A 57,671-nucleotide genomic window follows, 5' to 3' on the forward strand; every position below is an offset into this window, starting at 1 on the left:
CGATTTCAATCTTAAAAGGGCGGCTCATGGCTATTTTAATTTATCGAGTTTCTTTTCTCCATTATATGCAGCTTCATATAAAATTGGTATAAGCTCTATTTAAATATCAATTTTTCATTCAAAATTAGGACGAATTGTCGTAAATGATTGAAAAAACATGGTTCAAATAGCTTTTTATATTTTTTGTATATATAAAGACTAAAATGTCAATCCCACCCCTTGACTCAGTGTAGTAATTTTGAACTTATTTCTGCTTTAGGTGAACCCTAAAACTACCGTTTAAAAAGTAAAAAGATAATCCCCCATAAATAAATTTAGGGGATTTAATAAGGACGTATTATTTCTCGCTGCACTCTCCGCTCGAAACAAATGTTTTTACTTCGTTCCATAAATAAATTTAGGGGCTTATGATTATTTTATTTTTCTTTATGAGTGCCTTTTTACTTTTTATTTTTGCCTTATTCGGTCAATAGGGTTTGAGATGCGCTTACCCTGGATAATATTCAAAACCTTGTTTCTCCGTGCTTGGTTCCAAACAAGGATTTTTTGGCTTTGCTAATAAAGCAAGGTTTTGAAAAAGATTCAAGGTCAGCAGCTTATTTTCCTCTCTTCAGAGATATAAAATAGCGGTAGGTGGGCGGGGAAGTTTATAACTGAGGTAGTGATACGGAAGCTGTTAAGCAGGGGCAAAGTAGTACACAGATATTATGAAAACTAGCCCATTACCCCGTCATGTTCGGGATGAAAAATAAGCAAACCATTAGTTTCTCCCTAGCTTGTGAAAACCTAATTGTGGCATTTTACGCCATTGCTTCCAAATCTATTCTCCAAGGCTTTCTTTGTGCAAATTTTCCTCACCCTGTTCCTGGTTTTGGTGTTAGTCCCCATTGTCGAAAACTATCTAGGTCAAGTTTTTCTGATGCAAACAACTTGGCTTTAACCAGCGATCAACCCTCTGGAGCTTACGTGTCTACGCAAGCTTGAATTACTAGTCAAAAATAGAATTCAAGAGTCAGAATTCAAGAGAACATGATGATGAATCCTTACGACCAATCAGACTAGATTCCTTCTAGATTCTGACTGCTGGATGCTGAATTCTTACAAAACTTTCTTTGGCAAATAAACCATCTGCAAGACTTTACGATTCTTCATCCGTAAAAATTCTGTGAGCCATAGCTTAGTTGACTACAATCTGGTAAGATTTCCAACAAGTAGAATAATTCCTTGCTCTCTTTTTCTTGAAGCTGCTAACTTCAGGTTTTTTTTGGAAAGGAAAATAAAAAAATGTCTCATTTATTGTGGAAAACTCTGGTACTAAGTCCAGTAGTTTTGGGAGTGACGGTGTTGGTTTCGGCTAGGGCTATGGCTGCTGAAGTAGCAAGCTCTACTGAAGATACAAAGGCAAAAACTGCTCAGACACAAGCACCAGAAGCTATTGGTGCTTCATTGTTAATTTTAACAGAACAACCAAAAATTAATCAGCAGTTGTTTGCTCAAGCAAAGACTGATAATAATAAGGTTTTAGAAGAGGTTAACCGCTACAGCAGCGAAGGCAAGAACCAGAATTCACTGTCTCAAGTCACATCAGTTTCTCAGTTTTCTGATGTACAGCCGACTGACTGGGCATTCCAAGCTTTGCAATCCCTGGTTGAACGCTACGGTTGTATTGCTGGATACCCAAATAGCACTTATCGTGGCAACCGGGCATTAACCCGTTATGAATTTGCCGCAGGTTTAAATGCTTGTTTAGATCGAGTTAATGAACTGATTGCAACAGCAACTGGTGACTTGGTGTCAAAACAGGATTTGGCGACCCTCCAGCGTTTGCAAGAGGAATTCTCGGCAGAACTAGCAACTCTGCGTGGTCGAGTAGATGCTGTAGAAGCACGGACTGCTGAACTGGAAGCTAATCAGTTTTCAACTACCACGAAATTGGTGGGTGAAGCTATTTTTGCCGTTAATGATATTTTTGGCGGTAATACTGGCGATGCTAACAATACTGTCTTCCAAGATAGGGTACGTTTAGACTTGCAAACCAGTTTCACTGGTAAAGATATTTTACACACCCGTCTTGCAGCCGGTAATGCACTAGCCTTTAATCAAGTCGATAATGCTGGTCTTCCTATTGATACTGCTGAAGGCACACAAACTTTTCAAATCGGCAGCACTGGTAATAATGGTGTGATTATAGACTGGCTAGCTTATTACGTACCCATAGGCCCAGTCCAAGCTTACTTTGCGGGTACCGGAGGTATTCATAGCGATTATGTTGCCACTAACAACCCTTACTTTGAGGACTATGATGGCGGTAATGGTGCTTTGTCTACCTTTGCTACTGAAAGTGCCATCTATCGCATTGGTGGTGGTGCCGGTGCAGCACTTACTTTACCCTTTGGTAGTGGTAGCGGTGGCAGTTTTTTCAAACCAAGTTCACTGACAATAGGCTACTTGGCGTCAAATGCTAATAATCCTGGACCAAATCTAGGTTTGTTGGAGGGGAACTATGCAGCTCTTGGACAGTTGAACTTTAGTGTTGGCGATCGCTTGGCTATAGCTGCTACCTACGTTCACGGTTATCATGGTGCAGGTGGTAATTTATTTGATCTAGGTGGTGGTTTGGCTAGCACTAGCCGCGTCGTAGGCACTAGTCAAGCTAACACTCTAAGTGCCGTAAACGCATCTTCCAGTAATTCCTATGGTCTGTCGGCAGCCTTCAGACCCAGCGACAAACTGTCAATTAGTGGTTTCATTTCTTACCACGATGTCACAGGCTTTGGTGCAAATGATGATTTTCAAGCTTGGAGCTACGGTCTTGGGGTAGCCTTGCCTGACTTCGGTAAAAAGGGTAATGTTTTAGGCATTTTTGCTGGTGCTGAACCCTATGCCTTTAACCGGCCAGGTTTTGCTGGTAATGATATACCTTATCACTTTGAAGGCTTTTACAAGTATCGCGTGTCAGATAATGTCTCAATCACCCCTGGTGTGATCTGGTTGACCTCTCCTGGTCAAAACAGCAATAACGATGATGCGTTTATCGGTACGCTGAGAACAACTTTCACCTTCTAAAGTGGCTTTCACCTTAGGGACTCCCAGTTAAAAAACATCCCATCTTCGGGGCGCAAGGCCTTGCGCCCCTAAACATGTACAAATAATTTTGGATAATTTATTTTTTGTCAGTCCCTTAAGATGACACCAATGCATAGATCCCACATTCCGCACCCTAAACTGTCACACAACGAATTTTGGACGTTTCGAGATTTGGGATTAGCGATCGCAATTGGACATTTCTTTGGTTTTGTATAAAAAGTAGCCCTCATGGTGGATAAAAACCCGAAAAAACCGATTGTGACAGTGGGGGGTGCGGGATGTCAGATAGATGTGTGTTCTAGTAGTTCATTGGGCTGCCGCTAATAAAGGAGGCGGCAGCCCCCATAGAGGGCATTCCCAGCCAGAGGCTCTTAACGAGGTGATTGACCTAACTTACTTTTAACCTTGACTCAGCGTACCTGCCATTTTTTGCAGTTTTCTGCCCACCTCTTCCATCGTGTAGAAAAACGTAAAAAACCGGAGTAGCTCATCTATTGGGTAATCTTGTTGTTTAATTTCTTCCAATCGATTTAATTGCTCTGTAGCCTTAGTAAGGGCAACTTCTATTCCTGACAAAGATAAACTAGGCTGGTGCGATTTGACTGCGGTTGCTAAGGTGAGCATTGCACTCTCAGTTTCCTGTGCCAGTTGGGTAATTTGAGGTGAAAAAATTTGCCAGAAAGTATCCTGCTGCCTAGCAAGTACGGTATGTTCCATTGTCAAGATGTGTTCCCAAATCCTGCGGATAAGAAATTCCCAAGCTTCATTCACGCGTTTTTCTGGCGGTTCGTTTGTCTGTCCCTGTCTGACTTCCTGCCATAGCGATCGCCCCTTGCTCAGTGAACTAATGATATTGGTTTTTAACTCATCCACACGGGGGCGATCGTAGTTTCCTGTAAAGGCAGAGTCCACAACCAACTCATAAAACTGCTTCAAATCAGTTAGCGTTTGTGACAAACAACGCCTCAGTTCTACCCCAGCTGAGGCAGGAAAAATAAAGTTGTTCACCAACAGTGCCACACCAATACCCAAGAGGGTTTCCAGAAATCTGCCCCAAGCGTACAGCCAAGGAGATTGGCTGTGACTCAAAATCACGATCGCTGACACATACCCCGCCAATTTTGCCGCCTCATTAAATTTCCAATAAGAAGCGAGAAAGATGGTTAAAAATACACTGATTCCCAATGACCAGAAATTAGTACCCAGTGCAACCGCAAAGATGGCTCCACCCATAGCACCAATCACAGTGCCAATTATTCGTTGAATTCCTAGTAACAAAGTGCTGCCATGAGTAGATGACATCACAATGATGGCAGCAATTGTTGCATAAAAAGGATATTCCCATCGCAAAGCCTGAGCAATTTCTAAAGAGATTGCTGATGCTATTGCCATTTTAAATGCCATCTTAGCTAGCAGAATTGTTGACATTCCATCGGGAGTAGCAGCCCAAGTTTGCAATGCTGTGATCATTCTCAGCTGAGGCGATCGCTGTGTGGGTGGAAGGCCATTGGAAGATTTTGCCATGCGTATTGAGGTTATTGGGCAATTCCTATTTAATTTGACAAGTCTCGATGCGAGAGAATAAAGCAACACATAATCGCCACCAAGAAGCCGTGGCGATCGCACTATGCCATTCCCAAACACCTAATAGCTTTAACCGCCAAACCTGCTCAAAAAAACCAAAGTATGGTAGCTGCCCATTGGGAGCATCTTCTTGCACAATTAAGTTACTATAATCAATCCAGGAATCTTTTAAACGCCATCCAGCGCGATTGCCAAAATCAATACAAGTTTGGCAAGCAGCAACATTACTACTGCCAATTATCAAAGCCAGCACAGGATCGCTGGCAGAAGTATCTCTAAAACTTTCCCAAATCCGCTTTTGGACGCTAAAACCAAAGCGTCCATGACTATATTTAACCCAGAGAGCATCGATAGTACATAAATCGGTGCAGGGAAAGTTTTCCAGACTTTCTAAATCAAGATAATGTTTTTCTTCTCTACCAGCTATCTTCAAGATGAGAGTTGTAGTTTCCTCATCCGCCTCTAACCATCTCCCAGCTTTTAGTAAATCTCGCATTCGAGTATAATCTACACCCACGGCTGAACTCAAATTATCTAAATCCTCAGCTTTTTGTTCAGAAGTATCGCTCGAAAACAAAGTTTTTCCTGGTAAGACTTCAATCACACCTTGAGAACCAAATAACCAGAAATATAATTCGATATCGGTGCGCGATAATTCTAGTTGTAATTGGGTAATCCAAGCTGCTGCGGTGAGTCCAAATGGTTGAATAGTAATATTGAGGGTATCTATTAAGCAACAAGCAAAGCGTTCACTCTCCGAAGGTGGCACAGCAGCAGCAATTAAACATTGTTCATCTAGTCCCAGTTGTAGTTCTTCCACCCAATCACGTAGAGATGCACATGTGTGTGTTCCCACAGGGCAATCCAGGATGATAATTTGTTGCGATCGACATCGGCGCAGCTGTTTTCTCAACCAGGAACGATTAAGTACAACATTATCAGAAAGTACTAATACTGCTTCTCCTTGTTCCGTTTCTTGAATCTGCCCTCGCAAGTATAAAAATACAGTTGTGGTTTCTTCTATAGAATTGGCGGTATTGGGTGACTCGGAAAAATATTCAAATAACAGACACTTTTGAATCGCTTTCCGAACATCTGAAGAAGGGGTTTTTTCGTTAATAGTCCAATAATTTACCTCAAAGCCACCAGATGCATTGAGTATTTTACTCAAAGCCAAAGCACTCTTGCTTTTAGGAAGTCCCTCAATAACTAATGCCTGTCGTGGATGTCGTGTGGAAACTATTTTGTCTGGTTTAAGTCCTAAAATCACTTCTCCAATTCCTTCTACAATCCGCTTCGGCGTTTGAGATGGATATTCTGGATGAATTTGGTTTTCGCCGCGAGCTTTTTTGAGCTGATTAATCACCCGTAGTTGCTGATTAGCTTTATCTATATATGCGAGAGTTTGGTGATAAACGTAACGATAAAGTCCATCTGCTTCGATAATACCTTGGGAATCAGCTGCTTCTCCCCGCAGTCCCCGGATTAAGTAATAAGTGAATACTCCATGTTTTAATTGCGGAAATTCCCAAGATTGTTGCCCTTGATCGCAAGATAGTAAGGCATAAAATCCTTTTCTCTTAGCCGCACGTTGTCGTAAAACTTCCACTAATTCTTGTGTGGGGTTGAGTTGCGGATCTATTGGTGTTTCTCCCCTAGCCCCCAATAACGTCATGCTACCGCTATGACAAGCATCTAGCCATACGAGTTGCTGCTGGGCAGCACAATTCTCTAATAATTGCAATAATTCTTGCAATTTCAGACCAGTTTCTATTAAGTTATCTTTTTGAGTATCTTTAAGACACAATATCACCTGCTGACTTGATGGCTCTAGCATCCCATGTCCAGAAAAATAAAATAGAACGGTGTCAATAGATTTAGTGGCAGCCGCTACTTGTTTGAGACTGGTACGGACATTATCCAATAGGGGCTGCTGGTGAGCAAAATCGTTGTGAATCTTCACATCCTTTTGCGGAAATCCCTGAGTTGCAGAGTTTAATACTTCCCCTAAACCTTGGCAATCTAGTGCTGAGTAACGCAAACAGGGTATTTGCTCATCCTGATACTGGTTGACTCCCACCAATATTAGCCAAAGCTTGGCCAAGCCGGTTTCTAAGGCGTGAGTTGAGTGACTAGTACGAACACCGACAGGACACATCTGTTAGGATTCCTTGGCAGGAAGAGTATGCAGTTTTTATCTAAATAGTATCTGATTGTACTGACGTGAAGAGACTGAAGTTGTTTCACAAAGACAAGCGATCGCAATGATCACATTACTGATAAAATATCGAAAATGCGAAAACTTTATCCAGCGATCGAGCCTTACTTAGAAGGTAGTTTACAGGTTTCTGACCTTCATACCATTCATTTTGAAGAGTCAGGAAACCCGCAAGGTCAACCCATCGTTTTGCTGCATGGGGGCCCTGGTGGTGGATGTCCAGCTTTTTATCGGCAATATTTCCACCCAGAAAAATGGCGGTTAGTGATGTTTGACCAGCGCGGTTGTGGTCAAAGTACACCCCATGCTGAATTACGAGAAAACACCACCTGGGATTTAGTCAGTGATATCGAAAAACTGCGCCAACATTTAGGTATAGAAAAGTGGGCGGTCTTTGGTGGTAGTTGGGGTAGCACTTTATCATTAGCCTACAGTCAAACCCATCCCTCTCGATGCGCGGGATTAATTCTCCGTGGTATTTTTATGCTGAGGCAAAAAGAGTTGCAATGGTTTTACCAAGAGGGGGCTAGCTATATTTTTCCTGATGCTTGGGAAGAATATCTTAAACCAATTCCCATAGATGAACGTGATGATCTGATCGCAGCATATTACAAGCAGTTGACTAATCCAGATTTAGAAATTCAATTAACAGCAGCGCGTGCTTGGTCAATTTGGGAAGCTAGTACCAGTAGACTTTTCTTAGACCCAGAACTCATGCAAAAGTTTGGCGAGAGTGAATTTGCTTCAGCTTTCGCGCGTATTGAATGTCATTACTTTATGAATAAGGGATTTCTTGAAACCGAAGATCAATTACTCGTAAATGTAGACCGCATTCGCCATATTCCGGCTGTAATTGTTCAGGGACGCTATGATGTAGTCTGCCCAATGATATCAGCTTGGGAATTACATCGCGCTTGGTCAGAAGCCGAATTTATAGTAGTTCCAGATGCAGGGCATTCGATGAGTGAACCAGGAATTTGCAGTGCTTTGATTGAAGCAACAGATAATATTTAATTCGGTTGAATACTTAGTACAGCATTTCATTAATTCGTAGCGAATTAATGAAAGGCAATCCCCTGCAATGCCAATGTGTCAGCTTACAATACCAATGCGTCGACTTACATTATGAATGCATCAACTGCATTGTGAATGCATCGGCCGCATTGTGAATGCGTCGGTTTACATTGTGAATGCATCAGCCGCATTGTGAATGCGCCAGCTGCATATTAATGCATTCCCCTGCATTAAAAACGATACGCTTTTATACAAAACTGTATTTAGCTTGGGGGATGGGGGAATTTGCCAAAGGAGCAGATGTAAGACTAAACCCACGACAAGAGAATCCCAATCTTTTGAGGGTCTTGCAAACAGTATCGCGACAATCGATATTGAATTGGTCTTTGATCCACGAGACTAAGTAAAATGAGGTTGGACTCAAAAGCTGATAAAACTAGCTTATGCAAGACTCTAAACAAGAAATAAATGCCAGAGCTTCTATAGATTTAGAACAGCGAAGGAATTGGTATTCTCCCGTTGCTGATATTTATTACAACGCCAGAGCAAAATATCCAAAGCAACTGATCGAGCGGTCCGTCGTTTTAGCCCAACTTGACTCAGATGCATCGATTCTTGAGGTCGGTTGTGGTCCAGGAAATGCGACAGTAGCTTTTGCTCAATTTGGTTTTTCAATGACGTGTATTGAGCCAAACCAGGATTTTTGTCGTTTGGCACAACGCAACTGTGCAACCTATCCAAATGTTGCAATCCACAACACCTCATTTGAGGAGTGGGAACTGGAAGCAAAACAGTTCAATGCCGTTTTATCTGCTAATGCCTTTCACTGGATACCGTCAGAGATTCGGTATGCCAAGGCGGCGACGGCATTACGTGACGAAGGGTTTCTCATCCTCCTATGGAATCTGAGAGCTGAACCGAAATACGAAGTTTACCAAGCGATAGAGGAAGTGTTTCAAGCCTATGCTCCCTCATTTGTTCGGTATGAAGGTGCCAAAACTCAAGCGGAAATTTTGAGAGGGTTTGAACAAGACATTCTAGACTCTGGTTATTTTAAGGAGTTGGTGACTGAGCAAATCGCGTGTGAGGTAACGTACAGCATCGATGACTACCTTAAGCTATTAAGTACCATGGGGAGACTGGAGCCAAAGGCGAAGGAGTTGCTATTTGCAGGATTGCGGGAAAAACTGAGGAACTTTGGAGACAGTGTACAACTCTCGTTTCTTTCTGCTGTTCACGTTGCCCAAAAAGATGGATAAGCTGTTGAATTTGTTACGTAATGACGCAGCAACGCTAACCCTTGTGAATTTGGAAACTTATACTAGATGTGAAGCATCAATGTAAGTAGTTCACTACAAAAAAAGAGCTATGCGAATTCTAATTATGGAAGGCAGTCTGTTATTACTCTTGACTATGGTTACAACTGGCTGTGTCGGTTCTTCCTCTGTTACAAAACAGCTGCAAGCCTTACCAGCAATCACTGAGCAGCCGACGAAAGCAACTGTGTTGACCTCAACACCTATACCGATTGGAAAAACTACAGAGAATTCTACCCCTGAAGCCACTATTGCCACCAATCCGACGCGCTGTGAAACTAGCCAATTGTCAGTGCGCCGAGTCTCTGAAGATGCTGGCGTTGGGAATGTTGCACTTACCTATGCCTTCACCAATAACGCCTCATCCCCTTGCACCCTCAACGGTTATCCGGGATTGGCACTACTGAATGAAAAAGGTCAGCCTTTGGAGGGGGTTAAAGTTATCCGCTCCAAGGACACTTACTTTTCGAGTAAGCAACCTCGACAACAAGTAACTCTAGCTCCTGGAAAACAAGCCTTATTTCAAATAGCATACAACCACATTAGTTCCCCAGAGAAACCCTGCCCAATGTCTAGTAAAATTGAAATCACGCCTCCTAATGCTTACCAGCACTTTACGCTCACAGAACAAATCAAGCCTTGTACAGGCAAAGTTAGAGTGACTCCAGTGCGATCTGTTGACACTCAACCCTAGTAAATTTCAGCAATTTACTCAAAGACCCAGAAAAAGCATAAATTTAATCAAAGCCTCTGATAAGTTCAGTATTGTACTAATCAAAAAGGTTAAAAATCTTATGGAAGGAATTGATGTTGCCGATCAAGACGGCAGAGTAGATTGGACGGCAGTAAAAAACTCTGGTAAAACTTTTGCGTTTGTCAAAGCCACAGAAGGAGTTAGCATCAAAGATTCTGCTTTTGCTCATCACTGGCAGACTATGAAAGCTGTTGGTATTATTCGGGGTGCTTATCATTTCTTTCACCCCCATACATCTGACCCGGTTGAGCAAGCGAAGGAATTCTTAAAAACGTTGGGGAAATTAGAACCAGGAGACCTACCACCAGTTCTGGATGTAGAGGTAACTGACAAAGGAAGTAACCAAGCTGTAGTTAATGGAGCGAAGCAGTGGTTAGCAGAGGTGGAAAAAGCCCTTCTACAACAAACCAAAAAACCAATCAAACCAATCATTTATACCTTTCCCAATTTCTGGAAAGAACTTGGCGATCCATCTGATTTTGCTAGTTATCCGTTATGGATTGCACACTACGGAACCAAGAACCCAAGTATTCCTGGTGCTTGGCAGGGGCAATACCTAATCCATCAATATGAAGGTGATATATCTGGTGTAGCAGGTGTTAGTGGTCGAGCCGATTTGAATAGATTTAATGGATTGCAGATAGGAGATTCTGGGCTAAGAGTCAAACAATTACAACAGCAATTAAAAGATATTGGATTATATACTGATGCCATTGATGGGAAATTTACTGAGTCAGTGAAGGATGCAATTGTTAGTTTCCAAATATCTAAGAAATTACAAGCTGATGGAATTGTCGGTATAAAAACTTGGGTAGCTTTACTGTGGATTTAGAACAGATTGTACACTCAATAAATAGACCCACACCATGTTAGCAGTCGGTCTAGTTTTACCCTGATCATAGGTAACGCTGATTTTACCCTGCTATACATAACGCTCTAATGCCCGAACACTCACGCCAAGAAAGTCTGCTGCTGACTGCTTGTTCATCGGATTAGCGCCAAATATTTCTAAATCCTACCATAGGCTCTGACGATATTTGACGATATTGGTCAAGCTGGGTGAGGGCGATCGCTTGATTCTGACGTAGAGATAAATTAAGTTCTTCAGAAAGTTGATAAAGACTTTACTTGTGTTCTTGGGCACAAATAAGAAAGAATCAAGAATTTAAGGCGTGGGAATTCCAAGCAAAGCGCCTATTAATTATCTGTTGTTACCAAAATAGCAACCTATGTTGTAGTTAGTCAGTAGTAATACTTATAAAGTTTTGTAACATTATGCATAATTCTTGGATTTAAGTCTGATTGGTAAGTGACTACCCACCTTCCCTACGGGACGCACAAGGGACGTGAGCGAGTCAAAGTTGCTAGGTGAGTGCGATCAGTCTTACAAAGAGAAATGATACAAAACATTTCCCTCTTCATTTACTTCAAAATCAGCATTAAGTTCCTTGGCTTTTTCATCTAAATATTGTTTAGCTAACTGGGTTGATATTTCAGCATTTTTTGCCAGTTGTAATACCGTTATTCTGCCAGCATTTTGCTCAATTAATTCTAAGAACACTAACTGAATCTGCTTTTGTTCTGATTCTCGAAGTAATGCTTTTTCTTTTCGATTCTGCTGCACTAAAGACCAACTCAACCAGCCTCCTAGAATGGTTGATGGAATAGTAAGAATAGTTAAAGCAGCTACATCATTTTGCTTTTCTTGAGCAGGAGTTTTAGGATTGATAATTTCTCGAATCATCACAGCAGAAAATGGAATGCCAAATAATAAAAAACATGTTGCTAAAATTTTTTTAACTAGTTTCATACAACCTTTTTCAGTTCCTAACAAATAATGTAAAAATAATAGCTCTATTATATAATGTATAATCAATTACTTATGACGCTGATGTTTCCTCTCTTCTCGACACACTGTTAGGTCGCTTGTAAATGCTGATGACAGCAAGAAAATCCATCATAATCAGGCGATCGCCCATCGGAGGTGATCGCACCTTGACCACAGAATTGATACCGTTTCACTTTAAGATTGATACAAATAGGCAGCAGGGGGGCAGGGAGCAGGGAGCAAGGGGAAATAATTAAAGATCAATCATTTGTATCATGCATTTCGTGAAATAGTATGAGAGCTAGGCAGTGCGTAGTTTACTGCCATAGGCATCGCCCCCGCAATTCCCCCAGAACCGAGGAGCGATAGCGTACCCGCCCGCACAACTCTTGGAGATGCTCTTGCTAGCTTGCTTCCACGTTCGCGTAGCGTCCCGCAGGGAAGTGGTACCACAAGCTCAGTGACCACCGCTCTCCTCGCCCCTTTAAAATTCTTAGAGGAAACGCTGCTCCCGCACGATGATACAGAGTACCCAATCTAAGCGATCGCCTGGGCGTGGGCAGAACCCCATCGCCTTTAGTATTGAATTAATTCCTCAACCAACTAATGTTACTTAATTTATATTAATTACTCAAGAATCAATATCAATACAAATCACTGTGACGTATGGATTAATTACTGATTCAGGTACATCAATTGTTAATTCTCCTAACGGATTAGAATTGAGAATAGAATCCATAATTGCACAGCGACTTGTGTAAGTTAGTGCTGTGCCATCAGCAAGAACAAATACCGATTTTACTCGTTTGATTGGTATACCCCTAACTGATATTGTCTCGTAAGGTTTCATTAATAGGTGTAGATAAATGCGATCACCCTTACGAGTTGAAGGTCCATAAAATTGCCACGGTTCTAATCCTGGGGTTGTATCAAGTATACTTTCACAGTGGCGAGACATCCAATCTGCTATATCTTTGAGACGCTCTAACTGCTCAGGAGGGATTTGTCCATTACCCATTGGGCTAACATTGAGCAAGAGTTTGCCTCCTTTACCTGCTACTTCACAAAGGGTATGAATCAATTGACGAGAGGATTTGAAGTTGCGATCATCTGAGTTATATCCCCAACTCTCATTAATAGTCAGGCAGGTTTCCCAAGGATGAGCAGGTGGGTGAGGAGGAATAAACTGCTCAGGAGTTTCAAAGTCTCCACAATTTGTCAGACGATCATTGATGAGAATATTCGGTTGTAAATCACGAATCATTTTTGCTAATTTTTGAGCTTGCCATTGTTCTGGAGTGCGTTCCCAACTTCCATCAAACCAAATGATGTCAATTTGACCATAGTTGGTCAATAATTCTCGTATCTGATTGAACAGCAACTGAATATATCGCTCCCACTGTTCTGGTGTAGGTTGAGGTAGTTGGTCAAAGCGATAAGGTTTATCTGCCTCTGTAAAAGCCGGATAGTCAGGATGATGCCAGTCACTAAGAGAAAAATAAAGACCAATACGCAATCCTACAGAGCGCATCGCTTCGATAAATTCACGTACAATATCTTTTTTATAAGGTGCAGATGCAATTGAAAAGTCTGATTGTTTGGTATGGAATAGGGCAAAACCATCATGATGCTTGGCTGTTAATATGGCATATTTCATTCCTAGACTTTTTGCTAAATGTGCCCATTCTTGAGGATTGTATTGCTGTGGATTAAAAGTATTAGCTGTGCAGTGATATTTCTCAACTAGAATATCTTGGCAAAAAGTCAGGCTGAATACACCCCCAACTAACGGCCAAGATAACTCACATCCTTGTTGAGAACTATGTCCCCAATGAATAAACATCCCCAATCTAGCTGTATCAAACCAGTTATTCATCATGGTGAAATTTGGCCATAATTCTGCTTAATAAAGGAGAAATAGCTTCCTTTGCATCTTAGTATATATACAAATTTTGGTTCTTATTATTTGTTGGCTAAGGTGAAAATGCCATCGCCTGTGTGGTTGGTTTCAGGTGATGAATCGCCTCCATCAGATTCTTAGAGGAAACATCAAAAAGAGCGATCGCCTAAAACAGATCAAAATTAGGGGTGTATAGCGATGGAACAGCGGCGGTAAACTATGCTTAATTATCAAACTAAAGAATTATACTTTTTTGGTACGCGAGGATACAAAATATGTTGCCCTGGACTAGTCTTATAACTGCTCTGACACTGCTGCTGTACTTGGTGATCACAATTAATGTTGGTCGAGCCAGAGCCAAATATAAAGTACCACCTCCTCAAATGACAGGAGATCCCGGCTTTGAACGAGCGCTGCGCGTTCAGCAAAATACAAGCGAGCAAATAATTTTCTTCCTGTCTGCTTTATGGTTATTTTCTTTCTACGTCAGCCCATTCTGGGGGCCGCTTCTTGGTGCTATCTGGCTTGTGGGTCGAATTGCCTACGCTTGGGGATACTATCAGGCTGCTGAAAAGCGGATGATTGGCTTTGTCATCAGTTCTTTCAGCAGTATTGTGCTACTTTTGGGTTCGCTCGTTGGCATCATCCTGTCTTTGGTGCAGCCATAAGTCATTTGCATTTATGAGGCGATCGCGCGATTAAAAAGTTGATTCAGGATATCTCTTTTGTGGCGAAGGTGAAATTTTCTTGTCACTGGTTACGCCACTCTCATGCAACCAGGGCGGTGGAGAGTAAACCGCTTTTTCAGGTGCAAGACCAGTTGGGGCACAGAAAAAGCGATACTACCAAGACGTATATTCCTTCCAAAAAAGATGCTGGGATGGGTACAGTGCTGCCGAGGTTTTGATTCAAAGACCGACTGATAGTAGCGCTTTGTATTTGCCGGATGATCAGGAGTGATGAGGGTGCGCTCGCTAGAATATGTATTCGTAACCCAAGCGATAACAGGAAAAAAAACTTAGTAGCTCTCTGTAGTGCGTGTCACCTTTATTACCATCAACGTGGGAGTCAAATATTTCGCCAGGGCAGTTGTCTTTGTGGTGAATAGTCAAAGCACAGAGTTACAGTATGGACGATACTCAAGAACTAATCCCAATCCAACAATAACTAAAGCAAATTTCTCTTGAGCTAAGAAAGATTTTTGGGCAAACTCATCCCCAATTTAACAACGTGTTTGAAGACCTGGGCGTGGCTGGATATCGTCTGGAATCAGTTCTTCTTACCGTGCGTTGTACTCAGTTATGTTCCCGGACGAAAGCGAATACGATCGGGTATATGATGGCGATCGCCTAATATTTCTAACAAAGGACCATTAACGTCAAATTTAACCACACTTACCGACGCGACCAAAATATTCACCCGATAGCGATAGCGTCCCAAATCAATTCCCAGTAAACTGCAAAGCATAATCCGAATCGTGGCTTTATGGGAAACTACTAAAACATTACCTTGGAAATGTTTTTCTTGAATTTCAGCAATTACAGGCATAGAACGGTTAGCAATTTCTACCGCAGTTTCTCCACCTAGTGGTGCATTCCAAGCGGGTTCTGTCAACCATTTTACATAGTTTTCTGCGTAATTCTCTTGGGCAAACGATTTACTCTTAGTTTCCCATTTGCCGTAACTACCTTCTCTAAGTCCGTCACGCAACTGCATATCCATACCGATAGCATCACAAAATGGCTTGGCAGTTGCAATTGTGCGCTTCATCGGGCTAACATAAACCGCTGACCACTTCAATTTTTGATAAACATCGGCAAAACTCTCTGCCATCTGCATCCCTTCAGAAGTCAACTCTGCATCAGTTTCACCGCAGAAATTACCACTTTGACTAAAAGTAGTTTCTCCATGTCGCAGTAAATATAAATTGAGCGTCATAGCTTGTATTGCGATTGGGATAAAGGAGTTTGTGCAAAAATAAAATAACATCAATCTCGTAATCGAGTATGTGACACCAGGACAAAGTAATCAACCAAAAAAGTCAATCAACCACAAACTTTTGATTTCGTTGACAAAAGTAGCGGTAAGAGCTAATACTCTAGTTTTAGCCGGGATACGGATACCGTTGGCGAATTCCCCAAACAGCTAAACTGAACCGATTGAGAGCTTTCTGAGCAAACCCCCCAAACCCCGCGGAAAGTCTCCAGGATGGGCCACTGGACAATCAAAATCAACTCATTCAAGAAAGGCTTGTTGGAGAGTAAATGCCAAAATAAATCCTTGCAGCTTCAGTAGAAACCCGTCAGATGTGACTGCATGAATCGATTTGGGGAAAACGCAAGTGATATTACTAAACACAGTTTCAATATAATGCCGAGTATATTGTTTAATATATTGATTCCAAGGATGGTCTTGACGCTTGAAATTCTTTTTCTGCATGACTTTTAAAGAAATATGAAAGAGTTTGTTCCAAATCATCTTCAATGGTGTAGTCGGTCTAGGCTGAATCACCATACAGTTCACTACCAGATGGCAGCTTTAAAAGTCAAGTATTTTTATTGCCTGGAGATCATTGGCACTACCAGGCATAAACACAAATTCGACAGGAATACCCTTTTTGGTGGTTAATAACTGAACTTGAACTCCTAATTTTCTTCTTGGAGGGCATTTTATTAACCCCTGTTCGCAGCCGGGGAGGTTAGCTCAAGCACAGCTTTTTCGGGGTGGGGTTGCGGATATTATGTTTAATTGCCCGGACATCATAGAATTAATAATTCATTTTTTTCAAGTAATTAAGAGAGGAAAACTATGCATGGTAATCGCAAACAAACGGCTCTTATTACTGGTGCATCTGGCGGCATCGGTTATGAATTCGCTAAGTTATTTGCTCAGGATGGTTACAATCTTGTATTGGTAGCTAGAAGTGTGGACAAGCTGAATAAAATAGCCGATGAATTTCAAAATAAATTTGGTATTGATGTCAAAGTTATTACCAAGGATTTATCTAACCCATCAGCGCCAGAAGAAATTTTCACTGAGCTAGAACAAGCATCTATCAGAGTTGATATGCTGATTAACAATGCTGGATTTGCTACTTACGGATTATTTCACGAAATTGACCTGAATGCTGAACTGCAATTGTTACAGGTCAATATCTTGTGTCTCACACATTTAACCAAGTTATTCCTCAAGGGTATGGTTAAGCGGGGGTCTGGAAAAATATTAAACGTGGCTTCGACTGCTGCTTTTCAACCAGGGCCGCTAATGGGAGTATACTACGCTAGTAAAGCCTATGTTTTATCGTTTTCAGAAGCGATCGCTAATGAATTAGAAGGTACAGGTGTTTTTGTGACGGCGCTTTGTCCAGGGCCTACAAAATCTGGTTTTCAACAAAGAGCCGCGATGGAAGACTCAAAGCTAATAAGCGGTCAAAAGATTATGACTGCGGAAACGGTAGCCGAGATCGGCTATCGTGGTCTATTGGAAAACAAAACTGTTGTTGTTCCTGGAATTAAAAATAAGCTCCTCGCTGTATCTGTAAGATTTACTCCCAGAAAGCTAGTGACTAAACTAGTTAGAAACATGCAGGAAAGCAAGTGAGTTGTAACTTTAGGACAGACCGAAAGAAAGAAAATACGGTGAAAGAACTCTCTGCGTCCTCTTCATTTAATCCCCTTGTGGATGCTCATCCCACAAGGTTGTCAGTTCCCGTAAACTTTGATGATTACCATTGCCCAAAATCAGATGATCTAATACCGGAATGCCCAAAAGCTGCGCTCCTGCTAATAACTGACGCGTCAATTCTATATCTTCCTGGCTGGGTTCAAGGTTCCCAGAAGGATGGTTGTGAGCAACTATTACCCGCGTTGCCCCTTGGCGAATAACTTCTCGAAAAATATCACGGGGAGAGGCTAGGGTTTCGGTTGCGGTACCAATGGTAATTACTTGCGTACCCAGCAAACGATTCTTGACATCTAATAGCACCACTGCAAAACGTTCTTGTATCTGCCACATCAAATCTTGACTGAGGGTAGCAGCAGCAGCAAGTGGGCTATCAATTAATGTGCCGTCATTGGGACGAGACTGAAAAGCGCGTTTGCCCAATTCAATTGCTGCTAAGATACTTGTCGCCTTCGCCGGGCCAACACCAGAAATTTGCATCAACTCAGCGGCGCTAACTTCTCGCAGAGTTACTAAAGGATCGCGTTGGTGTTTGCCTAATTCACTCAAAATATATTGTCCCAAACCCACAGCAGAGAGTTTCCCCGGCCCTTGTCCAGTGCCTAGAAGAATTGCAATTAACTCCGCTGTGGCTAAAATTTTGGCACCGTGCGTCATTAGCCGTTCACGCGGACGCTCATTTGTAGGTAAGTCGGCAATTCTGAGGCAATAGGTCATAGAAAACTAAGAGAATACTCACCCTAAATGGAACTATCCTTAGTTATCCCTTGTTTGCTCTCCAAATCATCTTTATTTGAGAAAATCTTTAATTTTGGGGAATTTTATCCCTAATTCCTCTGTAGAGACACCTTTGATAACACTATCTTCCCAAATACTTGCCACAAGATTTAGATAAAATTGGATTTAGTCTATTAGTCGAACACATTTGAGATAGAAGATGAGATGAATGTATTTATCAGCCACAGCTCTAAAGATACAAAGTTAGTTAGGCAAATTGCTGATGCTCTGCGAAATGCAGATTTCCAAGTTTGGAACGATACTCAAATCTTTCCGGGCGATAACTGGGCAGAAGTTATTGCTAATGAGCTTCGAGAGTCTGATGCAATGGTTGTTTTACTGACACCTAACTCGGTTGATTCTCCCTACATAAATGCCGAAGTAGGCTATGCTCTAGGCGAACAGGGCTATAAAGGCCGGGTAATTCCTGTCCTTGCTGCTCCTTCTGAACAAATTTCTCAATTAGAACTGAAAATTCCCTGGATTCTGAAGAAATTTGGGATGATTTACATATCAAATCTTGAGCACGATGAGGAAGGGTTGAGAAATATTACCCAAGCTCTCAAAAAAGCTGCTGCTTAACAAGAGTGGAGTTTCTAAAAATGATCCCAAGTGAAGCTTTTCTTTCCCATTCAAGCCAAGATCAAGAATTTGTTTCTAAATTGGTAGAGGTTCTGCGTCATCATGGCATTCCAGTTTGGTACAGCAAAACGAACATCTTAGGCGCACAGCAATGGCATGATGAGATTGGAAATGCACTAAAAAGATGTGATTGGTTCCTTGTAGTCCTCTCTTCAAACTCAGTAAATTCAATGTGGGTTAAGCGGGAGCTAATATTCGCTCTGCAACAGAATCGTTTTGAAAATAAGATTGTTCCAATTATTTATCAACCTTGTAATTATGAGCAGCTTTCTTGGGTTTTATCGAGCTTTCAAATGATCAATTTTCAAGAAACTTTTGAAGATGGTTGTCGTGATATTTTACGTCTATGGGGTGTAGGCTATCAGATACTTTAGTAATACCCTGGTTACAGAATCAGTCCAAAAGGGTACAAGCATCCTGTTATTTTATGCAGAGGGGAAAATGGATGCAGAAAATCGATATCACGTCACTCCCTGCAACCGACTCAGTGAAGAATAACTGGGAGTTTACCGAAGTCTAAATTGATGCAATGCTGTCGCCTCCCTATGTGTTATTACTTCTCGCCTCTCAAGAGGGAAGTTTTCATGTGTATGATCTTGCGGAAGGTTATAAAGTCATCTATTACTGGTTCAACTTACGAAGAGGTTCAACTCTGGTTGCTAGAGGATGAATATGAGCCAATTGAAGGGCGCATTTCTGCATCTGAAGTTTGAATAGCTTCAGCAAAGTGCGTAGTTTACCACCGTAGGCATCGCATAATTCAACAGCCCAAGACTAAACGCGATCGCAAACTTGTTAAACCCCTTCATCTTCGCTGATCACTGATAAATTTGCGTTGCTTTCAACATGTGGTAGGTAATGATCAATTGAGTAAGGGCGAGGGGGTAACTTTGCAATGTCTCCCCAGTTGTACCAGCGATTTTACCCAGTTCTGGATTACTTTCGCGATCGCAAATATTTCGTAAATACGGCATATCAGAACAAATAATATGTTCTAGCTTATTCACCTGTTCTAAAGTTGCATGACCATCAACTTCTAAGACATCTACAGGCTTACTCATATCCCTATCTAGCCCCAAGCGGATGGCTGAGTCAGAATTACCAGAACTAGAGTTGGTAATTGGGGTGAAATCTGGGTGCGGAATTGTCGGACGCAGTACCAGGCGGACATTCAGGTGTCCATTGGTTTCATCATCTTCGTCTGTAGGTGGGTAGAAACTAATTACTATATCAGACCATTGCCGCTGCGGACGGATAAACTCTGCTGAGTCTGGTTCGCGCTTTTCTAGTTCCGCTAGCACCTGTTGGGCAGTGTAGCTCCGCTTTTGCGTGTCTCGCTTGACTTTCCACTTAGCGCGTAGTTCTTCTGGAGGTGCAAGATAAACTTTAACGTCGTAAGAATCACGGGCAGCACGGGTAGAATAACCGAGTAATCCCTCAATAATCACGAATTTATTGGGCTTGATATACTTTGGTGGCTCGAATGTGCCGGTTTTATGGCTGTAAACTGGCTTAAGAATTGGTTGTCCTGTGCGTAGCAGCGACAGGTGTTGCTGCATAATATCTAGGTGGTTGCAGTCGGGGTGGAGAGCGGTAATCCCAATTTCTGCACGTTCTTTGCGATCGTAACGGTGGTAATCATCTGTACAGATGATTGTGACATTTTCTGGGCCGAGTGCTTGAGCGATTCCGCGCGTTAGTGTTGTTTTCCCAGCAGCGCTGTCGCCGACAATACCAAGAATTATTGGACGGCTCATCATACCTCCCAGAATAAAAGCAAGTTTATTAATACAATTTCCCTACAATAGTTTTAATTCTAGAAGGGTTTAGGCGAGTAACTCAAGTAAAGGCTTGGTATGCAATATCTCTACATATAGAATGTCTGTGCGCTGGTTTATTGCATAATAATTACAAACTAGATCACTTTCAGAGTCATTTGTACACATAATCATGGATGTAGCCGCTGAGTTTCAGAATTAAGCATCCAAATTTTGTAGTATCTCATCCTGGCAATTGAAATAGGTCAGGTTGAAGTACCAAACCTGACCTAACATGATCTTTCACTGAGCGGCATCAAGATTAAACTACAGCGTACACTTTTGCTTCCCAAGGGAAGATACCTTCTCTGCCTACCCATTCTGATGGAACTATCCGCTCTTGAGTAATTTCCTTCCACTGTTTGCCAACTGGGGTTGCAGGCCAATTCGGGATTCTGTACTCAGAACCAACAGGAGTGCTGTAGTCAGAGAAATTCGCCACTACAACTACTAATTGATCGGCTTTATTACCACGCTGCCAGACTAGAACTCGTTTACCATCATTAAAGTCAACATGAAGAAATTGAGTATCATTTACAGCTAAAGCATCGGAAGTCTTACGCAAGCGAACCAACCTGGCAACGTATTGGAAAATGCGTTGCCGCCAATCATCTTTCACACGGCTGTAATTAACAGGGTCAATCTGTTTATGATCATCCGTAGGAGGCAAATCCTGCTGATCAGCAAATTCATCTCCAGCAAGGATCATGGGAATTCCTACAGCGGTAAGCAGAGAGACAAATGCTAACTTAATCCGCGGTTCAGTATGATCAATTCCATTACTAACAAGGTAGCTGAAGAAACGCTCGTTACCATAACCGCCAACATCATGGGAAGTTATATAGTTTACCGCCTGAGAACCATCTGTAAAGCCTAAGTTTCGGCAATCAATTAGTTTGCGGATACTCCACTCAAAGCTGGGTTCATCCCAGGCATTTTTACCTAAAATCACCTGTCGGATGATTTGCTTGAACTTTTCATTCCAAAGTCCATCTAGACGATTTTGGTGGATGAGAGATAGGGGTACACTCAACTCTTCGCCAACTACAAGGAACCTATCGCCGGTTCCGCCTCTTTTGTCCCAAAGGGTGTGGGCAAAATCTTTGAATTCCTGTAAAAAGTCATAATTGGCAATATTGTTGACGCTATCCAACCGCAGACCATCAACCCGATAGTATTCCAACCAGTGGGCAATATGGGTTTTTAAGTATTCACGGGCTGGGACAAGCCAGGATTTTTGCCCAGTAATCGGGTTATAGCCCTCTACCCAATAGTCGTACTTAAATAAATCGCCACCAAAGCCATCTCTTGACCCTTGTTCTGGATCACCACTGGCCCATTTGATGTAAAATTCCAAAAAATTAACGTTATGGTAAGGATTATTCCGCGAGAATGCCATCACCACATCTACAAAAAAGCGCAACCCTTGCTGATGACAAACTTTGATTAGATTAGCTAAATCAGTCGAAGCATTAGGTGCTGACTCGCTATCTGGGCGTCCTAAGTCAAAATCTGCTGCAAAATAATTTGCTGTACCATAGCCCCAATTGAGATTATCATCACTGTCTTCTGGTGGCAGAAGTTCTAAGGCGTTGATTCCAAGTTCCAGAAGATGAGCGCGGTTATTCAAGGCGCTGAGTATGGGAAAAGTAGGAGCGATCGCTTCTGGTACTAATAGTGCCAGTACATCACGAAATGTGCCGGTTCCTTCTTCAATCAATCCATTTGAGTTAATCTTTGTCCAGCGGGTTGGTAATTCGTAAATCACCAGTTGATTATTAGTTGGCAGCGTCTCTAAAGCAGCATCGCCTTCCCAATTTACAGTTTGCCCTTCAGGATCACAGGGAATCAGCGTCCCATTTTGATAAAGCACGACGCTTGCCGGATCGAAGCTAGCAACACCTCCCGATTCTGACGGCGTTGGTGCACGTAAGCGTCGATCCACAGTCGTTGCTGTTGGATCTGTGCAGTAGAGAATTTGGTTAGCATTGGCAGAGTCGTAAGGGTCTGAGTTGCGGACTTTAAACCAGTAAAAGTAGACCCCTCCTTCAGTCAGACCAGATTCTTGAGCCGAAACTTCCCACAATTCTGGAAATTCTGTTGATTGACGAAGTGGAATTTCTTTAAATTGAGCTAATCTGTCTGGGCTTTCGGGAGCAGTGTTGCCAATATAGAGAGTGGGAGCTAGTTCTGAAGCACCGGGACGCCACAAGACAAAATGAGTTTTTTTGCGGCTCAATAAATCGATAGGCATTACAAAAACCTCTGGGTGATCAAAGTTCAGTTATGAAGTTCTTACACAAAAGTCAAGTGTTATTCCAGACGATAAGTTGAATTTCTTTGACCTGTCAATATTAGGTAGTGGATTGAGTATTTTGCTGGGAAATTTAGGAAGTTAACTATATATAAACCTCATCTATGTTGAGAACCGTAGTTTTTGCCCTCACCCTAAATCCCTCTTTCTACTTGGGAGAGGGACTTCTTTCCAGCTCCGCTTCTGGCAATATTGGGAGAAGGGGCTAGGGGATGAGGGTTTTTCTGTTCATACAAAGCTACACTTTTCAACGTAAACGCGGTTTATCAAAGTTTTGATATTTCCTGCTATTAGCTTTCATCCCCAATTTCAAAGATATTCAATTCTCAAAAGTTTTGGGGTTTTGAAGATTGCATTTCGGGTTTTCTGCATATTTCTAATTAAAGGTAAAGAAAAAGACTATATATTAAGTACTAAGTACAGCTTTGCGTAAAAGCGTAGCGTTTTTAATGTAAGCTGACGCATTAACAATGCAAACGACACATTGGCACTGCAAGCTGACGCATTAACAATGCAGCCGACGCATTAACAATGCAGCCGACGCATTAACAATGTAAGCCGATGCATTAACAATGTAAACCAACGCATTAACAATGCAAACCGACGCATTAAGAATGCAGCCGATACATTAACAATGCAAAGCGACGCATTGGCATTGCTGGATATTGCCAAATTTAATTCGCTACGAATTAATGAAATGCTGTACTAAGTGTAGTGTTGAGTTGGCGATCGCTAACCAGATCGCAAGCGTGATTATTGGGTTCAATCCCAGAATGAAGCGAACGTTATGGATTGCAGGAACGCACGTTATGACACAATACGCTTGGGTTAGCGTCAAAAACCATAAACCGCGTAGGTTGGGTTGAACGAACGCGAACAGCGTCCCGTAGGGAAGTGAAACCCAACAAACCACTGAAAATGTTGGGTTTCGTTCCTCAACCCAACTTACGATTCTCCTTAACCCAAGCGTATTGCGTTATGACAACTCAAACACTAGGAATCGAACAAAACCTCTATGACTATTTACTATCAATCTCTCTGCGAGAACCAGAGATTTTAACCCAACTCAGACACGAAACAGCCCAGTATCCAATCAGCAGAATGCAGATTGCTCCCGAACAGGGGCAGTTTCTGGCGTTACTGGTGCAGTTGTTGGCAGCTAAGAAAACTTTGGAAATTGGGGTATTTACAGGCTATAGTGCCTTAGTGGTGGCATTGGCGTTACCGAGCGACGGTCAGGTGGTAGCCTGTGATGTGAGTGAAGAATTTACAACGATCGCACGACGCTATTGGCAGCAAGCAGGAGTGGCGGATAAAATTCAACTGCACATTGCCCCAGCTTTGCAGACTTTGGATCGGCTACTGGCAACAGGAGAAGCGGAAACTTTTGATTTTGCCTTCATCGATGCAGATAAGAGCAACTATGATGGCTATTATGAGCGATCGCTGCAATTAGTGCGAGTGGGGGGACTGATTGCGATCGATAATGTTCTCTGGTCAGGCAGGGTTGCCGATCCCCAAGTGCAAGATAATAGAACTAAAAGAATTCGTGGCTTTAATCAAAAGCTGCATCAAGACCAGCGAGTTAGTCTTAGTTTAGTAGCGATCGCAGATGGCTTGACTCTGGCACTGAAGAAGTAATATCTTTGAATCCCCATTTGTAGCAGCTGATTCCCACTAAAATCCACTTTTGCTACTCTGAAGTGTCACATTAATAATTTTCTTTCTTTGAAGATTAATAAAGCATAAAATTTTTTACCCATATACATTTTTTTCTTTTTTTAAGTATTTATTCGGTAGTATATTATTACTAGACCAAAGTGGATAAATGCATCTACTAATTGTTTAACCTTTAATATCCGTGGAAGATATTCAGCAAGCAGTAGAAAGAATTTTGCAAGACAAGCCTCTTGCTTCCATTCAGTGGTTTGTGCTCTCTCAATCGTGGTTGGGCAAAAGTTACAGTGAAATGGCAAAGGCATCAGGCTACCGCAACAATTACATTAAGGAAGTTGGCTCTGAGTTGTGGCAAGACCTTTCCGTTGCGCTTGGAAAAAGAGTAACGAAAAAAAATCTGCATTTAGCCTTGAATAAATACCTGCAAGACAAGATAGGCGATCGGGAGAATCAGAGCCAACATCAGTTCAGCGAAGAATCTAGCTTAGAAATATCTCCAGACTTTTTTTCAACAAGCAAGATAGAATTTCCTAGCGGCCCTGTACCACTGGGTTCTCCTTTTTACATTAATCGCCCTCCCTTGGAAGAACTTGTTTGTAACGAGATTTTACACCCTGGTTGCTTAATCCGGATTAAAGCACCTAGAAAGATGGGAAAAAGTTCACTGCTTAACCGGATGATTGCTTATGCTAGAGAGCAAGATTATCAAATTGTCTATTTGGACTTTCAAGAAGCTGACCAAGACGTTTTTGCTTCCCTTGATAAATTTTTGCGTTGGTTTTGTGTCAATGTCAGCAGGCAGTTAAATCTCCTTCCCAGTCTAGATGATTTTTGGGATACGGAAATGGGCAGCAAGGTAAGCTGCAAAATCTATTTTGAAGCGTATCTGCTGCAATACATTGAGCATAGTCCTGTAGTTTTGGCTTTGAATGAAGTCCATCGAGTTTTTGAACATCCCAATATTGCCCAAGACTTTCTGCCAATGCTGCGATGTTGGCATGAACAAGCAAAGCAGAATCAAATCTGGCAAAAACTGCGGATGGTAGTAGTTCATACGACAGAAATTTATATTCCGCTCAATCTTAACCAATCGCCTTTCAATGTAGGGATAACAATTACGCTGCCACCATTTACTCTCAATCAGGTACAGAATTTAGCATTACGTTATGGACTACATTGTGCGGCAGACTCTGAAGGGGCAAAACGCCTTGTACCCCTACAAACAATGGTAGGAGGACATCCCTATTTGGTGAGCCTTGCGCTTTATCATCTATGTCAGAAGCAAATAACATTAGAGGTGTTACTAAAAACTGCATCTACACCAGTGGGAATTTACAGTCAGCATTTACGAGAACTGTTGACCCTACTCCAAAAAGAACCAGAATTAATGTCAGCTATGCAACAGGTAATTGCAACAGATGAAAAAGTAGAGCTAGATGCGATCGCTGCTTATAAGTTAGAAAGCATGGGTTTGGTTCAACTAAACGGCAATCAAGCTCACACGATGTGTGAGTTATATCGCCTTTATTTTAGTCAACAGCTTGGAAAGCACTCAGAGGTTGTTTGAAAAGTGTTTCTCTGTAAATTTAGGCACTTTTAGATCCCCCCTAACCCCCCTTTTTAAGGGGGGAACCGGAATCAAAGTCCCCCTTTTTAAGGGGGATTTAGAGGGATCTAAAACTTTTGATACCGACAAGAGGACTTTTCAAACATCCTCTCAGGGTAATAATAGTTCTGGTAAACTGTTGAAAGACAAATAATCAAAATAATTAATTCTCATTCTTAAGATGAATTTTATCAATTGTCCCGATACTAATTCATTTATTAAGAACGAGAACGAATTTTAAATTTTAAATCAAATGAACAATTATCGATACCAAGTTGGTGGTACTTTAACCAGTGACGCTCCTAGCTATGTTGAGCGCAGGGCAGATGTAGAACTTTACGAAGCCTTGAAACAGGGTGAATTTTGCTACATCCTTAGTTGTAGGCAAATGGGCAAATCCTCACTTATGGTCAAAACAAAGGATCGCTTGCAACAAGAAGGCTTTAGATGTGCAACCGTTGATATGACTAATATTGGTTGCAAAAATATAACTCCAGAGCAGTGGTATAAAGGAATTATCGGAGACTTATGCTTAGGTTTTAAACTGTTAGGAAAAGTCAATCTAAAAAGTTGGTATCAACAACAAAATGATATCTCTTCAGTTCAGAAACTCAGTCGATTTATTTCGGAAAATCTGTTAGCTCAATTTCATAACGAAAGATTATTTATTTTTATTGATGAAATTGATAGTATTCTCAGCCTTGATTTCTCTGCTGATGACTTTTTTAGCTTAATTCGATTTTGCTATAACCAACGAGCAATTGATCCAGAGTATCATCGGATTACATTTGCAATTTTCGGTGTTGCGACACCTTCAGAATTAATTCTCTATCGAAATCATCCTACACCATTTAATTTTGGTAAAGCCATACAAGTAAATGGTTTTACATTTGAAGAAGCTCAACCATTATCTTTGGGACTGAATATTAAAGACAATCATCCCCAGAAAGTTTTGAAAGAAGTATTAGCTTGGACAAAAGGGCAACCATTTCTTACTCAAAAGCTGTGTCGGCTACTTGTAAATTTATCTCAAGATGATGTGGGTAGAAAGCTCAAAATTCCCCCTGGTACAGAAGAATTTTGGATAGAAAATGTGGTGCGATCGCACATCATCGAAAAATGGGAATCACTTGATGAACCGGAGCATTTGCGGACAATTCGCGATCGCATCCTCAGAAACGAACAATTTGCTGCCAGATTGCTAGGAATTTATCAACAAATCCTTCAAGGAGTGGAAGTACCAGCCGACGATAGTCGAGAACAGGTAGAACTGTTGCTGTCTGGTTTGGTGATCAAAAAGCAAGGTTTTCTTCAAATCAAAAACCGAATTTATCAAGAAGTTTTCAATTTAAAATGGGTTAAGAAAAAATTAGCTTCTTTACGCCCCTACTACGAAACCTTTAATGCATGGATAGCCTCAAAGGAAAAGGATGAATCTCGCCTATTGCGTGGACAAGCCTTGATTGATGCCCAAACTTGGGCAAATGGCAAAAGCTTGAACAACTTAGATTATCGATTTTTAGCTGCTAGTGAAGAATTAGATCGGCGAGAAATGCAGCAAGTATTAGAGGCCGAACGTGCCAAAGAAGTTGAAGCACGACTTGCAGAACAACAAAAAAGGCTGGCTCAACAACAGAAATTTGCCAGAATAGTAACATTTTTGCTCTTAGGCATGACGATTAAGTTGATGATTTCTATAATGTGGGGAATGTCACTTTTACGAAAGATTGATGCTTTAGAATCACAGGTAAAATGTACCCAGATAGAGCATAAGGGTAAAGTAATAACTGCAAATTCTCGGTTGGGTGGATGCTGACGAAATTTTAGATTTTAGATTTGGGATTTTAGATTAAATTTTTCAATTTTTTAATCGGTAATCCGTATAGAGAAACGCAGGTCTGACCAAAGCTGCCGATAATGTGAGTTAAAATCCTGATATCTTTAATAACTACTCACGCAGACAGCCCCCGAAAAAGCGATCGCCTGATCTTCCAAGTGCGATCGCCTATCTTATAGCGAGAGTCAAACAATAAAAGCGATCGCTCCTAGCATGATGTTTGATGAGCGTGTGATCGGCTAATATTGTAGTGGCAGTTTAATCTCCAAAGTCAAGAGCCGTTAGGGAAAGCCCAGAATAATGGTCATTAAAAAACTTAGCTAGGGACTCAGCTTGAGATTGGCTAACTTGTCGTTGACCATTAACTACTTCCCTAACAATCTCAACAGTGCCAAAAACCCCTAATAAAGAAGTTGGCTCCACATCAAACTCATGCATGAGGGATTCTAAAGTAGCCACAGGTTTTGATTCACCCATCGAATAATGACATTCCTCGTAATTCTCAATCAGAAGAACCAATAACTCAAAAAGCACAGTTTCAGCCTCTGTCAAGTCACCAGACATCATCCCCTCTACTGCTGTTAAGGCTCTGTTATACTCCTGTTCTGTTTTAATTGGCTTAGGCTGATACTGAATTAGTAAGTCAGTGTAGGTTTGTTGACTAGAAGTAGGGGTCATCTTTCCACCTTTCCTTATCGTATTCAGGATGGGTAAGAACGTATTTAATAAAAATTGTCTGGCTGTAATATCTAATGTCTACTATCAAACGATAGTTATTACCTTTGATGTTAAACACTGTAAAGTTTCCAACTGCTTCTGCCTTTGGATATCTTTTCTGAACATCCACCAAATTAGACCAATTCGCAATAGATGCAAACTTGTACCAGTCATTGAGAGAATCTTCAGAATCAGCGTGTTGAACCCAGAATTCCCGTAATTTCACTTTACTGATTACGTGCATCCCTAAAGTGAGAAATTTGTGCTAATTATAGCATTGATTGAGACGAACACCGGGGGAATGGGGCGATCACCGATTTTATAGCAACTGTCTTGAAAGTTAAGCAATCGCATCATGTATGAAGGTTGATGAGCGTGCCGCAGCTACGCCCGTCGTAGACATCGCCAACAGAAACGCAGGTCTGACCAAAGCTGCCAAAGATGTGAGTTAAAATCCTGATATCTTCAATAACTACTCACGCAGACAGCCCCCGAAAAAGCGATCGCTATGCTTCAGTACCCCAATCTCGAACAAGCGCTAAAATATCACTTCGGTTACGACAGATTCCGCCCCGGACAACGGCAAATTATCGAAGATGCGCTGCAAAATCGAGATTTATTGGTTGTAATGCCTACGGGCGGGGGAAAATCTCTGTGCTTTCAATTACCTGCATTGATTAAAAAAGGTTTAACGGTGGTGGTGTCGCCATTAATCGCTTTGATGCAAGACCAAGTGGAAGGACTGCGAAATAATAACATTGCTGCCACATTTTTGAATAGTAGTCTGAATCCCTATAAGGTGCGATCGCGGGAAGAAGCCATCCTCAGCGGTAAAGTTAGATTGCTTTACGTCGCCCCAGAACGTCTATTGAGTGAAAGATTTCTCCCGTTTCTCGATTTAGTCAAGGAAAAAATTGGGATTGCGGCTTTTGCTATTGACGAAGCCCACTGCGTCTCTGAGTGGGGACACGACTTCCGCCCAGAATACCGACAGATGAAATCTCTGCGGAAACGCTATCCTGATGTCCCTACCCTCGCCCTCACCGCCACAGCAACCGATCGCGTCCGTGCTGATATTATCCAACAACTAGGACTAAAGCAACCCAGTATCCACATTGCTAGCTTTAACCGCCAAAATCTTTACTACGAAGTTCGTTCTAAAACCAAGTCTGCTTACGCTGAATTGTTAGAACTCGTTCGAGAAAATGAAGGTTCAGCAATTATTTATTGTCTGACGCGCAAAAAAGTTGATGAACTCACCTTTAAATTGCAAAATGATCAGATTGCCGCCTTGTCGTATCATGCTGGATTAACTGATGAAGAACGCAGTAGCAATCAAACTCGATTTATTCGAGATGATGTGCGCGTTATGGTGGCAACAATTGCCTTTGGGATGGGAATTAATAAGCCAGATGTGCGATTAGTAATTCACTTTGATTTACCGCGTAATTTGGAGAGTTATTATCAAGAATCAGGTAGGGCAGGAAGGGATAGTGAACCATCTCGGTGTACACTTTTTTTCAGCTTTGGTGATATTAAAACCATTGAATGGAGTATTAACCAAAAAACTGATCCTCAAGAACAGTTGATTGCTAAACAACAACTGCGTCAGGTAATTGATTATGCTGAAGGTACTGTCTGCCGGCGCACAATTCAGTTAGGTTATTTTGGAGAACGTTTTAGTGGGAATTGCGGTAACTGCGATAATTGCCGTTATCCCAAACCAATGCAAGACTGGACAATTGAAGCCATGAAATTTTTATCTTGTGTGGCGCGTTGTAAAGAAAGATTTGGGATGCTGCACATTATTGATGTGTTGCGGGGGGCAAAAAACCAGAAAATTACCCAAAACGAACACGATAAACTTTCTACTTATGGTATTGGTAAAGATAAGAGTGTAGATGAATGGCGGATGCTGGGGCGATCGCTTTTACATCAAGGGTTGCTAGAACAGACTAGCGATGGTTATTCAGTTTTGAAACTTAACGCCCTCAGTTGGGAAGTGATGCGGCGACAGCACACAGTTTCCCTTGCTGTTCCTGTAGCACAAAAGATTACTTGGGAAGAAGGGAGTGAAAAAGCTGCTGAAGCAGAGATATTAATGCAGAGGTTGCGATCGCTCCGTAAACAACTTGCTGATGAACAGTCTGTTCCACCTTACGTTGTCTTTCAGGATTCTACCTTGAAATTGATGGCACAGGTACAACCTAGAACACTAACCGAATTTGGTAAACTTTCGGGCGTAGGTAGTCACAAACTTTCCCAATATGGCGATAAGTTCCTCACAGAAATTCGCACCTACCGCCAAGAAAAAGGTTTGGTAGATCCACCACAGGTTAATTTTACACCCTCTCTTAGCTTACCTTCCGACACAGAAATATTCACATTCCAATTGCACAAACAAGGTTTGAGTGTTAATGAAATTGCCCAAAAACGCAACATTCGTCCGACGACAATCATTCGTCATTTGGCAGATTTGATTGAGAAAAATCAGCCTGTAGATTTAAATCAGTTAGTATCTCTCGAACATCAACAAAAAATTTGGCAAGTTTTAGAAGTGCTTGGTGATATCTCTTTAACGCCAATTCGAGAACAACTAGGTGAAAGCTACAGTTTTGATGAAATTCGTTTAGTACGAGGTAAGTGGCGGCGTGAAAATCGCAAGTAATAATTAAATTTTAGAGGATGTTTTAAAAGTATTGGGCGAATAGAATTCGCTACTACACTAGCATTGTCCACCTCCGTGGACTAAGATAAAATCAAGGCTTTAAACCCACGGAGGTGGGTTTTGTCTGTATAGCCACGAATTATATTCGCCAGGGCTAATATGAATTGAGACTTTACAAATATCTTTTTAACTTGTTCCGAATGCACCCTTATGGCTGCAACTGAAGATGAACTAAAACTCTCCGAAAAAAGGCCCGCTTTTGATAGTGCCATCGGGCATGATGGTTTTGTAAACAAAGTTACCATAACTCCAAATAATATTTGGAAAGATTCGAGCATCTCGGAAGTTAGTGTTAATCAAAATAGCGTACTCGAAACCATCGATGTTGGCTCCACAGAAGATAGCACTAGTAGCATTCATATAATCCAACTTAGTTCCTCTCAAATCGGATTCAGTCAAGTCACACCAACGCAAGTTGGCGGAATATAAATTAGCATCCCTGATAATGGCATCTTTCAACCAAGCGAGTCGCAAAGAAACACCAAACAAATCGGCTCCAGTCAAATCAGCTCGACACAGATTGGCTCGACACAGATCGGCTCCGTGCAAGTTGATATCTCTCAAAATAGCCCCTTCGAGGTCAATCGAAGCTTCTTGGGGAATGCCCTCGGATTGGATCAACTCAATCCCTTGAAAATCGCGCTCTCCATCAGCATACCGAGCCAGCAACTCCTCAGCAGTTATTTCCCAAGGCACGATTTAACCTCCAAGTTTTTTTCTAATCTCAAATATATGGATGTCTAATATCATGTCCGCTTGATTACTTAATTAAACCCCAAGAACCCCACCCCGCCAAAGCTGCGCTTTAGCTCCCCTCCCCGCAAGCGGGGAGGGGTTGGGGGTGGGGTTCTTCTATTATGGGTAATTTGGTGGACATGATATAAACCTTTCTCGGCGATTTATGTCTAGAAAAAAATAGCCTTGTCTAGTATACTTTGTGAATTTTCAAACATCCTTTTATGATTAAAAGACAAGAGCAAGATTAAAGGAGTTAGCCGATGAGTCAGATGCTTAATACAACAGGAGTACGCTGGACAATTCACGACCTGGAACTTTTACCAGAAAATGAAGGGACGCGCTACGAGATAGTTGATGGAGAATTATTTATGACCAGGGCATCTCACTTTAAACATCAGCAAACTTGTGGCAGAATTTTCCAACAGCTTGATGTTTGGTCGGAGTTTTCTGGTTTAGGGGAAGCTGCGATCAACCCTGGCGTTTTGTTTTCAGAATCAGATAATGTGATACCTGATGTAGTTTGGGCTACTGAAGAAACCTTGGCGCTAACATTGGATGAAGCGGGACATTTAACTGGCGCACCAGATTTAGTAGTTGAAGTTTTGTCTGCTAGTAAAGAAGACCAAAGACGGGATAAGGAAGCTAAACTTAAACTTTATTCTTCCAGAGGAGTAAAAGAATATTGGATTGCTGATTGGCGATCGCCTAAACTAGAGGTCTATCGGCGCGAAGACAATCAACTTAAATTAGTAGAAACCCTATTTAGTAGCGATATTATAATTTCTTCTTTATTGCCTGGTTTTAGCTGTACTGTAAACCAGTTTTTTCCTGTATAAATTTAGTTTGAATGCAAAAACAAATCTCAAGTAACGGATTAACTAAAGTCCAAGTACTGATTATGGCGATCGCAGCTGGTGTCTGTGTTGCCAACGTTTATTATAATCAGCCAATCCTCAAAGATATTGCATCTTCTTTTGGAGTCAGTGAAGGCGAAGCGGGTAGCATATCTGTGCTTACGCAAGTTGGTTACGGTTTTGGGCTTTTCTTTTTAATCCCCTTGGGCGATAAAATCAACAAGAAAAAATTAATTCTTTGCTTACTGACATGTTTGTTCTGTTTTTTGATTCTCATGACGTTTTCACAAAACATCGTCGAGGTTTGGATATTGAGCGTAGCAATTGGGATTGCGACAGTCTCCGCTCAGGTTATTCTTCCCTTAGCAGCAAGTATAGATAGAGTAACTACAGGCAAAACTGTAGGCAACATTTTTACTGGTATATTGATCGGAATTTTAGGAGCAAGGGTTTTTAGTGGATATATTGCTGAATGGTTGAGTTGGCGTTATGTATATGGATTTTCAGCAGGAATGATTTTAATTGTTACTATCTTACTACAAATCTACTTGCCTAATGTCAAGAATGAATATAGTGGTGATTATTTAGATTTATTAAAATCAACGCTTCAACAATTAAAACGTTTTTCACTCTTGAGAGAAACGTCTTTAATTGGTGGGTTATTGTTTGGTGTCTTTTGCTCATTTTGGACAACGCTGACTTTCCATTTAAGTGGAGCGCCTTTTAATTTTCAATCTGACACAATTGGGATGTATGGCTTTGTGGCGATTGTAGGTGCATTGATGGCACCAGTTTTTGGTAAATTAGCTGATCAAGGTAACTCCCAACGTTCCTTGACTATTGCTGTATCGCTGGTGATTGCAAGTTTAGTAATTGCTAAAATTGCTTCTAGTTCAGCGCTGGCGATCGCTGTTGCTGTATTGTTACTAGATGTAGGTGTACAGGCAACGCAGGTCACTAATGTCGCAACGATATACACTCTTGATGCTGAATCGAATAGTCGCATCAACACAGTTTACATGACTAGCTATTTTCTCGGCGGTGCTGTAGGTACTAGCATTGGTCTATTATGCTGGCATCTTGGTGGCTGGAATTTGGTGACTTGGCAAATGTTAGGTTTTACTTTGCTGGCATTTTTTATGATCGTCAGACCTAAAATAACTACAGCAAGAATAAATAAATCATAAATAATCAAACTCTCGTTTTTGATTTATTATTGCCTACTTACTTAGTTAGGTAACTATATTTGAGAAGGCGTAAGCCCTCTAGTCGGACAGCTTCCGGATAGAGAGCTTTGTAAATATTGCAATTTGGAGATTGAATATCGTAACGACCTGTAGCCTTAAACGTTGCCAGAGGACAACCACCTGTACACCAGTATTTCCACTCACATGTCTGACAGCCTTCTTTTTCCTCAACGGACAAATTCTGAATACCTGCTTTATCTTGTCGCACAACAGTTAAAGGATCTTGATTGTCAATGGAGGATACAGTTTTATGTAGCTGCATCTGGCATTTGGCAATTTGCCCTTGGTAATCAAATACAAGATAGCTTTGCCCAACTCCACAAGTTCGTTTATGAGCAGACGATAAATTAGCACGATCAATCAATGAACCTAGTAAACTTCGATTGGGTAATTTCAATTCGATAACTTTGAACGCTGCCAACATTCCCTCAATCAGCCGAGATTCTTCTAGTTGCAAGTCCTCGTAAGAAGCTGACAGTTCATTTTCACGATAGAAATTTAAACTAAAGGGCAGATTATGCTCCAATATCCATTCAATCAGATCGGGTAATCCTTCTGCGTTACGCCCATTAACTGTAATGGAAATATCTGGTATCAGACCATTTTGCAAAGCAATTTTAATACCTCGTTCAACATCTTGAAACGAACCCTTTCCGCCTGCATACGATCGTTGGATATTGTGGAAATTTGATAATCCATCTAGTGAAATCATTAGACGCAGATTCAATGTTTGCATCATCTCAATAATCTCAGGCGTAATCAATGTTCCATTACTGAGAACGATTCCATCTAATATGATGTCTCTTTCTTTGCTAAGGGATTGAGCATACAAATGGAGATCCTTAATTAAAGGAGAACATAGTAATGCCTCTCCTCCTGCATACTTCAGTTTGACGCGGCGGTAACGATTTAAGCTAGCAGAGCGAAATGTAGATTCAAGAGCTGCTCTACCTATATCTATTGACATATCCTTTACTAGATGAGGAAGGTAGCAGTAGTCACATCTTAAATTACAACGATCGGTGATATGCAACCATGCTGTTAAAGTTTCTGGTATTTCATTTAGGTTAAATGAGCAATTATTCTTTGGTGCAATCAAACGTGCTTGATATAGTTCCTGAATAGCTGTCTGTAAGTCTGTTGGGTCAATATGAGGATGTTCTATTACAATATCATCTAATTTATGAGGATTTGTAAATTGATCTAGTAAATATAATGCTGATTTATTAATAACTGCTACTTGATGATGAGTACCATAACAAATAGAATAAGTATCATCTAGATTCATAATCTGTGAGTTGGGAACTCTCATAAACTCTGTCTCTAACATCCCCACAGATAATCGGATATCTGAGCTTAATTCTAGTAAAGGGGATAAGTCACAGGCACAGTCCCCTCCATCACAATCGCATTGCCCAGTGGGTACGTAGGTAGAATTGAGAGAAACTAAAATTTTGGGTTGAGCAATTTTTTTACTAAACATGAGAAGATGGCTGTTTTGTGGCACGTATTCGAGTCAGAAACATTTGTTGATCACACCATTCCTTGAGAGCTTTCTGATCATTCCACCGAGATTTGAGTTGCTGGATTAGAGTTTTAGAAAGTTTTATAGGCAAGCGTTCGATTTTCTTTTGGAGCAGATTTAGCTCATGTTGGCTCGAATATGGCCCGAAACCTCCATCCTGAAATATTTTGGGTATTCCTTGAGCATATTTATTAAAAGCAAAATCGTAGTTAGCTTCTTGAAAAGCGACATCACCTTCTATCCGTAATATCCGACCAAAGTATAGTTGATGGATATTTTCATAGGATTGGAAGCGATCGCTAAGTTCTCGTGCATAATCTGAAATACGCTCATAGGCTTTTGCATAATAATCAAACTCTGCTTTACCTACCAGGCTGTCAATGGCATATCGCGTATCATTGTATTCTAAACTAGTCTGATAAGAGTGCTCGTTGAGTTTTAGAGCTTGTTCTTGCAGCGAGCGATCGCACCTTTGAAACCCAATATGCCAATAGACACTGGCAGTTTGGCGCAAAATTCCAGGTAATTCCTCTTCAATTCCGTATTTCTCTGCGAGTTTCAGGCTTTTTTCTAAAGCATCTTGAGCAAGACTTAGCAGATTGAGATCCCACTGTATCTGTGTCACATCCCAAAGGGTTTCATTTACTACCTCGGCATTAAACCACTGATTTAAGCCTAATTGAAAGTATGCCCTACACAATATTCGATTATCGTTTTCCTCATTGTTGCAACGGCTTAACGCTCGTTCAAGTAGCTGTTTAGCTTTAACATAGTTACCATTATTTACCGAAATAGTAGCAGAGGCAATTTCGGCGTCAGCTATTTCGCGTTGACTCTCAACACTCGACCACATATCAATAGCAGCTTTAAAACACTGTTCAGCCTTTACGTAATCTTTTTGTAGTCCGTACAAGTATCCCAAGTTATTCTGAATACTAGCCATAACTTGAGTTAAGCCTTTGTCAGGAGTGTCAACTTCCATAGCAGCATCCCAACCTAGTTTGTAATATTTTTCAGCTTCCTTAAAGTTGTTGATTCGTCGATGAAGATAACCAACTTGGTTAGCTACAGCCGGAATAGCAGATGATAGCTTTTTGCCTTGAACTAGGGATAAACACTCCTGCTGATATTTCAAGGCTTCGTCATAAAGATGTAACTTGGTATTCAGTATTCCCAAGACATTATAAATATCTGCTTGATGAGAAGAATTAGAAGATTGTTCGGATAGTATTCCCTCTAGCTTTTTTACCTCATGTTCTGTTGTACTTTTACCTTTAAGTGCGTGAATAATCCTTGATTCAAAAATAATCAGGTTAAGTTTTTGATCAGGGTTTAGCTCTTTTTCAAACTGTTTTGCAATTGCCAATAATTGATTTACAAAGCTAAATTTCTTGGCTTGAGTGCGAATCGTGTTAGTAACTTGATACCAAGTTTCAAAGCCGATTGTCAGATCGGCGTATAAAGCATTCCATAGCCATCGCGTAGTATTGAATTCCCGCAGTTGTTTCATTTCTTCAATTAGAAACTCGATATTAGCGACTTTCTCAGAATCATCAGAGGAACGTTGCACCTCCAATATCCTTTTTTGTGGGCCTAGTTGATAATCTTTTTGCTTGAAATATTTGGCAGCAATCCGACTATCTTGTTTTCTCCATTCCTGATCGGGGTCAATATCTGTCCATACATATTTCTCAACCAAGTCTCGCACAATATCATGTAATGATATTTGAGAACCACCCATTACTGGTTTGATAAAAAAGTAGCTCTGTGCATCAATAAATAATCTTTGAGCATCTTCTGTAGATAGTTCTAATAAATTAGCAATATCAGAGCTATCTAATGGGTAGATACGTGAAAGCAACAGGGTTAGCCGATCCATTAATGTCTGAAGTTGCGTAATATGTCGAACCATCTCAGCTTCAAATCCACCAGCTTTTTCCAACCTACCTGGAATAGTTTCTATATCTTCACTTTCTAACCAATCTGGGATGACTTCCCGATAAGCATACTCTACTCCAAATTCAATCATGATCGGGCTACCACCAGAAAGAATTATGATCTTTTTAACCAAGTCTTGTCCAAGAGTAAAGTGAAGCTGCTCCTGCTTGCAAAGAATGTATGTCTGCACATCCTCATGAGTAAATTCATTTAATTCAAAATAAGTTAATTCATCTTCTTGGAATGATTTTTCCAGAATTTGACGGGCAATACTAGGGCGACCTGCTAAAATCAATACGGCATTATCTAATTGATGGCATAGATCACCAAGATGCTCCCAAACTTCTTCCCTTAACTCTGGTCGTCCTAACTTCTCAACCGTATCAATTAGAAATACTAGTCTCTGTTGTCTGGATTTTCGATTAATTTCATCGACCAAGAACTTTTCAAGTTGTCTACGTTCTTGTTCGTATGCAGTTTGACTGAGGCGGTTTTCATCTTCTCGCAGTTGTCGTAACCTGAGCAACCATTCTTTATATGTAGAATCGTATAATTGTTTGGCGATTTGAGTGTATAAATCTTCTGCATCATTAAAAACAGGGGTATCGCAATCAATAATTTGACTTGTTCCAATCTGAACTTGGTTTAGGCGGGATTGTAATTCCCGAAGCAACCAAGTTTTGCCAATTCCACCTCTACCCTCCACCAAAACAACATGCAGATTAGGCTCCCGAACAAGGGAAATGATTCGATTTAGATGTTCTTCACGACCAACAAACTCTAATTTATCTAGTTCAGACATAATAGACTCCTGAGTTAGTTATTTTGAATAGCTTCATCAAGCTTCTGAATTAAATATCTATAGGGTGCATCATTATATTCGTCATTGTGCAGATAGTAATTGACAACAAACTGAAATTCCCAGTCGTGTTCTACTTCAGATTTCAGCGTAGAAAGAAAATCATGGGTTTGCTCTCGGTCTGTATTGCGGAATATTTCCAGAGTTTCTTCAACAGTTTGATCGAAGAAAGTTTTGCGGAGGTCTTGTCGATAATTCAGACTATCAGCACCACGATTGATATATCCAGCATGTTGCTGAAGACTTTGAAAAAAATACTGCATAGACCAAGTACCCGCGACAGCAGAATCATTCTTTGATTTTAGTTCATGAATATATTTTAAGCAGATTTCAGCCGCTTCCTTACAAAGCTCTTGAAAGCTCTCAGGTGAACTTTCTCGGAGAAGACCAATAACTAGTAGCCGCCGTGTCATTCTATCTTTGATAATCGTTTTGTCACGAGTAAAAATAGATGTCTTTGTCAGTTCAGTATTTAATTTAAAACTGTCATCACTGAAAGGTAACTTAAATCTCTGAACAGCTTCCTTTAATATGCAACTACTATTTATTATGGGAAATATACTTAATTTCTCAATGGATTCGTATAGATGGTTATTTTCTTTTGTCAAGCTTTCTCTAATCTGGTCTCTATACTTTTTGAGGTTTTTTTCCCATAATTGGTTGCCATAACTGTTTAAAAACAAATTAACTGTGTAACCGCCACCTCGATAAACTTTTAGTGCTTCAGCAATTCCCCCTGGATGTCCACCAGTTAAATACAGTAAGTGGGCTGCTAGTAGAGCAAGACTTTCAGAAGTCATCTCAATGGGCTTGAGATATTTGGTTGCTGTATCCTGAATCACTTCCCAGTTAAAAGGAGAGAGTGTTAGTTTAGGAAAAGTCCGATCTAAGGGGAGATCAATCAGACAGCGAGCTGCAATCACAACTCGAAGTCTCCGGGAATTATCTTTAAAGAACTTTAATTCTTTCAAACATCTTTCAATTCTCCATGCAAATTCCTTAAAGTTATTAAAAATTTCGTTTAAACGTTGCTTTTGTGGGGCACTTCCATCCAGATCAATTAGCAGCACAATACCTTTTTTATCCTGAGATTGCCATCTAGCCCAATTTCTATGCAATAGTAAGCCTAAACGCTCTCCCCAACTTAATTCATACCCTTCTGGGAGCGTAATTTGCAGAGAACTTGCTAATCGTTTTTCTAAGTCTTCAATACTTTCATAACTAGACATAGAAGCATAAGCACAACACCATTGTAATTCTTGAAACCGCCTCAAGACATGTTTGAGAAATTCTGTTTTTCCATAACCTTCAGGTGCTGTTACCAAACGATAAGGAGGAGAATTAGTTGCTGTAATCTCATTAATTGCAGCATCCCGATTAGTGAATGGGATTTTATCAGGCTCAAGCTCTACAGATTGTTGATTTAACTGGTTTAACTCTGATTCGGCTTTTTCCATTTCACCGAATCTATCGTTAAGTTGCCTTTGCAATTTATTTCTATCTACATTATTAACCGTCCACCCTATTTGGTCGCTGAGACTTTCAATATCAGTTTTTAAACGGGCTATTAACTGCTCTAAATAGTTCTTTCGCAAATCTGAAGAATTTGTCATTGCATTTAGGTATTAAATTAATGGCTTATGGCATTAAGTTCGCTTTCTACTCGCTCAAGTTCTTCTAATATGGTATTTATTTGGCGTTGAATGATATTGCGATCGCCTGCGCTGAGTGTATAGTTAAGTTGATTGTAAGCTGCCTCATAATCACTACTTAGAACCTCAAAGCGTTGTTGCAAAGTTTTAATTTTTAGTTGTTGTACCCGGCTCGGATTATTCTGAGTATATGCATTTGATGAAATCGGCAAGGTTATTTCATCCCATGCTTTGATAAATGCATCCGCAGGAATCATAAAAGCAGTCTTGATATCTTCTCGCTGCTTCTCCGCCGCCACAGCCATACCAACTACTCCTCCAAGGGTTTCATCCCATATCGGCGCACCACTAAAGCCCGGTTCTACCCTGTAGCCAGTTACTTTACTATCTTCCAGTTGCACCCATCCCTTTCCTTGGCCGTCTCGCAACACGCCTGTGGCCCAGACACCATCATTGTGTCCGCGAGGAAAACCGAATATGCGGAAAGGATGCTCCCAGACGTTACTAGCTGAGATGAGCTTGATTGGTTGTGCTTGTTTAGGCAACTGCCCTTCTATTTGCAAACCAGCAATATCTTCAGGCTCAGAAGTTGATGCATTGCTGACAACGGATTGCCAAAAAACAACTTTAGCTTTTAGTTGTTGCCCTGATGCAATTAGGGGGAAATCCAAATAAATATCATTACTAGGAGCTTCAACTATATTCTGTGGTAAAGATAGAACTGAGGTAACAACGTGAGCGCATGTCAGGATGTAATTTCGAGTTCGTCCAGAGACTAAAAAACCTACACCAACTACCGCACCATTAGGATAAAAAATCCGGGCGATCGCTGACCTGAAAGTTTGAATATAATTATCTGTACTCGCTATCATGCGTTACTATGCCTTGTTTTGCTTCCATTTCAAGGTAATTTCGTAGTTAGCTTCACCACCTACAGAAGTAAAAATTGCACCCACAGCAGCATTTAACTTAATACCAAACTTAACCTCTACTTCATCGGCAGGTGTATTAAGCTGACTCAGTTTGATGATAATTGCTGAAGCTACAGGTTGTATTTGATCTAATACCTCGTCAAATCTCTTTTTAGCTTCAACTACCATTTGCCCAGTGTCTGGTCTGGCAACACGTACAAGAGCATTGCTATTTTCTGGCTCATCAACTTCAGCTAAAAACCTCGTGCCATCTTTGAGAGAAAACTCTGTGATTTGTTTCCGATTCATAGTACAATCTTGGATTTAAAACTAATAGTTTAATGCGTTGATCATCAAAAGAGTTGCTAGAAATTTTTTGTACATAATCCTATTCTCATCTGATGGTTAACTCGTTAAATGCTTCTCCAACAATTCCTTACTTTCTTCTCCCATCTTATTAAGCTTCTGCCAAGACTCCGACTTCCTCACCATGTCTTTCCACGCCACTTGCTACCCTGCACGAACGCTACCCTTGCCTCAGCAACCTCCCTTCGGGTGACGCTCGATAGCGCAGCGTAAAGCCTGCGGCATGGCTTCTCTTCTTAGGCTGCGCCAACGCTTAAAGCGACGTAGGAGCGTCTGACTCGCTAACGCTGCGCTAACACCAGTCGCCTACGGCGGGAAACCCGCCTACAGCGCTGGATTCACCACAACGCAGTGGCTCCTCTTTGCCTTGCTCCCTACCCATCATTTGTTGATTGACAGGCTACTAGAAGTTTGTGAAGTTTCTGAATAAACTGACCAACTTCTTGCTGCTTAAGCATTACAAGCTGCTTGACTGTCATGTAATAGATTTAACAAGTCTTATGTCAATTGTTATATTAGTTATATCTGTAGCTGGACTTCAATTAGTAATTATACTGAGTAAAACGGCAAATAAGCAAAGATGTAGTAAAAGCCTTGTTGAGTCCGTCCACCGCAGGAGCTCTCCATGAGCGACTGCTGTAAGCGCAGCGTTAGCGATAGCGAGGAACGAGCGTCGGAACGAGGGTCACCCGGAGAGCTTGCCGCAGGCTACCACAGAGGCGCAGAGGACACAGAGAGAATAATAAAAATGCTTAACCCAAGCGTATTGCTCTATAGCAACGAAATGGAGAGTTAAGATATGTTGGTAATGACAAGCTCTTAAAGCTTGCTATGCATAGCGTCTCCGTCAGAAGAAGGGTAAGCTGATATGCAATTAGTTTGCAGTATGGTCGTAGTAAGGGGAGCCAGAAGCTAAGAGCAAAGGAAGCAAAGCTCCGCTAAGGAGTCAGAATACTCAAAGCTTCTAACTTCCTGCAAAAAATTCCGATTTGACTCGTGGGGCAATTAATCAAGGAATTACCCATACAGTAATCATACTTAGGTAGAAAATTACTCGGATCTATATAGCAGTTCTGTGTTAAGTCCAGTACAGACCTAACAAGAACAGCCCCAATCCTTGTAGCGTTGGGGAGTAAGATTCAAAGCCTCTCTCTTTTTAGGCTACGGTGTACACACAAGTATGACCAGCATAGGTTTTAACTCTTCTAGTTGTTTCGTAGGGTTCGTTATAGAGACGCCAAAACAACAAATGAGTTCGCCGAAATAACAAATGCATACGCCAAAACAACAAATGAGTTCGCCGAAACAACAAATGCGTACGCCGAAATAACAAATGGGTTCGCCGAAATAATAAATGCGTACGCCGTAATAACAAATGGGTTCGCCGAAATAACAAATGTGTACGCCGTAATAACAAATGAGTTCGCCGAAATAACAAATGCGTACGCCGAAATAACAAATGCGTACGCCGTAATAACAAATACGTTAGCGTAGCCCGCACTTCTCTACAAGACGCTGCGTGTAGCTTGCTTCTCCGTAGGAGTACGACATGGTTCGACTGCGCTCACCAGCCGCTCAGTGACCACCGCAGGCATCGCCATGATTGTAACAATTTAGTTTTGTCACACCAGCGTAACGCACCCTTCTCCTATCGGAGACGCTACGCGTAGCTTGCTTCCCGAAGGGTACGGGTGACGCTCCTGCGTCGCTCTAAGCGAAGCCATGCCACAGGCTTTACGCTGCGATAACAGCAGTTGCCTGCTCCGGTAAACCCTACCAAGAGCGCTGCTGAACCGCAAATCTTTGATGGATGAAGTTTTTCCGACTTGTGTGTACACTGTAGCCTTTTAACCCTCTTCTGTCACTCTCCGAAAACATTTGCCATTTTTGAATTCTAGAGCTTTTGTATAGCAAGCGATCGCGCGATTCTTTTCTAATAACAAATACAAGACCCATTTTTTTCTAATAGTATAGCTTGTATTGATTGCCTCATAAGGCTTCTAGCAATCGTCCTCCCGGAAAGTGACAAAAGAGGGTTAGAAGTGAGGTCACAGTGTATTGCATATAAACGAGCGATGCCTACGGTGGGCTACGCCTACGCTATACTTAGGAGATTTTATGAAATTAGAATGAATGTGTCTTAAAAAGTTAATTGAAAGCTAATTTTAAGTGCCGAGCAATTTTTACTTGCAAATAGTCGATCAATTAGGAGAACACTTTGAACAAAAATCAGGACTGAATTTGCAGAATTGGCTGCCTGTTAGTGCGTAAGCTGTACAATAAGGAAAACTAGTAAGTTCGACTCTGACTATTTGTAATTTGGAACAATTCGGCAACGCTTCAGTAAGTTTGGTTTTATCAGCCAGAAGGATAGCTAAAACCTTAGGTAACGCCATGCAAGCAGCAATATTGAGCAGCGTTAGCAGTATAGTGTCTATCAAATTCATAGGTAATCATCCCCTGTGAGAAATAGCTGTAGGCTTAGCCCATCGTAGACATCGCTGTTCTTAAACGCAAGCAGAATATATGTATAGCATTGATGTTTAGTCAATCTATTGCTTGCAGTCTATGTAAATTAAGCTTAACATAAATTTTTGTAAATATAAACGTGGAATTCCTGGAATTATTATACACAGAAGGAAATGTGGATAATAAGGACGGTTATTGTAGCGGAATAACAAAATAAACTGGAAAACGATCAGTTTATGATATTTAGGTAAGGTGTTATGTCAAAAACCCAAACTGCGTCTTCTTTTTTATCTAACATCAGTGAGCGCGAACGCGAGGCATTAAAGCGGTTGATAGATTACACAAATGTGGAAACGTTGCCAGAAATTTGGCCTTTGGCAGTTCAACGATTTGGTGATGTTGTTGCCCTCCGCAACCCTCATGCTAAACCAGAAGTAGCAATTACTTATACCCAGCTAGCAGAGCAAATACAACTATTTGCTGCTGGGTTGCAGACCTTGGGAGTAAAAGTTGGCGATCGCATTTCCTTAATTGCTGACAACAGTCCTCGCTGGTTTATTGCCGATCAAGGCATAATGACTGCTGGGGGAGTTGATACGGTGCGTAGCTCCCAAGCGGAAAAAGAAGAACTGCTGTTTATTATTGCTAATAGTGGTAGTACAGCAATAGTAGTTGAGGATTTAAAAACATTTAAAAAACTACAAGACCGCCTCAAAGATTTACCAATTCAGGTAGTCATCTTACTTTCGGATGAAGCACCACCAACGGACGAAACCCTAAAGGTGCTGAACTTTGTCCAGTTGATCGAAATTGGGAAAAATCATAATTTTGTGCCAGTTAAACAAAATCGTGACGCATTGGCAACCCTAATTTATACCTCTGGGACCACGGGTAAACCCAAGGGTGTAATGCTGTCTTATAACAACTTGATGCACCAAGTAACAACATTGGGGACAGTATTGCAACCAAACGCGGGTGATATCGTTCTCAGTATCCTACCTTCGTGGCACAGCTACGAACGAACAGTTGAATATTACGTATTATCTCAAGGTTGCACGCAAGTTTATACCAATTTGCGCTCTGTGAAGGGGGATTTGAGACAATTTAAACCCAAATACATGGTGGGTGTACCCCGCCTATGGGAATCAATTTATGAAGGAGTTCAAAAGCAATTCCGCGAACAACCAGCGAATAAGCAACGCCTAATTAACTTTTTATTGGGCATTAGCGATAAATATATCAAAGCGCGGCGAGTTGCTCAGGGATTGAGTTTAAATAATCTTCATGCTTCATCTGTCGAACGATTAGCAGCTAGGATACAAGCATCAGCTTTATTACCCCTCCATGCCTTGGGAGAACGACTGGTTTATGCCAAGGTGCGAGAAGCCACAGGAGGACAAGTTAAGCAGATGATTAGCGGCGGTGGTGCGCTTCCCAGACACATAGATAACTTCTTTGAAATTATTGGTGTGCAGATTTTGCAAGGCTATGGCTTGACAGAAACTTCTCCCGTTACCCATGTGCGGCGTCCTTGGCGAAATTTGATTGGTGCATCAGGGCTACCACTTCCAGCTACAGAAGCTAAAATCGTAGATCCTGAGACAAAAGTACCTCTACCAGTAGAGAAGCGAGGCTTGCTATTGTTGAGGGGGCCGCAGATTATGCAAGGCTATTACCAAAATCCCGAAGCGACAGCGAAAGCAATTGATGCTGAAGGTTGGTTTGATAGCGGCGATTTGGGTTGGTTGACACCAGAAGACGACTTGGTGCTGACTGGCAGGGCAAAGGATACGATTGTATTGACTAACGGGGAAAACATCGAGCCACAGCCAATTGAAGATGCGTGTTTGCGATCGCCATACATCGATCAAATTATGCTCGTTGGCCAAGATCAGCGCAGCCTGGGAGCCTTAATTGTCCCCAATGTCGAAGCTTTAGAAAAATGGGCAGCAAGCCAGAATCTGATCCTGGATACGCAGAATGATCAGGTGACTTCCTCAGATAGTCAAAAAATTGACTTGGAGAGTAGAATGATCCAGGATTTATTTCGGCAAGAATTGAATCGGGAAGTGCAAAATCGTCCAGGCTTTCGACCGGATGACCGCATCGGAACGTTCAAACTCATTCTGGAACAGTTTTCCATTGAAAATGGCTTGATGACACAAACACTGAAAGTTCGACGACACGTCGTTACGGAACGCTATCGCGATATTATTGACGGCATGTTTGCCTGATGATTCCACCTGATAACTGTAAGAGTGAACGTGAAATATTTATGGATGTCTCCAAATCTAATTTGCTCCTGAAACGCGTCGTTAACGTCAAAGTCATTGTGACTCCCCTCTGGAAAGAGGAAGTACAACAGCAGTTACAAACGCAAATCAATCAACTTGACCAACAACTGCAACAGCTAGATGTTGAAGGACAAAGAGCGATCGCGGCAATTCAAAAGCAGAGTCTGCAACCACCTGGCCCTCAGACCCTCCAACAAATTGACAATATCCAACTCCAAGTCAATCAAAAGAAAAGTGAATTTCTAGAGCAGAAAAATCAGTTGCTGCAAAATCTGCAGCAAGTACAGTTTCTCCAACAAGATCAGGAAGTTAACCAATTCCAAATGGAAGGCTTTTTCCGGGTAGAAATCGGTGATAACCTAATTAGTAAAATGCAGGTCGAAATCGTTCTGCGCGATGGCGTTGTAGAAGAAATTCGCGGCGACATTTAGAAAGTTATGAGTTATTCAATTTTAGATTTTAGATTTTAGATTTTTCCTTTAATCCAAAATCCAAAATTCAAAATCTAAAATTGGCAGACTTTTAATTACCGACAAATGTGATTTAACTTAGTGTGCGAGTGGCTCCCAGCCCAACATTCCACCTGGGAGCCAGCCCAAACAATTTGCCATACTGGAGGTGAGCTAATAAAAAGCGATCGCCCAAAGGTGGTCATCTCAACTCGATATTTAACTGTACCAACTAAATTATCACCTCGTTTGATTTGCGTAATCGTCACAAAGGCCTGATTTCGTTGCGGATAATCTACCTCTACCTTTCGCGTTTCTCCCACTGATGCTATATCGTCAAAGGCATTCAAGGCGAGGGTAGCAGGATCACTACCTTGGAGAGATGAGTTGAGCTTTTCTAGAGGTATAGTTTTATAATCGGAACGCTCTGGGTATACCACAACCTCCTGAGACTGATGTATTGCTGCCACCTGCTGGGTTTGTCCATCACTAGTCTCAACAATCAGTGTAGATGGCTGGCGCTGGATAAAATAAATTCCAGCGCCAGCAGTGGCAAAGATACCTAGTATCATGATCAAAAAGAATTTCAACTTTGCCGACATAAAAGTAAACAGGAATTTCAAATAGGTTTATTACCAATTTTGAATTCTAGATTGAACTGCATTTTATATCCTCTACCTGTGAGAAGCTCCTGTATCTTAAGAAGTGGTTATGAGGAATATAAATAGCATTCCCATTTAATCTGTGAGAAACTCGTGGTGGTTTTTGCAAGTCAACGACTAAAACGAGGTATTGGCAAACGGAACTTAGACATTTTTTCGTGATAACAAGCCTCAAACCCATGCAGGGTAAGGGAAATACACTAAGCGCTAAATAATGGCCCAAACTTCAAATATATCAATAAACTAAGCAAAATGATGTCAAAATCTCTCTGTATAAGGATTTGAGGCTTCTTTCTGGGTGTTTTTTGTTTAAGTCTTACTAACCATTGAGGATAGCTCTGTATTATAGACCTCTAAGTTATATTTAGGTTCCTAAAGTCAAGGGTGATTCAATTTTAGATTTTGAATTTTGGATTTTGGATTTTGGACTTCGGCTCCTTTCGGCAACTCTTAGAGACGCTGCGGAACGCTCAAGGCAAGTCGCTTAGTCGAACGATTTTGGATTTTGGATTGCAGAATAAATCTAAAATTGGCAGAGTTAGGAACTCTCCCTCTGCTCCCTCATCTCCTCCAATGCCCCATGCCCAACCTAAAATATAAAATCATCCAGTCCAAAATTCTTTTCTCAAGATACAATTCGATCTGACAAAAGCTGTTAAAGTCCATAAACCATTGATTCCCAAACCACCCTATGAGCATTCACGAAGTATTTATGCCGGCGCTGAGTTCTACCATGACAGAAGGCAAAATCGTTTCCTGGGTGAAATCGCCAGGTGACAAAGTGGAAAAAGGCGAAACAGTGGTGGTTGTAGAGTCAGATAAGGCAGATATGGATGTAGAAACCTTTTATGAGGGATTTCTAGCCCATATCATAGTTGAAGCTGGTGAAACTGCCCCGGTAGGATCTGCGATCGCCTTTATTGCCGAAACGGAAGCTGAAATTGAACAGGCGAAATCTCTTGCCAATTCTGGCGGCGTGGCTGCTACTACTACCTCTTCCCCTGAACCAATCCCTGCCACCGCCACAGCCGCAACACCTGCCTTAGCGTCTCAAAACGGATCTAACCACAAAGAAGGAAGGCTTGTAGCTTCACCCCGTGCCCGCAAGTTAGCCAAAGAACTCAAAGTTGATTTAACTACTCTCCAAGGCACTGGCCCCCACGGCCGCATTGTCGCCGAAGATGTGGAAGCATTGTCCAATAAGGGCAAACAACCCGCCCCAGCCCCAGCTGCCTCACCAGCACCTGTACCAACCAGCACTCCAGTTGCACCCCCAGCCCCAGCTGCCTCACCAGCACCAGTGGTAGCGGCTGTTCCTGGTCAAATCGTGCCTCTAACTACCTTCCAAAATGCCGTAGTGCGGAATATGGTAGCCACCATATCCGTGCCCGTCTTCCGTGTCGGTTATACAATTACCACCGATGGATTAGACAAACTTTATAAACAAATTAAATCCAAAGGTGTGACAATGACGGCGTTACTGGCGAAAGCTGTAGCGGTGACATTGCAAAAACACCCACTGTTAAATGCTAGCTACTCAGAACAGGGCATTGTTTATCATTCTGATATCAACATTTCCGTAGCAGTAGCGATGGATGATGGCGGATTGATTACACCCGTGCTGCAAAATGCCGACGCAGTGGATATATATTCTCTATCGCGTACTTGGAAGTCTTTGGTAGAACGTGCGAGGGCAAAACAACTACAGCCCCAAGAATACAACAGTGGTACTTTTACCCTGTCAAATTTGGGGATGTTTGGCGTAGACAAATTTGATGCGATTTTACCACCTGGACAAGGTTCAATTTTAGCGATCGGGGCATCCCGTCCGCAAGTGGTAGCAACAGCCGACGGTTTATTTGGCGTGCGCCAACAAATGCAAGTCAATATTACTTCTGACCATCGGATTATTTATGGTGCCCATGCTGCGGCATTCTTGCAAGATTTAGCGAAATTGATTGAGACGAATCCTCAATCTTTGACAATGTAATTTTGAAAAGACACCAAATTTAAATGTTAGCGCTATGAGCGAGCAGCAGTTTGTCGTAGAGTAGCGCTAACAAAAAACAATACTTATACTTAAATTTTTGATGGACAAACTATGTAGCGATATCACGTCTCTACATGAGTTTACATCCAAACTCATATCACAGTGACATACGACAACACCCTGAAATATCTGGTTGAGCAGTATCCAGAAGATTTTATCCGCTACTTACTTGCATCTGGGGCAACGGATATTCAAATTCTCAAAACAGAATTAAATCAAGAACCAATTCGTGCCGACTCAGTAACCTTTTTGCAAACTGCCAATCAAATACTGCATTTAGAGTTTCAAACCTTACCAGCATCGACTCCACCCTTGCCACTGCGGATGTTGGACTATTGGGTGCGGCTATATCGACAATACAATTGCGATATCGAGCAAGTAGTAATTTTTCTTAAACCCACAACTTCAGAAGCTGTATTTGTAGATCAATTTACTGCTTGCAATACTACCCACCATTACCGCGTCATCGGAATTTGGGAACAAGATCCACAACCGTTGCTAGCATCTCCTGGTTTATTACCTCTGGCAACTTTGGCGCGAACAGATTCTCCTCAAAGCTTACTTCAACAGGTAGCAGTTCAGGTGAGTATGATTGAAGAAGCAGCCATCAAGCAAAGTATCTCGGTATGTACCCAACTTCTAGCAGGGTTGGTATTCGAGCCAGAACTCATTCGTCAGTTTTTGAGGAGAGAAGATATGAGAGAATCTGCCATTTATCAAGAAATTCTCCAAGAAGGACTTCAAGAAGGGAGAGAACAAGGTATTGAACAAGGTATTGAACAAGGTATTGAACAAGGGAGACAATCAGAACTGAGGCTAGTGATACGTCTATTAAATCGTCGGCTCGGTTTAATTAATTCTCAATTACAATCTCGATTGCAAGAGTTGTCCCTAGCTCAGTTAGAAAACTTGGGTGAAGTATTACTAGATTTCGCCAGTGAAGCTGATTTGATGAATTGGCTAAATACAATAGAAAGTTAGAGTTTATTCTAAACCTTTCGACCAGTTACAAAAAAGTCAGATTTTCATACCAAGCACCTTGCTCTGTTGTCTCTGCTTCAATTTTTTGACGATACTCTGCTTTTAATTTTGGCAATCGGCACAAAATTTTCGTTTGCCACATGAATGGCTGAGAGCTGTTCAGATTTCATGTTGCCTACCTACTGGTGAGCTACTACAAAAAAGATAGTAAGCTAATACGTGATGAAATTATATAGTTTCGCATTAAAACCATCAGTAACGTATATCTTTTAACTTATTCCACAATTCAAGTGCAGGAATGTGACTCAGACTAGCAAATTGGGCATCGGCTGTTTCTATCACAATCCATTCTCCACTTTCTAATTGCCCGATATCAATTGCTATGTAAGGAACTCCAAGGCGTTCAGAAGCTAGGATTGCCAACTTTAATACTTGCGTCTCTTCCTGTTTTGATAACTTGCTCAAGTCATCTTGCCCATCCCAATAATATCCATATTTTAGAATCTGCTGATTATAAATAAAGCATCTAAATTCTCTTCCCATTGGAAAGCCATTTGGGGCTAGGCGTTTATGCAAAAATTTTACTAATTTCTTAATAATAACTCTACCTCGTGAACTATATTTAAGTTTTAATAACAATTCTGTCAGTCTAACTAATTCCTCGTGATTATTCGCTACACAAGACTCCCATCCTTGCATTTTTCTAGATTGAACTGCGCCTTTAACAAACACAGGAAATCCTAATAATTCACCAGCCTCAATACATTCGTTTGTTGAGGTAAGTACTAAGCTGTCAGGTGTCAATCCTTTTAAGTGAGGGTAAAATAGATCAAACTCTTGTGCTGTCTGTTGTTCTAAAGGACTATTGAGTAGTTTTATCCCCTTAGCCAAGGCTGCATGATATATGGCTTTGTAACGCTCAAATTCAGGAATATATCCTATCCAGATACCAGCAGTTGTTTTAGGATAGTTAGGAATGTGCTACAGAGCATTTTCTGCTGTACCACACCGTTCAAAATCTCGCGGGATATGGTAGACTTTGCACCCTAATAATTGGGCAGCCTCAGTCATGAATTTATTTTCGCTAGCGCTGGCAGATACCTCTATTTGTTCAGTCAATTCACTTAAAACAATCATTTATTCCTCCGCGTACCTTTGCACTTACCTCTGCGTACCTCTGCATTTAAAAAAATAAAAAAGGTGGGCATTACCCACCCTACTAAATTTAGCCCTTAACACAAAGAACTTGCTTAAGTGTTGCTACAACTTCAACCAAATCTGCTTGATTTTCCATCACTTGTTCTATCGGCTTATAAGCACCAGGAATTTCATCTAACACACCCTCATCTTTCCGGCATTCCACGCCATTTGTTTGCTCTATCAAATCATCAAGTGTGTAAACATTTTTTGCCTTATTTCTTGACATCAAACGCCCTGCACCGTGGGAACAAGAACAGAAACTGTGGGCATTACCTTTACCCTTAACGATGAAAGACTTTGCCCCCATCGAACCAGGAATAATCCCATAATCTTCAGTCTGGGCGCGGACTGCACCCTTACGAGTAACATATACATCCTCGTCAAAATGCACTTCTTTTTCAGCGTAATTGTGATGACAATTAACCTGCAATAAAGGTTTAGTTGCCTTCCCACCTGCTAAATGCTTCTCAACTATGTGCTTAAAACGCGCCATCATTACATCGCGGTTGACACGCGCATAGTCTTGTGACCATTGCAAATCGTGCCAGTATGCTTGGAATTCTAGCGTACCAGCGACAAAGTGAGCCAAATCAGGGTCAGGCAATTTATTACCTGCCATTTTTGCTAATTCTCTGGCTGTATGAATATGACACTGGGCTAGTTTATTGCCGATGTTGCGCGAACCAGAATGCAGCATTAGCCAAACTTGATTCTCTGTATCGAGGCACACTTCAATAAAGTGGTTTCCTCCACCGAGGGAACCCATCTGTTTCATTGCTTTACTTTGTAGGTCTTGCACGCCGCGATGCAAGTCTTTAAAATCATCCCAGTGTTGCCAGTTGATAACAGATTTTTCAACGTCTTTGTTTTCGTTGAATCCAGTAGGAATTGCTGCTTCAATATCCAGACGGATTTTCTTCAGTTTACCTTCCAGTTGCTCGGCTGTAAACGATGTTTTTATCGCACTCATCCCACAACCAATATCTACACCGACAGCAGCTGGGATAATTGCCTCTTTGGTTGCAATTACAGAACCCACTAAGGCACCTTTTCCTAAGTGAACATCTGGCATTAATGCCACGTGCTTAAATACAAATGGTAGCGACGCCACATTTTTTGCCATCTTAGTTTCTTCTGGTCCCAAAGAGTGATTTGCCCAAGATAAAACGGGTGCTGGTGTGGTAATTTCTAACTTTTCGTAGGGCATAATCTCTTCTATTTTGGATTTTAAATTTTAGATTTTGGATTAGGTATAGGGCACTGGTAATTATCGCTATGCTTTATAACCCATTACCTAGTTAGTTGTAACAATTTAAATGTTGTATTGTCTTTCATTTGGCTCGCTCAATTTTTGTGAAGCTGAATAACTACTTTTAGGAGTAATATAATTGTAGTGCTGGTGTAGTGCGTTCAGTTACAAACGTCAACCCAATACCACAGATAGAAAGCCAATGTTTCCCAGATGTATTAAAATTTGTAAAGAAAATAATTCCGCTTAAATAGCTCTTTAAAGTTCTGACACAATATGGCAGTACGTCAAGATACAATCTGGGAACGTTTTTTATCCCCTGTAGTGCGTCTTTTGATTGATGAAGACGGGTTACGGCGTTACGCTGATAGTATTGACTGGGAGAAAGAGTGCGATCGCTTTCGACGAGATGATGTCATAGTTCCCGCGTACTACAGCAGTCAAAACTTTCACGGTATTACAGGCGGATATGTCAATTACGGTGCAGCAGTTAGTTACGATCCGATTACCCAATATGTTCTGCCACCCAATGAAAGTATTGTCCGTCAGGCTTTAGTTGATGCCGTCAAGGTAAAACCACGACGCATACTTGACTTAGGTTGCGGCACGGGTTCCACTACTTTAATGTTAAAGCAGGCTTTCCCCCAAGCAGAAGTTATAGGTTTAGATTTATCACCCTATATGCTGGTAAGGGCAGAAGATAAAGCTAAAAATGCTGGTTTAGATATCGTCTGGCGACACGGGAATGCTGAAAAAACTGGTTTAAGTGACGCTGACTTTGACTTAGTGACAGCTTCTTTGCTATTCCACGAAACACCAGATGCGGTGTCTCTAGCAATTCTGCGGGAAAGCTTCCGCTTGCTGGTAACTGGAGGGCAAGTATTAATTCTAGATGGTAATCAGAAGACTCTGCGTCAGTTAGAATGGCTTAATGATGTTTTTGAGGAGCCATATATTCGTGAATATGCTGCTGGTAGCATGGAGGCGAATATGGGTGCAGCCGGATTTGAAGCTGTGCGATCGCAGGATGTCTGGTGGATAAATCAAGTAACTAGCGGCATTAAACCAATAGCAACCGCAAATGTCCGCCAGTATACTGCCACATCAATAGATAATAATGATTTGGAGGGACTTGGATCTCCAGCGTTTGGCATAATGGCATGAGTTTAAAGGCAGTTCTCTTTGATTTTAATGGTGTGATCATTAACGATGAGCCAATCCACCTGCAACTGATAGATGAGATTCTGATTGAAGAAAATCTCCAACCCCAACGGGTTGATGAGCGTCAAGCTTCTCTTGGACGCAGCGATCGCGCTTGTTTTCAGCAATTACTCGCTAATCGTGGTAGAGTAGATAACGAAAACTATTTGACTCAGTTGCTGTACCGCAAAGCTCAAGCGTATGTGGTGGAACTAGAGAAAATAGAGAGACTGCCTTTATATCCAGGTGTAGAAGACTTAATATTTCAAGTGCGATCGCGGAATCTGAAACTAGGTTTAGTTAGTGGCGCTGTTCGCAAAGAAATAGAATTGGTACTCCATCGAGCTAAACTAAGCAAATATTTTAAAATTATCGTCACAGGTGATGACATCACCACCAGTAAACCAGAACCCGATGGTTATCTACTGGCAGTGAAACGTCTAAATCAAGAATATCCCGAATTGAATCTTCAACCACAAGAGTGTCTGGCAATTGAAGATACTCCAGCAGGTATAGCAGCAGCGAAGCGATCGCAAATGCAAGTTGTAGGTGTAGCGAATACTTACCCATTCCATATGCTCCAGCGCTGCTGTAACTGGACTGTTGATTATCTCAGTGATTTGGAACTCGAACGTGTGCAGAAGGTTTATTCCTAAAAACAGCTTCAGCCATCGGTAACTGAATGTTAGAATACTCTCTGGTGATAGTGTATTGAGTTAATAAGTGATATTACTCTTGACTTGGCACCGATTAAGGGGAATTAGCTCAGTTGGTAGAGCGCTGCGATCGCACCGCAGAGGCCATCGGTTCAAATCCGTTATTCTCCATTTGTTTATAAACTAAAAATTGCGCCATTTTTCGCCAACCACTCTTTTCTATCCACGTAGTCAGGTAAGATTCGCTCTACCCTGTCCCAAAAGTCTCTATTGTGGTTGGGTTAAATTAAATGAACCATTTCATGAACGACTACATATTCAATCATGGAACTAGGAAGCAAAGCAACACGCCAGTGGAAATAAATATCACCTTTTGGATTACATGAACCCCAATGATTACCGAGTTCGCGCACTTGCATCGAAGTGGGTTCACCCTCCCCTTGTAAAGGGGAGGGAACGAGAATCTCTTGTTTCCCGCCAATACATCGGGGGGATTAAGGGGGGTAATTCGACTTGTGTGGACGCCGTAGCTTAAAAAGGAGGGAACGTTTAAAGCTCACTTTTTAAGGACGGTGGGGGATCTGAGTGCGTAAGTTCTATCAAGGTGCGTTAGCCTACGGCATAACACATTGTTATTTCGGAGAACTCATTTGTTACTTCGGAGAACTCATTTGTTACTTCGGAGAACGCATTTGTTACTTTTGCGAACGCATTTGTTATTTCGGCGAACCCATTTGTTATTTCGGCGATCGCATTTGTTACTTTGGCGAACGCATTTGTTATTTCGGCGATCGCATTTGTTATTTCGGCGATCGCATTTGTTATTTTGGCGATCGCATTTGTTATTTCGGCGATCGCATTTGTTACTTTGGCGAACCCATTTGTTATTTCGGCGATCGCATTTGTTACTTTGGCGAACGCATTTGTTATTTCGGCGATCGCATTTGTGTCTACACCGTAGGTTTGCGGAGAAGGGAAACAAAGCGTAGCTTTGGCGGGGTGGGGTGCAATGATTGTAGGAATCATAACTAATTATCTGGACAGCGTTTTTCCACGTTTAGCCCTTCCGCCGTTGCAACAAAGTCATTGGGTCAAAACCGTAACTAGTAAACAATTCTAGCTTTGCATCCACTTCAGACTTGGGTACACCACTCAAAAGATGCGATCGCACATCTTGAGGTTCTGGCGGTGGGGTATTATCAGCATAACGGCGAATATTGCAGTTGTATTCGTAGTCAGCCAATTGTTGTTGAGTAACCACCGCCGCATAACCAGGAATCCCAGGATAATCGGCATTGGTTGTAAAATCTTCAATCGATAGCATCTGATGAACGGGCGCAACCAATAACAGTATGCCCCTGTTGAATAAAACCTTCAGTCATTGCATAACCTAGACCTTTGCTTATGCCTGTAATTAAGATTAGCTTAGTCATATTTTTTTGCTATTATTTAGATTTCAGTTTTTTTCCGGTCGGTTTCGTGGAGGTACGGTTCGTCCATCATAAAACTGAATAACTAACTTACTAAGTCCGATCCATGCTAGTCCAAAGATTAAGGGAACTACAGTTTCAATCACAACAACTACAACTGATGTTGTCTGAAAAAATAAAAAAAGCATTGGAGTCCAAGCCAAAGTAAGTACTGTTGCAACTCCACTCCCAAATCTCAATCGCTCAATAATCGAAAGCGCCGAGCTACAACTGGCACATTTTTCTGTATGAGAATGATACCTCTCCAACAGCACGGACTTTGGCAATGGGGAAGAAAAAGTCTCTTTGCCAAATGGTTCAGCGTTATATTGGTTTACCCACTGACGCAACTCAAATACAAAACTATCTGCTTTGGTTGGAAGGTAAAAGGCTTTAGTAAAGTTAGGGCTACCTCCTTTAGCTTCAAGATACCTTTCCTGATAGTGGAGAAAAATTTGATCGTCTTCTAAAACACCGTTTTGTCCAATGTGGTAATACCAGCGTGGTCTGAGCTTAATAAACCAACCTGGAAGTTTATCAGGAAACTTGAAAGGAAAACGTGCAAATACACGACATTCTCCTTTACGTATGGGTGTAGCATAAACAACGGTTAGAATTCTGCCGCGCTGGGAGTTGATGTCATGCCACATTAAACTTGGAGCGACGAAGGTTGTAGATAACTCTCCTGATTGCCCTGATTTCAAACCTTGTTTCCAAATCCCTTTGAATCCATGTTTACCAGATTCAATGACTTCAAGTTCCAAAGGTGCTGCATTTGCCCTATTTCCTACCGTTTTATGATGTGTAAAGGATATGTGGCTAGGATCAAGTATATTTTCTAAGAGTGTTAATGCATCATAAGGCACATCCCTAAATGTATTAATTAAAACCCATCCTTCGGGAGATTCTTCTAATGGTTCAATTATTGGGACTTCGGTTTTGGCGGCATTTTCATATTCACCAAGATATACAAATAGCAGTCCTTGCTTTTCAATAGTTGGTAATGATGCCACACAAGCGCGTTTTGATGTCTCTGCTGTTCCACCTTTGACTTGCTGAGGAATCCTTTGACAATTTCCATCGCCAGAAAAAGCCCAACCGTGATAGGGACATTCCAACAGCCCTTCATCACTAATCCTGCCTTCGGACAACGGTGCTAAACGATGAGGACACTGGTCTTCAAAGCTTCTCCAAGATTGGGCAAGTTTATCCCACCAAATTACAATATCTCTTCCCAACACTGTAAAAGGGGTTGGTTTTGATTTGTCTAAGTCCTCCAGATAATGGATGGGATACCATGCTTCTTTACAATCAAAACTATTTGGCTCGCTGCCGCCTCCAGGCTGTTTTGAGTGAAAACTATCTCTGACATTAACTTCTTTCTCAAGCATTTTTGATGTTTATT

The 57,671-nt window shown here is 41.4% G+C and carries 50 protein-coding genes, 1 tRNA gene and 2 pseudogenes; 26 read left to right on the plus strand and 27 right to left on the minus strand.

From position 1 onward, the window contains the following. Positions 1-741 precede the first annotated feature (741 nt). Together V7K48_RS05605 and V7K48_RS05610 are read left to right on the plus strand one after the other, a co-directional pair. Positions 742-984, plus strand: a complete 243-nt coding sequence (locus V7K48_RS05605; RefSeq protein ID WP_335070376.1) for a hypothetical protein — start codon at positions 742-744, stop codon at positions 982-984. 300 nt (positions 985-1,284) lie between these two features. Then, the gene (locus V7K48_RS05610; protein WP_335070378.1) at positions 1,285-3,066 is read left to right on the plus strand and encodes an iron uptake porin; all 1,782 of its coding nucleotides are present in this window, start codon (positions 1,285-1,287) and stop codon (positions 3,064-3,066) included. Positions 3,067-3,486: 420 nt separating this feature from the next. Here V7K48_RS05610 and V7K48_RS05615 read toward each other — a convergent pair whose 3' ends face one another. Both V7K48_RS05615 and V7K48_RS05620 read right to left on the minus strand, forming a co-directional pair. Continuing rightward, complete coding sequence (locus tag V7K48_RS05615; protein WP_335070380.1) at positions 3,487-4,611, minus strand: FUSC family protein; 1,125 nt, start codon at positions 4,609-4,611, stop codon at positions 3,487-3,489. Positions 4,612-4,636: 25 nt separating this feature from the next. Then, complete coding sequence (locus tag V7K48_RS05620) at positions 4,637-6,829, minus strand: GUN4 domain-containing protein (protein WP_335070382.1); 2,193 nt, start codon at positions 6,827-6,829, stop codon at positions 4,637-4,639. 135 nt (positions 6,830-6,964) lie between these two features. Here V7K48_RS05620 and pip point away from each other — a divergent pair, with 135 nt between their 5' ends. From pip to V7K48_RS05640, 4 genes are all read left to right on the plus strand, one after another. Continuing rightward, positions 6,965-7,903, plus strand: coding sequence for a prolyl aminopeptidase (pip, locus tag V7K48_RS05625; protein ID WP_335070384.1), 939 nt, complete (start codon positions 6,965-6,967; stop codon positions 7,901-7,903). Positions 7,904-8,346: 443 nt separating this feature from the next. Then, entirely contained in the window at positions 8,347-9,162 is an 816-nt protein-coding gene (locus tag V7K48_RS05630) for a class I SAM-dependent methyltransferase (protein ID WP_335070386.1), read from the plus strand. A 109-nt stretch (positions 9,163-9,271) separates the two neighbouring features. Next, complete coding sequence (locus tag V7K48_RS05635; RefSeq protein WP_335070388.1) at positions 9,272-9,913, plus strand: DUF4232 domain-containing protein; 642 nt, start codon at positions 9,272-9,274, stop codon at positions 9,911-9,913. A gap of 100 nt (positions 9,914-10,013) precedes the next feature. Then, positions 10,014-10,805 carry a GH25 family lysozyme gene (locus tag V7K48_RS05640; RefSeq protein ID WP_335070390.1) on the plus strand — a complete coding sequence of 264 codons (792 nt, stop codon included), beginning with the start codon at positions 10,014-10,016 and terminating at the stop codon, positions 10,803-10,805. 552 nt (positions 10,806-11,357) lie between these two features. Here the strand turns inward: V7K48_RS05640 and V7K48_RS05645 are convergent. The 3 genes from V7K48_RS05645 to V7K48_RS05655 form a co-directional block, all read right to left on the minus strand. Next, positions 11,358-11,783, minus strand: a complete 426-nt coding sequence (locus V7K48_RS05645; RefSeq protein WP_335070391.1) for a hypothetical protein — start codon at positions 11,781-11,783, stop codon at positions 11,358-11,360. Between the two features lie 291 nt (positions 11,784-12,074). Beyond that, positions 12,075-12,269, minus strand: a complete 195-nt coding sequence (locus V7K48_RS05650) for a hypothetical protein (RefSeq protein WP_335070393.1) — start codon at positions 12,267-12,269, stop codon at positions 12,075-12,077. Between the two features lie 163 nt (positions 12,270-12,432). Further along, a complete protein-coding gene (locus V7K48_RS05655; RefSeq protein ID WP_335070395.1) occupies positions 12,433-13,680 on the minus strand; it encodes an alpha-L-fucosidase in 1,248 nt (415 codons plus the stop codon). Positions 13,681-13,976: 296 nt separating this feature from the next. Between V7K48_RS05655 and V7K48_RS05660 the strand changes: the two genes are divergently transcribed. Together V7K48_RS05660 and V7K48_RS05665 are read left to right on the plus strand one after the other, a co-directional pair. Then, a complete protein-coding gene (locus V7K48_RS05660; protein WP_335070397.1) occupies positions 13,977-14,369 on the plus strand; it encodes an MAPEG family protein in 393 nt (130 codons plus the stop codon). Between the two features lie 38 nt (positions 14,370-14,407). Then, positions 14,408-14,608 carry a site-specific integrase gene (locus tag V7K48_RS05665; RefSeq protein ID WP_335070399.1) on the plus strand — a complete coding sequence of 67 codons (201 nt, stop codon included), beginning with the start codon at positions 14,408-14,410 and terminating at the stop codon, positions 14,606-14,608. Positions 14,609-15,000: 392 nt separating this feature from the next. Here the strand turns inward: V7K48_RS05665 and V7K48_RS05675 are convergent, their stop codons facing one another. Together V7K48_RS05675 and V7K48_RS05680 are read right to left on the minus strand one after the other, a co-directional pair. Further along, entirely contained in the window at positions 15,001-15,639 is a 639-nt protein-coding gene (locus V7K48_RS05675) for a histidine phosphatase family protein (RefSeq protein ID WP_335070401.1), read from the minus strand. A gap of 297 nt (positions 15,640-15,936) precedes the next feature. Continuing rightward, positions 15,937-16,353 (minus strand): annotated as a pseudogene (locus V7K48_RS05680) (IS982 family transposase); the annotation flags it as partial. Between the two features lie 156 nt (positions 16,354-16,509). On the opposite strand from V7K48_RS05680, the gene V7K48_RS05685 reads away from it, so the two are divergent. Beyond that, positions 16,510-17,301 carry an SDR family NAD(P)-dependent oxidoreductase gene (locus V7K48_RS05685; RefSeq protein ID WP_335070405.1) on the plus strand — a complete coding sequence of 264 codons (792 nt, stop codon included), beginning with the start codon at positions 16,510-16,512 and terminating at the stop codon, positions 17,299-17,301. A gap of 66 nt (positions 17,302-17,367) precedes the next feature. Here the strand turns inward: V7K48_RS05685 and radC are convergent, their stop codons facing one another. Next, the gene (radC, locus tag V7K48_RS05690) at positions 17,368-18,099 is read right to left on the minus strand and encodes a RadC family protein (protein ID WP_335070407.1); all 732 of its coding nucleotides are present in this window, start codon (positions 18,097-18,099) and stop codon (positions 17,368-17,370) included. Between the two features lie 225 nt (positions 18,100-18,324). On the opposite strand from radC, the gene V7K48_RS05695 reads away from it, so the two are divergent. The 3 genes from V7K48_RS05695 (at position 18,325) to V7K48_RS05705 (ending at position 19,514) form a co-directional block, all read left to right on the plus strand. After that, on the plus strand, positions 18,325-18,741 hold the full coding sequence (locus tag V7K48_RS05695) for a toll/interleukin-1 receptor domain-containing protein (RefSeq protein ID WP_335070409.1): 417 nt from the start codon (positions 18,325-18,327) through the stop codon (positions 18,739-18,741). Positions 18,742-18,761: 20 nt separating this feature from the next. Beyond that, entirely contained in the window at positions 18,762-19,175 is a 414-nt protein-coding gene (locus V7K48_RS05700) for a toll/interleukin-1 receptor domain-containing protein (protein WP_335070411.1), read from the plus strand. Between the two features lie 210 nt (positions 19,176-19,385). Beyond that, a complete protein-coding gene (locus tag V7K48_RS05705; RefSeq protein WP_335070413.1) occupies positions 19,386-19,514 on the plus strand; it encodes a hypothetical protein in 129 nt (42 codons plus the stop codon). 105 nt (positions 19,515-19,619) lie between these two features. On the opposite strand, the gene V7K48_RS05710 is transcribed toward V7K48_RS05705, so the two are convergent. Beyond that, the gene (locus V7K48_RS05710) at positions 19,620-20,558 is read right to left on the minus strand and encodes a phosphoribulokinase (RefSeq protein ID WP_335070476.1); all 939 of its coding nucleotides are present in this window, start codon (positions 20,556-20,558) and stop codon (positions 19,620-19,622) included. A gap of 322 nt (positions 20,559-20,880) precedes the next feature. After that, positions 20,881-22,872 (minus strand): alpha-amylase family glycosyl hydrolase, encoded by a 1,992-nt coding sequence (locus V7K48_RS05715; protein WP_335070416.1) that lies wholly within the window; start codon positions 22,870-22,872, stop codon positions 20,881-20,883. Positions 22,873-23,597: 725 nt separating this feature from the next. Between V7K48_RS05715 and V7K48_RS05720 the strand changes: the two genes are divergently transcribed. The 4 genes from V7K48_RS05720 to V7K48_RS05735 all read left to right on the plus strand — a co-directional run bounded on the left by V7K48_RS05720 (position 23,598) and on the right by V7K48_RS05735 (position 28,031). Next, positions 23,598-23,798: a hypothetical protein gene (locus V7K48_RS05720; protein ID WP_335070418.1), complete on the plus strand. Its 201-nt coding sequence runs from the start codon at positions 23,598-23,600 to the stop codon at positions 23,796-23,798. 112 nt (positions 23,799-23,910) lie between these two features. Further along, positions 23,911-24,573, plus strand: coding sequence for a class I SAM-dependent methyltransferase (locus V7K48_RS05725; RefSeq protein WP_335070420.1), 663 nt, complete (start codon positions 23,911-23,913; stop codon positions 24,571-24,573). Positions 24,574-24,787: 214 nt separating this feature from the next. Further along, the gene (locus V7K48_RS05730; protein WP_442949410.1) at positions 24,788-26,176 is read left to right on the plus strand and encodes an AAA-like domain-containing protein; all 1,389 of its coding nucleotides are present in this window, start codon (positions 24,788-24,790) and stop codon (positions 26,174-26,176) included. Between the two features lie 292 nt (positions 26,177-26,468). Then, positions 26,469-28,031, plus strand: a complete 1,563-nt coding sequence (locus V7K48_RS05735) for an AAA-like domain-containing protein (RefSeq protein WP_335070423.1) — start codon at positions 26,469-26,471, stop codon at positions 28,029-28,031. A gap of 279 nt (positions 28,032-28,310) precedes the next feature. Here V7K48_RS05735 and V7K48_RS05740 read toward each other — a convergent pair whose 3' ends face one another. Beyond that, complete coding sequence (locus tag V7K48_RS05740; protein ID WP_335070426.1) at positions 28,311-28,730, minus strand: helix-turn-helix domain-containing protein; 420 nt, start codon at positions 28,728-28,730, stop codon at positions 28,311-28,313. Further along, entirely contained in the window at positions 28,714-29,013 is a 300-nt protein-coding gene (locus tag V7K48_RS05745; RefSeq protein ID WP_335070428.1) for a type II toxin-antitoxin system HigB family toxin, read from the minus strand. The genes V7K48_RS05740 and V7K48_RS05745 overlap by 17 nt, the downstream gene beginning before the upstream one ends. Positions 29,014-29,277: 264 nt before the next feature. On the opposite strand from V7K48_RS05745, the gene recQ reads away from it, so the two are divergent. Further along, positions 29,278-31,437: a DNA helicase RecQ gene (gene recQ / locus V7K48_RS05750; protein WP_335070430.1), complete on the plus strand. Its 2,160-nt coding sequence runs from the start codon at positions 29,278-29,280 to the stop codon at positions 31,435-31,437. A 231-nt stretch (positions 31,438-31,668) separates the two neighbouring features. Here the strand turns inward: recQ and V7K48_RS05755 are convergent, their stop codons facing one another. After that, positions 31,669-32,193 (minus strand): pentapeptide repeat-containing protein, encoded by a 525-nt coding sequence (locus V7K48_RS05755; protein WP_335070432.1) that lies wholly within the window; start codon positions 32,191-32,193, stop codon positions 31,669-31,671. Positions 32,194-32,495: 302 nt separating this feature from the next. On the opposite strand from V7K48_RS05755, the gene V7K48_RS05760 reads away from it, so the two are divergent. Together V7K48_RS05760 and V7K48_RS05765 are read left to right on the plus strand one after the other, a co-directional pair. Then, positions 32,496-33,071: a Uma2 family endonuclease gene (locus V7K48_RS05760; RefSeq protein ID WP_335070434.1), complete on the plus strand. Its 576-nt coding sequence runs from the start codon at positions 32,496-32,498 to the stop codon at positions 33,069-33,071. A gap of 11 nt (positions 33,072-33,082) precedes the next feature. Beyond that, positions 33,083-34,276 carry an MFS transporter gene (locus tag V7K48_RS05765; protein ID WP_335070436.1) on the plus strand — a complete coding sequence of 398 codons (1,194 nt, stop codon included), beginning with the start codon at positions 33,083-33,085 and terminating at the stop codon, positions 34,274-34,276. Positions 34,277-34,313: 37 nt separating this feature from the next. Here V7K48_RS05765 and V7K48_RS05770 read toward each other — a convergent pair whose 3' ends face one another. Genes V7K48_RS05770 through V7K48_RS05790 form a run of 5 tightly spaced genes read right to left on the minus strand, consistent with a single transcriptional unit; the run spans position 34,314 to position 41,530 of the window. Beyond that, positions 34,314-35,819 carry a radical SAM/SPASM domain-containing protein gene (locus V7K48_RS05770; RefSeq protein WP_335070438.1) on the minus strand — a complete coding sequence of 502 codons (1,506 nt, stop codon included), beginning with the start codon at positions 35,817-35,819 and terminating at the stop codon, positions 34,314-34,316. After that, positions 35,812-38,601 (minus strand): tetratricopeptide repeat protein, encoded by a 2,790-nt coding sequence (locus V7K48_RS05775; RefSeq protein ID WP_335070440.1) that lies wholly within the window; start codon positions 38,599-38,601, stop codon positions 35,812-35,814. Before V7K48_RS05775 ends, V7K48_RS05770 begins: the two co-directional genes overlap by 8 nt. A gap of 14 nt (positions 38,602-38,615) precedes the next feature. Next, positions 38,616-40,271 (minus strand): hypothetical protein, encoded by a 1,656-nt coding sequence (locus V7K48_RS05780; protein WP_335070442.1) that lies wholly within the window; start codon positions 40,269-40,271, stop codon positions 38,616-38,618. Between the two features lie 17 nt (positions 40,272-40,288). Beyond that, on the minus strand, positions 40,289-41,182 hold the full coding sequence (locus tag V7K48_RS05785; protein WP_335070444.1) for a trypsin-like peptidase domain-containing protein: 894 nt from the start codon (positions 41,180-41,182) through the stop codon (positions 40,289-40,291). Between the two features lie 6 nt (positions 41,183-41,188). Next, positions 41,189-41,530 (minus strand): CU044_2847 family protein, encoded by a 342-nt coding sequence (locus tag V7K48_RS05790; protein WP_335070446.1) that lies wholly within the window; start codon positions 41,528-41,530, stop codon positions 41,189-41,191. A gap of 2,783 nt (positions 41,531-44,313) precedes the next feature. On the opposite strand from V7K48_RS05790, the gene V7K48_RS05795 reads away from it, so the two are divergent. Continuing rightward, positions 44,314-46,290 (plus strand): AMP-dependent synthetase/ligase, encoded by a 1,977-nt coding sequence (locus V7K48_RS05795; protein ID WP_335070448.1) that lies wholly within the window; start codon positions 44,314-44,316, stop codon positions 46,288-46,290. A gap of 41 nt (positions 46,291-46,331) precedes the next feature. Beyond that, positions 46,332-46,781, plus strand: a complete 450-nt coding sequence (locus tag V7K48_RS05800; protein ID WP_012412623.1) for a YlqD family protein — start codon at positions 46,332-46,334, stop codon at positions 46,779-46,781. Between the two features lie 95 nt (positions 46,782-46,876). Here V7K48_RS05800 and V7K48_RS05805 read toward each other — a convergent pair whose 3' ends face one another. Further along, positions 46,877-47,401 carry a hypothetical protein gene (locus tag V7K48_RS05805; protein ID WP_335070450.1) on the minus strand — a complete coding sequence of 175 codons (525 nt, stop codon included), beginning with the start codon at positions 47,399-47,401 and terminating at the stop codon, positions 46,877-46,879. A gap of 751 nt (positions 47,402-48,152) precedes the next feature. On the opposite strand from V7K48_RS05805, the gene V7K48_RS05810 reads away from it, so the two are divergent. Together V7K48_RS05810 and V7K48_RS05815 are read left to right on the plus strand one after the other, a co-directional pair. Beyond that, positions 48,153-49,451, plus strand: a complete 1,299-nt coding sequence (locus V7K48_RS05810) for a dihydrolipoamide acetyltransferase family protein (protein WP_335070452.1) — start codon at positions 48,153-48,155, stop codon at positions 49,449-49,451. Between the two features lie 162 nt (positions 49,452-49,613). Then, the gene (locus V7K48_RS05815; RefSeq protein WP_335070454.1) at positions 49,614-50,492 is read left to right on the plus strand and encodes an Rpn family recombination-promoting nuclease/putative transposase; all 879 of its coding nucleotides are present in this window, start codon (positions 49,614-49,616) and stop codon (positions 50,490-50,492) included. Between the two features lie 252 nt (positions 50,493-50,744). Here V7K48_RS05815 and V7K48_RS05820 read toward each other — a convergent pair whose 3' ends face one another. The 3 genes from V7K48_RS05820 to V7K48_RS05830 all read right to left on the minus strand — a co-directional run bounded on the left by V7K48_RS05820 (position 50,745) and on the right by V7K48_RS05830 (position 52,899). After that, a complete protein-coding gene (locus V7K48_RS05820) occupies positions 50,745-51,296 on the minus strand; it encodes an ATP-grasp domain-containing protein (RefSeq protein ID WP_335070456.1) in 552 nt (183 codons plus the stop codon). Between the two features lie 177 nt (positions 51,297-51,473). After that, positions 51,474-51,629 (minus strand): hypothetical protein, encoded by a 156-nt coding sequence (locus tag V7K48_RS05825; RefSeq protein ID WP_335070458.1) that lies wholly within the window; start codon positions 51,627-51,629, stop codon positions 51,474-51,476. A gap of 88 nt (positions 51,630-51,717) precedes the next feature. Then, positions 51,718-52,899 carry an RtcB family protein gene (locus V7K48_RS05830; RefSeq protein ID WP_335070460.1) on the minus strand — a complete coding sequence of 394 codons (1,182 nt, stop codon included), beginning with the start codon at positions 52,897-52,899 and terminating at the stop codon, positions 51,718-51,720. A gap of 318 nt (positions 52,900-53,217) precedes the next feature. Between V7K48_RS05830 and V7K48_RS05835 the strand changes: the two genes are divergently transcribed. From V7K48_RS05835 to V7K48_RS05845, 3 genes are all read left to right on the plus strand, one after another. Continuing rightward, positions 53,218-54,105 (plus strand): class I SAM-dependent methyltransferase, encoded by an 888-nt coding sequence (locus tag V7K48_RS05835; protein WP_335070462.1) that lies wholly within the window; start codon positions 53,218-53,220, stop codon positions 54,103-54,105. Continuing rightward, complete coding sequence (locus V7K48_RS05840; RefSeq protein WP_335070464.1) at positions 54,102-54,797, plus strand: HAD family hydrolase; 696 nt, start codon at positions 54,102-54,104, stop codon at positions 54,795-54,797. The genes V7K48_RS05835 and V7K48_RS05840 overlap by 4 nt, the downstream gene beginning before the upstream one ends. Before the next feature lie 98 nt (positions 54,798-54,895). Beyond that, positions 54,896-54,968: transfer RNA gene (locus V7K48_RS05845), tRNA-Ala, on the plus strand. Positions 54,969-54,973: 5 nt separating this feature from the next. Here the strand turns inward: V7K48_RS05845 and V7K48_RS05850 are convergent. The 5 genes and pseudogenes from V7K48_RS05850 to V7K48_RS05870 form a co-directional block, all read right to left on the minus strand. Beyond that, positions 54,974-55,216 (minus strand): annotated as a pseudogene (locus tag V7K48_RS05850) (M48 metallopeptidase family protein). Between the two features lie 190 nt (positions 55,217-55,406). Continuing rightward, the gene (locus V7K48_RS05855; RefSeq protein WP_335070466.1) at positions 55,407-55,823 is read right to left on the minus strand and encodes a hypothetical protein; all 417 of its coding nucleotides are present in this window, start codon (positions 55,821-55,823) and stop codon (positions 55,407-55,409) included. Positions 55,824-55,854: 31 nt separating this feature from the next. Further along, positions 55,855-56,121, minus strand: coding sequence for a hypothetical protein (locus V7K48_RS05860; RefSeq protein WP_335070468.1), 267 nt, complete (start codon positions 56,119-56,121; stop codon positions 55,855-55,857). Beyond that, positions 56,108-56,230 (minus strand): SDR family NAD(P)-dependent oxidoreductase, encoded by a 123-nt coding sequence (locus V7K48_RS05865; protein WP_335070470.1) that lies wholly within the window; start codon positions 56,228-56,230, stop codon positions 56,108-56,110. The genes V7K48_RS05860 and V7K48_RS05865 overlap by 14 nt, the downstream gene beginning before the upstream one ends. A 23-nt stretch (positions 56,231-56,253) precedes the next feature. After that, positions 56,254-57,657, minus strand: coding sequence for an aromatic ring-hydroxylating dioxygenase subunit alpha (locus V7K48_RS05870; protein ID WP_335070472.1), 1,404 nt, complete (start codon positions 57,655-57,657; stop codon positions 56,254-56,256). Positions 57,658-57,671: the final 14 nt, after the last annotated feature.

Source organism: Nostoc sp. (assembly GCF_036919615.1).
Lineage (GTDB): Bacteria > Cyanobacteriota > Cyanobacteriia > Cyanobacteriales > Nostocaceae > Nostoc.

Excerpts from the sequence above, each read along its gene's own strand:
- V7K48_RS05725 (WP_335070420.1), top strand. The coding sequence starts at position 23,911 with ATGACAACTCAAACACTAGGAATCGAACAAAACCTCTATGACTATTTA.
- V7K48_RS05615 (WP_335070380.1), bottom strand. The coding sequence starts at position 4,611 with ATGGCAAAATCTTCCAATGGCCTTCCACCCACACAGCGATCGCCTCAG.
- V7K48_RS05685 (WP_335070405.1), top strand. The coding sequence starts at position 16,510 with ATGCATGGTAATCGCAAACAAACGGCTCTTATTACTGGTGCATCTGGC.
- radC (WP_335070407.1), bottom strand. The coding sequence starts at position 18,099 with ATGACCTATTGCCTCAGAATTGCCGACTTACCTACAAATGAGCGTCCG.
- V7K48_RS05740 (WP_335070426.1), bottom strand. The coding sequence starts at position 28,730 with ATGACCCCTACTTCTAGTCAACAAACCTACACTGACTTACTAATTCAG.
- V7K48_RS05715 (WP_335070416.1), bottom strand. The coding sequence starts at position 22,872 with ATGCCTATCGATTTATTGAGCCGCAAAAAAACTCATTTTGTCTTGTGG.
- V7K48_RS05705 (WP_335070413.1), top strand. The coding sequence starts at position 19,386 with ATGTGTATGATCTTGCGGAAGGTTATAAAGTCATCTATTACTGGTTCA.
- V7K48_RS05795 (WP_335070448.1), top strand. The coding sequence starts at position 44,314 with ATGTCAAAAACCCAAACTGCGTCTTCTTTTTTATCTAACATCAGTGAG.
- V7K48_RS05860 (WP_335070468.1), bottom strand. The coding sequence starts at position 56,121 with ATGCTATCGATTGAAGATTTTACAACCAATGCCGATTATCCTGGGATT.
- V7K48_RS05735 (WP_335070423.1), top strand. The coding sequence starts at position 26,469 with ATGAACAATTATCGATACCAAGTTGGTGGTACTTTAACCAGTGACGCT.
- V7K48_RS05840 (WP_335070464.1), top strand. The coding sequence starts at position 54,102 with ATGAGTTTAAAGGCAGTTCTCTTTGATTTTAATGGTGTGATCATTAAC.
- V7K48_RS05830 (WP_335070460.1), bottom strand. The coding sequence starts at position 52,899 with ATGCCCTACGAAAAGTTAGAAATTACCACACCAGCACCCGTTTTATCT.
- V7K48_RS05805 (WP_335070450.1), bottom strand. The coding sequence starts at position 47,401 with ATGTCGGCAAAGTTGAAATTCTTTTTGATCATGATACTAGGTATCTTT.
- V7K48_RS05610 (WP_335070378.1), top strand. The coding sequence starts at position 1,285 with ATGTCTCATTTATTGTGGAAAACTCTGGTACTAAGTCCAGTAGTTTTG.
- V7K48_RS05865 (WP_335070470.1), bottom strand. The coding sequence starts at position 56,230 with ATGACTAAGCTAATCTTAATTACAGGCATAAGCAAAGGTCTAGGTTAT.
- V7K48_RS05800 (WP_012412623.1), top strand. The coding sequence starts at position 46,332 with ATGGATGTCTCCAAATCTAATTTGCTCCTGAAACGCGTCGTTAACGTC.
- V7K48_RS05645 (WP_335070391.1), bottom strand. The coding sequence starts at position 11,783 with ATGAAACTAGTTAAAAAAATTTTAGCAACATGTTTTTTATTATTTGGC.
- V7K48_RS05765 (WP_335070436.1), top strand. The coding sequence starts at position 33,083 with ATGCAAAAACAAATCTCAAGTAACGGATTAACTAAAGTCCAAGTACTG.
- V7K48_RS05655 (WP_335070395.1), bottom strand. The coding sequence starts at position 13,680 with ATGATGAATAACTGGTTTGATACAGCTAGATTGGGGATGTTTATTCAT.
- V7K48_RS05660 (WP_335070397.1), top strand. The coding sequence starts at position 13,977 with ATGTTGCCCTGGACTAGTCTTATAACTGCTCTGACACTGCTGCTGTAC.
- recQ (WP_335070430.1), top strand. The coding sequence starts at position 29,278 with ATGCTTCAGTACCCCAATCTCGAACAAGCGCTAAAATATCACTTCGGT.
- V7K48_RS05640 (WP_335070390.1), top strand. The coding sequence starts at position 10,014 with ATGGAAGGAATTGATGTTGCCGATCAAGACGGCAGAGTAGATTGGACG.
- V7K48_RS05855 (WP_335070466.1), bottom strand. The coding sequence starts at position 55,823 with ATGATTCCTACAATCATTGCACCCCACCCCGCCAAAGCTACGCTTTGT.
- V7K48_RS05825 (WP_335070458.1), bottom strand. The coding sequence starts at position 51,629 with ATGATTGTTTTAAGTGAATTGACTGAACAAATAGAGGTATCTGCCAGC.
- V7K48_RS05710 (WP_335070476.1), bottom strand. The coding sequence starts at position 20,558 with ATGAGCCGTCCAATAATTCTTGGTATTGTCGGCGACAGCGCTGCTGGG.
- V7K48_RS05700 (WP_335070411.1), top strand. The coding sequence starts at position 18,762 with ATGATCCCAAGTGAAGCTTTTCTTTCCCATTCAAGCCAAGATCAAGAA.
- V7K48_RS05780 (WP_335070442.1), bottom strand. The coding sequence starts at position 40,271 with ATGACAAATTCTTCAGATTTGCGAAAGAACTATTTAGAGCAGTTAATA.
- V7K48_RS05630 (WP_335070386.1), top strand. The coding sequence starts at position 8,347 with ATGCAAGACTCTAAACAAGAAATAAATGCCAGAGCTTCTATAGATTTA.
- V7K48_RS05770 (WP_335070438.1), bottom strand. The coding sequence starts at position 35,819 with ATGTTTAGTAAAAAAATTGCTCAACCCAAAATTTTAGTTTCTCTCAAT.
- V7K48_RS05635 (WP_335070388.1), top strand. The coding sequence starts at position 9,272 with ATGCGAATTCTAATTATGGAAGGCAGTCTGTTATTACTCTTGACTATG.
- V7K48_RS05605 (WP_335070376.1), top strand. The coding sequence starts at position 742 with ATGAAAAATAAGCAAACCATTAGTTTCTCCCTAGCTTGTGAAAACCTA.
- V7K48_RS05790 (WP_335070446.1), bottom strand. The coding sequence starts at position 41,530 with ATGAATCGGAAACAAATCACAGAGTTTTCTCTCAAAGATGGCACGAGG.
- V7K48_RS05775 (WP_335070440.1), bottom strand. The coding sequence starts at position 38,601 with ATGTCTGAACTAGATAAATTAGAGTTTGTTGGTCGTGAAGAACATCTA.
- V7K48_RS05810 (WP_335070452.1), top strand. The coding sequence starts at position 48,153 with ATGAGCATTCACGAAGTATTTATGCCGGCGCTGAGTTCTACCATGACA.
- V7K48_RS05620 (WP_335070382.1), bottom strand. The coding sequence starts at position 6,829 with ATGTGTCCTGTCGGTGTTCGTACTAGTCACTCAACTCACGCCTTAGAA.
- pip (WP_335070384.1), top strand. The coding sequence starts at position 6,965 with ATGCGAAAACTTTATCCAGCGATCGAGCCTTACTTAGAAGGTAGTTTA.
- V7K48_RS05675 (WP_335070401.1), bottom strand. The coding sequence starts at position 15,639 with ATGACGCTCAATTTATATTTACTGCGACATGGAGAAACTACTTTTAGT.
- V7K48_RS05835 (WP_335070462.1), top strand. The coding sequence starts at position 53,218 with ATGGCAGTACGTCAAGATACAATCTGGGAACGTTTTTTATCCCCTGTA.
- V7K48_RS05760 (WP_335070434.1), top strand. The coding sequence starts at position 32,496 with ATGAGTCAGATGCTTAATACAACAGGAGTACGCTGGACAATTCACGAC.
- V7K48_RS05745 (WP_335070428.1), bottom strand. The coding sequence starts at position 29,013 with ATGCACGTAATCAGTAAAGTGAAATTACGGGAATTCTGGGTTCAACAC.
- V7K48_RS05785 (WP_335070444.1), bottom strand. The coding sequence starts at position 41,182 with ATGATAGCGAGTACAGATAATTATATTCAAACTTTCAGGTCAGCGATC.
- V7K48_RS05870 (WP_335070472.1), bottom strand. The coding sequence starts at position 57,657 with ATGCTTGAGAAAGAAGTTAATGTCAGAGATAGTTTTCACTCAAAACAG.
- V7K48_RS05695 (WP_335070409.1), top strand. The coding sequence starts at position 18,325 with ATGAATGTATTTATCAGCCACAGCTCTAAAGATACAAAGTTAGTTAGG.